This is a genomic window from Acinetobacter schindleri CIP 107287, assembly GCF_000368625.1.
GTDB lineage: Bacteria > Pseudomonadota > Gammaproteobacteria > Pseudomonadales > Moraxellaceae > Acinetobacter > Acinetobacter schindleri.
This window is the reverse complement of sequence record NZ_KB849587.1, coordinates 1-54,948: the sequence shown is the minus strand read 5'-3', so window position 1 is coordinate 54,948 and position 54,948 is coordinate 1. Positions and strand designations below refer to the sequence as shown.

48 protein-coding genes, 1 tRNA gene and 2 rRNA genes are annotated in these 54,948 nt (G+C 43.2%); 24 read left to right on the top strand and 27 right to left on the bottom strand.

What is annotated here, in order from left to right; all coding sequences use genetic code 11:
• From F955_RS15935 to tyrS, 4 genes are all read right to left on the bottom strand, one after another.
• Window positions 1-77: transfer RNA gene (locus F955_RS15935), tRNA-Ile, on the bottom strand.
• Window positions 78-138: 61 nt separating this feature from the next.
• Window positions 139-1,676, bottom strand: a 16S ribosomal RNA gene (locus F955_RS15930).
• A gap of 734 nt (window positions 1,677-2,410) precedes the next feature.
• A complete protein-coding gene (locus F955_RS15925) occupies window positions 2,411-2,704 on the bottom strand; it encodes a hypothetical protein (RefSeq protein WP_008306955.1) in 294 nt (97 codons plus the stop codon).
• A gap of 534 nt (window positions 2,705-3,238) precedes the next feature.
• Window positions 3,239-4,471, bottom strand: a complete 1,233-nt coding sequence (gene tyrS / locus F955_RS15920) for a tyrosine--tRNA ligase (protein ID WP_004813954.1) — start codon at window positions 4,469-4,471, stop codon at window positions 3,239-3,241.
• A gap of 63 nt (window positions 4,472-4,534) precedes the next feature.
• On the opposite strand from tyrS, the gene F955_RS15915 reads away from it, so the two are divergent.
• Window positions 4,535-5,662 carry an anhydro-N-acetylmuramic acid kinase gene (locus tag F955_RS15915; RefSeq protein WP_004897500.1) on the top strand — a complete coding sequence of 376 codons (1,128 nt, stop codon included), beginning with the start codon at window positions 4,535-4,537 and terminating at the stop codon, window positions 5,660-5,662.
• 74 nt (window positions 5,663-5,736) lie between these two features.
• On the opposite strand, the gene F955_RS15910 is transcribed toward F955_RS15915, so the two are convergent.
• From F955_RS15910 to F955_RS15895, 4 genes are all read right to left on the bottom strand, one after another.
• The gene (locus F955_RS15910; protein ID WP_004813957.1) at window positions 5,737-7,026 is read right to left on the bottom strand and encodes a lytic murein transglycosylase; all 1,290 of its coding nucleotides are present in this window, start codon (window positions 7,024-7,026) and stop codon (window positions 5,737-5,739) included.
• A gap of 687 nt (window positions 7,027-7,713) precedes the next feature.
• Entirely contained in the window at window positions 7,714-8,835 is a 1,122-nt protein-coding gene (locus tag F955_RS15905) for a 5-(carboxyamino)imidazole ribonucleotide synthase (RefSeq protein WP_004897498.1), read from the bottom strand.
• A 15-nt stretch (window positions 8,836-8,850) separates the two neighbouring features.
• Entirely contained in the window at window positions 8,851-9,363 is a 513-nt protein-coding gene (gene purE / locus F955_RS15900; RefSeq protein ID WP_004647147.1) for a 5-(carboxyamino)imidazole ribonucleotide mutase, read from the bottom strand.
• 198 nt (window positions 9,364-9,561) lie between these two features.
• On the bottom strand, window positions 9,562-9,903 hold the full coding sequence (locus tag F955_RS15895; protein ID WP_004897496.1) for a DMT family protein: 342 nt from the start codon (window positions 9,901-9,903) through the stop codon (window positions 9,562-9,564).
• 5 nt (window positions 9,904-9,908) lie between these two features.
• Here F955_RS15895 and F955_RS16660 point away from each other — a divergent pair, with 5 nt between their 5' ends.
• The 4 genes from F955_RS16660 to F955_RS15885 all read left to right on the top strand — a co-directional run bounded on the left by F955_RS16660 (window position 9,909) and on the right by F955_RS15885 (window position 12,825).
• Window positions 9,909-10,082, top strand: a complete 174-nt coding sequence (locus F955_RS16660; protein WP_017401641.1) for a hypothetical protein — start codon at window positions 9,909-9,911, stop codon at window positions 10,080-10,082.
• A 51-nt stretch (window positions 10,083-10,133) separates the two neighbouring features.
• Window positions 10,134-11,495 carry a UDP-N-acetylmuramate:L-alanyl-gamma-D-glutamyl-meso-diaminopimelate ligase gene (mpl, locus tag F955_RS15890; RefSeq protein ID WP_004897494.1) on the top strand — a complete coding sequence of 454 codons (1,362 nt, stop codon included), beginning with the start codon at window positions 10,134-10,136 and terminating at the stop codon, window positions 11,493-11,495.
• 244 nt (window positions 11,496-11,739) lie between these two features.
• Window positions 11,740-11,886 (top strand): hypothetical protein, encoded by a 147-nt coding sequence (locus F955_RS17045; RefSeq protein ID WP_004897491.1) that lies wholly within the window; start codon window positions 11,740-11,742, stop codon window positions 11,884-11,886.
• Window positions 11,887-11,913: 27 nt separating this feature from the next.
• Window positions 11,914-12,825, top strand: a complete 912-nt coding sequence (locus F955_RS15885) for a zinc-dependent alcohol dehydrogenase family protein (RefSeq protein ID WP_004897490.1) — start codon at window positions 11,914-11,916, stop codon at window positions 12,823-12,825.
• A gap of 64 nt (window positions 12,826-12,889) precedes the next feature.
• On the opposite strand, the gene F955_RS15880 is transcribed toward F955_RS15885, so the two are convergent.
• The 3 genes from F955_RS15880 to F955_RS15870 form a co-directional block, all read right to left on the bottom strand.
• Window positions 12,890-13,360: a BLUF domain-containing protein gene (locus tag F955_RS15880; protein ID WP_004897488.1), complete on the bottom strand. Its 471-nt coding sequence runs from the start codon at window positions 13,358-13,360 to the stop codon at window positions 12,890-12,892.
• 527 nt (window positions 13,361-13,887) lie between these two features.
• Window positions 13,888-14,181, bottom strand: a complete 294-nt coding sequence (locus tag F955_RS15875) for a GNAT family N-acetyltransferase (protein WP_004897484.1) — start codon at window positions 14,179-14,181, stop codon at window positions 13,888-13,890.
• A gap of 106 nt (window positions 14,182-14,287) precedes the next feature.
• Window positions 14,288-14,569, bottom strand: coding sequence for a GNAT family N-acetyltransferase (locus F955_RS15870; RefSeq protein WP_004897480.1), 282 nt, complete (start codon window positions 14,567-14,569; stop codon window positions 14,288-14,290).
• Between the two features lie 154 nt (window positions 14,570-14,723).
• Between F955_RS15870 and F955_RS15865 the strand changes: the two genes are divergently transcribed.
• The 5 genes from F955_RS15865 to F955_RS15845 all read left to right on the top strand — a co-directional run bounded on the left by F955_RS15865 (window position 14,724) and on the right by F955_RS15845 (window position 19,914).
• Entirely contained in the window at window positions 14,724-15,908 is a 1,185-nt protein-coding gene (locus tag F955_RS15865) for a sugar transporter (protein WP_004897477.1), read from the top strand.
• A gap of 331 nt (window positions 15,909-16,239) precedes the next feature.
• Complete coding sequence (locus tag F955_RS15860; protein ID WP_004780335.1) at window positions 16,240-17,205, top strand: TerC family protein; 966 nt, start codon at window positions 16,240-16,242, stop codon at window positions 17,203-17,205.
• Between the two features lie 199 nt (window positions 17,206-17,404).
• Window positions 17,405-18,739: a guanine deaminase gene (guaD, locus tag F955_RS15855; protein WP_004897475.1), complete on the top strand. Its 1,335-nt coding sequence runs from the start codon at window positions 17,405-17,407 to the stop codon at window positions 18,737-18,739.
• A gap of 218 nt (window positions 18,740-18,957) precedes the next feature.
• On the top strand, window positions 18,958-19,485 hold the full coding sequence (gene hpt, locus F955_RS15850; RefSeq protein WP_004813981.1) for a hypoxanthine phosphoribosyltransferase: 528 nt from the start codon (window positions 18,958-18,960) through the stop codon (window positions 19,483-19,485).
• Window positions 19,486-19,656: 171 nt separating this feature from the next.
• The gene (locus F955_RS15845) at window positions 19,657-19,914 is read left to right on the top strand and encodes a GlsB/YeaQ/YmgE family stress response membrane protein (RefSeq protein WP_004813984.1); all 258 of its coding nucleotides are present in this window, start codon (window positions 19,657-19,659) and stop codon (window positions 19,912-19,914) included.
• A gap of 135 nt (window positions 19,915-20,049) precedes the next feature.
• Here the strand turns inward: F955_RS15845 and F955_RS15840 are convergent, their stop codons facing one another.
• Window positions 20,050-20,751: a DsbC family protein gene (locus F955_RS15840; protein ID WP_004897472.1), complete on the bottom strand. Its 702-nt coding sequence runs from the start codon at window positions 20,749-20,751 to the stop codon at window positions 20,050-20,052.
• Between the two features lie 123 nt (window positions 20,752-20,874).
• The gene (gene dmeF / locus F955_RS15835) at window positions 20,875-21,822 is read right to left on the bottom strand and encodes a CDF family Co(II)/Ni(II) efflux transporter DmeF (protein ID WP_004897470.1); all 948 of its coding nucleotides are present in this window, start codon (window positions 21,820-21,822) and stop codon (window positions 20,875-20,877) included.
• A 56-nt stretch (window positions 21,823-21,878) separates the two neighbouring features.
• On the opposite strand from dmeF, the gene F955_RS15830 reads away from it, so the two are divergent.
• Together F955_RS15830 and F955_RS15825 are read left to right on the top strand one after the other, a co-directional pair.
• Window positions 21,879-22,145 (top strand): metal/formaldehyde-sensitive transcriptional repressor, encoded by a 267-nt coding sequence (locus F955_RS15830; RefSeq protein ID WP_004813991.1) that lies wholly within the window; start codon window positions 21,879-21,881, stop codon window positions 22,143-22,145.
• 118 nt (window positions 22,146-22,263) lie between these two features.
• Window positions 22,264-23,466: an MFS transporter gene (locus F955_RS15825; protein ID WP_004897467.1), complete on the top strand. Its 1,203-nt coding sequence runs from the start codon at window positions 22,264-22,266 to the stop codon at window positions 23,464-23,466.
• A 42-nt stretch (window positions 23,467-23,508) separates the two neighbouring features.
• Here the strand turns inward: F955_RS15825 and mnmE are convergent, their stop codons facing one another.
• The 5 genes from mnmE to rpmH form a co-directional block, all read right to left on the bottom strand.
• Window positions 23,509-24,867 (bottom strand): tRNA uridine-5-carboxymethylaminomethyl(34) synthesis GTPase MnmE, encoded by a 1,359-nt coding sequence (gene mnmE / locus F955_RS15820; protein ID WP_004897464.1) that lies wholly within the window; start codon window positions 24,865-24,867, stop codon window positions 23,509-23,511.
• Between the two features lie 93 nt (window positions 24,868-24,960).
• Window positions 24,961-26,724, bottom strand: coding sequence for a membrane protein insertase YidC (gene yidC / locus F955_RS15815; protein ID WP_004814010.1), 1,764 nt, complete (start codon window positions 26,722-26,724; stop codon window positions 24,961-24,963).
• 5 nt (window positions 26,725-26,729) lie between these two features.
• Window positions 26,730-27,050, bottom strand: coding sequence for a membrane protein insertion efficiency factor YidD (gene yidD / locus F955_RS16500; protein WP_004814012.1), 321 nt, complete (start codon window positions 27,048-27,050; stop codon window positions 26,730-26,732).
• Window positions 27,051-27,059: 9 nt separating this feature from the next.
• Window positions 27,060-27,452: a ribonuclease P protein component gene (gene rnpA, locus F955_RS15810; protein ID WP_004897461.1), complete on the bottom strand. Its 393-nt coding sequence runs from the start codon at window positions 27,450-27,452 to the stop codon at window positions 27,060-27,062.
• 29 nt (window positions 27,453-27,481) lie between these two features.
• A complete protein-coding gene (rpmH, locus tag F955_RS15805) occupies window positions 27,482-27,616 on the bottom strand; it encodes a 50S ribosomal protein L34 (RefSeq protein ID WP_000831329.1) in 135 nt (44 codons plus the stop codon).
• A gap of 661 nt (window positions 27,617-28,277) precedes the next feature.
• On the opposite strand from rpmH, the gene dnaA reads away from it, so the two are divergent.
• From dnaA to F955_RS15780, 5 genes are all read left to right on the top strand, one after another.
• Window positions 28,278-29,660 carry a chromosomal replication initiator protein DnaA gene (gene dnaA, locus F955_RS15800; protein ID WP_004897458.1) on the top strand — a complete coding sequence of 461 codons (1,383 nt, stop codon included), beginning with the start codon at window positions 28,278-28,280 and terminating at the stop codon, window positions 29,658-29,660.
• A 109-nt stretch (window positions 29,661-29,769) separates the two neighbouring features.
• Window positions 29,770-30,918 carry a DNA polymerase III subunit beta gene (dnaN, locus tag F955_RS15795; protein ID WP_004897456.1) on the top strand — a complete coding sequence of 383 codons (1,149 nt, stop codon included), beginning with the start codon at window positions 29,770-29,772 and terminating at the stop codon, window positions 30,916-30,918.
• A 27-nt stretch (window positions 30,919-30,945) separates the two neighbouring features.
• Window positions 30,946-32,028, top strand: a complete 1,083-nt coding sequence (gene recF, locus F955_RS15790) for a DNA replication/repair protein RecF (protein ID WP_004897454.1) — start codon at window positions 30,946-30,948, stop codon at window positions 32,026-32,028.
• A 55-nt stretch (window positions 32,029-32,083) separates the two neighbouring features.
• Entirely contained in the window at window positions 32,084-34,552 is a 2,469-nt protein-coding gene (gyrB, locus tag F955_RS15785) for a DNA topoisomerase (ATP-hydrolyzing) subunit B (protein WP_004814017.1), read from the top strand.
• A 189-nt stretch (window positions 34,553-34,741) separates the two neighbouring features.
• On the top strand, window positions 34,742-35,089 hold the full coding sequence (locus tag F955_RS15780; protein ID WP_004814018.1) for a hypothetical protein: 348 nt from the start codon (window positions 34,742-34,744) through the stop codon (window positions 35,087-35,089).
• A 737-nt stretch (window positions 35,090-35,826) separates the two neighbouring features.
• Here F955_RS15780 and F955_RS15775 read toward each other — a convergent pair.
• The gene (locus F955_RS15775; RefSeq protein ID WP_002045824.1) at window positions 35,827-36,990 is read right to left on the bottom strand and encodes a zinc-dependent alcohol dehydrogenase; all 1,164 of its coding nucleotides are present in this window, start codon (window positions 36,988-36,990) and stop codon (window positions 35,827-35,829) included.
• 339 nt (window positions 36,991-37,329) lie between these two features.
• Window positions 37,330-39,264 (bottom strand): ATP-binding cassette domain-containing protein, encoded by a 1,935-nt coding sequence (locus F955_RS15770; protein ID WP_004897450.1) that lies wholly within the window; start codon window positions 39,262-39,264, stop codon window positions 37,330-37,332.
• Window positions 39,265-39,494: 230 nt separating this feature from the next.
• Between F955_RS15770 and F955_RS15765 the strand changes: the two genes are divergently transcribed.
• The 4 genes from F955_RS15765 to erpA all read left to right on the top strand — a co-directional run bounded on the left by F955_RS15765 (window position 39,495) and on the right by erpA (window position 43,417).
• A complete protein-coding gene (locus F955_RS15765) occupies window positions 39,495-40,499 on the top strand; it encodes a putative solute-binding protein (protein WP_004814023.1) in 1,005 nt (334 codons plus the stop codon).
• A gap of 254 nt (window positions 40,500-40,753) precedes the next feature.
• A complete protein-coding gene (locus tag F955_RS15760; protein WP_004814025.1) occupies window positions 40,754-41,764 on the top strand; it encodes a putative solute-binding protein in 1,011 nt (336 codons plus the stop codon).
• A gap of 226 nt (window positions 41,765-41,990) precedes the next feature.
• Complete coding sequence (locus F955_RS15755) at window positions 41,991-42,965, top strand: putative solute-binding protein (RefSeq protein ID WP_167456613.1); 975 nt, start codon at window positions 41,991-41,993, stop codon at window positions 42,963-42,965.
• A gap of 116 nt (window positions 42,966-43,081) precedes the next feature.
• Entirely contained in the window at window positions 43,082-43,417 is a 336-nt protein-coding gene (erpA, locus tag F955_RS15750; RefSeq protein WP_004814030.1) for an iron-sulfur cluster insertion protein ErpA, read from the top strand.
• 74 nt (window positions 43,418-43,491) lie between these two features.
• Here erpA and F955_RS15745 read toward each other — a convergent pair whose 3' ends face one another.
• The 6 genes from F955_RS15745 to F955_RS15720 form a co-directional block, all read right to left on the bottom strand.
• Window positions 43,492-43,869, bottom strand: coding sequence for a hypothetical protein (locus tag F955_RS15745; RefSeq protein WP_171058635.1), 378 nt, complete (start codon window positions 43,867-43,869; stop codon window positions 43,492-43,494).
• A gap of 104 nt (window positions 43,870-43,973) precedes the next feature.
• A complete protein-coding gene (locus tag F955_RS15740) occupies window positions 43,974-44,888 on the bottom strand; it encodes a matrixin family metalloprotease (RefSeq protein ID WP_004897446.1) in 915 nt (304 codons plus the stop codon).
• 69 nt (window positions 44,889-44,957) lie between these two features.
• Window positions 44,958-45,788 (bottom strand): OXA-134 family carbapenem-hydrolyzing class D beta-lactamase OXA-277, encoded by an 831-nt coding sequence (locus F955_RS15735; protein WP_004897444.1) that lies wholly within the window; start codon window positions 45,786-45,788, stop codon window positions 44,958-44,960.
• A gap of 150 nt (window positions 45,789-45,938) precedes the next feature.
• A complete protein-coding gene (dnaK, locus tag F955_RS15730; RefSeq protein ID WP_004897442.1) occupies window positions 45,939-47,879 on the bottom strand; it encodes a molecular chaperone DnaK in 1,941 nt (646 codons plus the stop codon).
• A 121-nt stretch (window positions 47,880-48,000) separates the two neighbouring features.
• Window positions 48,001-48,549 (bottom strand): nucleotide exchange factor GrpE, encoded by a 549-nt coding sequence (gene grpE, locus F955_RS15725; RefSeq protein ID WP_004897440.1) that lies wholly within the window; start codon window positions 48,547-48,549, stop codon window positions 48,001-48,003.
• Between the two features lie 1,110 nt (window positions 48,550-49,659).
• Entirely contained in the window at window positions 49,660-50,154 is a 495-nt protein-coding gene (locus tag F955_RS15720; RefSeq protein WP_004814042.1) for a hypothetical protein, read from the bottom strand.
• Window positions 50,155-50,360: 206 nt separating this feature from the next.
• Here F955_RS15720 and F955_RS15715 point away from each other — a divergent pair, with 206 nt between their 5' ends.
• The gene (locus F955_RS15715; RefSeq protein ID WP_004897438.1) at window positions 50,361-51,431 is read left to right on the top strand and encodes an alpha/beta hydrolase; all 1,071 of its coding nucleotides are present in this window, start codon (window positions 50,361-50,363) and stop codon (window positions 51,429-51,431) included.
• Window positions 51,432-51,502: 71 nt separating this feature from the next.
• Here the strand turns inward: F955_RS15715 and F955_RS15710 are convergent, their stop codons facing one another.
• Window positions 51,503-52,174, bottom strand: a complete 672-nt coding sequence (locus F955_RS15710) for an acetoacetate decarboxylase family protein (RefSeq protein WP_004897436.1) — start codon at window positions 52,172-52,174, stop codon at window positions 51,503-51,505.
• Between the two features lie 104 nt (window positions 52,175-52,278).
• Between F955_RS15710 and F955_RS15705 the strand changes: the two genes are divergently transcribed.
• Both F955_RS15705 and F955_RS15700 read left to right on the top strand, forming a co-directional pair.
• Window positions 52,279-52,863, top strand: a complete 585-nt coding sequence (locus F955_RS15705) for a peptidylprolyl isomerase (RefSeq protein ID WP_004814048.1) — start codon at window positions 52,279-52,281, stop codon at window positions 52,861-52,863.
• A 418-nt stretch (window positions 52,864-53,281) separates the two neighbouring features.
• Window positions 53,282-54,819: ribosomal RNA gene (locus F955_RS15700) — 16S ribosomal RNA — on the top strand.
• The last annotated feature ends 129 nt before the right edge of the window (window positions 54,820-54,948 follow it).

Here is a 54,948-nt window from a genome sequence, read left to right as displayed (position 1 = left end):
TGGTGGGTCTGACAAGACTTGAACTTGTGACCCCACGCTTATCAAGCGTGTGCTCTAACCAACTGAGCTACAGACCCTCAGATACATCGTCATGAAGAACAACTTGTTGTGGATTCTTACCGATCGTCAATCTTTCGTTAAGGAGGTGATCCAGCCGCAGGTTCCCCTACGGCTACCTTGTTACGACTTCACCCCAGTCATCGGCCACACCGTGGTAAGCGTCCTCCTTGCGGTTAGACTACCTACTTCTGGTGCAACAAACTCCCATGGTGTGACGGGCGGTGTGTACAAGGCCCGGGAACGTATTCACCGCGGCATTCTGATCCGCGATTACTAGCGATTCCGACTTCACGCAGTCGAGTTGCAGACTGCGATCCGGACTACGATCGGCTTTTTGAGATTAGCATCCTCTCGCGAGGTAGCAACCCTTTGTACCGACCATTGTAGCACGTGTGTAGCCCTGGCCGTAAGGGCCATGATGACTTGACGTCGTCCCCGCCTTCCTCCAGTTTGTCACTGGCAGTATCCTTAAAGTTCCCGGCTTTACCCGCTGGCAAATAAGGAAAAGGGTTGCGCTCGTTGCGGGACTTAACCCAACATCTCACGACACGAGCTGACGACAGCCATGCAGCACCTGTATCTAAGTTCCCGAAGGCACCAATCCATCTCTGGAAAGTTCTTAGTATGTCAAGGCCAGGTAAGGTTCTTCGCGTTGCATCGAATTAAACCACATGCTCCACCGCTTGTGCGGGCCCCCGTCAATTCATTTGAGTTTTAGTCTTGCGACCGTACTCCCCAGGCGGTCTACTTATCGCGTTAGCTGCGCCACTAAAGCCTCAAAGGCCCCAACGGCTAGTAGACATCGTTTACGGCATGGACTACCAGGGTATCTAATCCTGTTTGCTCCCCATGCTTTCGTACCTCAGCGTCAGTATTAGGCCAGATGGCTGCCTTCGCCATCGGTATTCCTCCAGATCTCTACGCATTTCACCGCTACACCTGGAATTCTACCATCCTCTCCCATACTCTAGCTTTCCAGTATCGAATGCAATTCCTAAGTTAAGCTCAGGGATTTCACATCCGACTTAAAAAGCCGCCTACGCACGCTTTACGCCCAGTAAATCCGATTAACGCTCGCACCCTCTGTATTACCGCGGCTGCTGGCACAGAGTTAGCCGGTGCTTATTCTGCGAGTAACGTCCACTCTCTTTAGGTATTAACTAAAGGAGCCTCCTCCTCGCTTAAAGTGCTTTACAACCAAAAGGCCTTCTTCACACACGCGGCATGGCTGGATCAGGCTTGCGCCCATTGTCCAATATTCCCCACTGCTGCCTCCCGTAGGAGTCTGGGCCGTGTCTCAGTCCCAGTGTGGCGGATCATCCTCTCAGACCCGCTACAGATCGTCGCCTTGGTAGGCCTTTACCCCACCAACTAGCTAATCCGACTTAGGCTCATCTATTAGCGCAAGGTCCGAAGATCCCCTGCTTTCCCCCGTAGGGCGTATGCGGTATTAGCATTCCTTTCGGAATGTTGTCCCCCACTAATAGGCAGATTCCTAAGCATTACTCACCCGTCCGCCGCTAGGTTCGTTAGCGAGGTACCTTTCCCCGCTCGACTTGCATGTGTTAAGCCTGCCGCCAGCGTTCAATCTGAGCCATGATCAAACTCTTCAGTTTAAAATCAATAGTGCTTTATTCAAAACACCAAATCTTGGCTCATCAATTTTCTGACATCAATTTCTCAAATAAACTTCGAGTAATTTCTACCATTAATCAATGAAAATAATTTCGATCAATCAACCAGTAAAAATCCACACAAGTTGTTCTTCATAATCTCTTAATGATCTTTCTAACACCTCGTCAGTGCCAGAAGCTGGACTCAAAACACCGGATAACTCAGCGTCTCGCTTCGTTCATCACCGTGTATCTCGTCGGTATGGGTGCATTCTAGAGGATTTCAGAATCATTGCAACCCCCAATTCACTATATTTTTCACGTATGTATCTTTTTTCTACGAAAATCACTAAAAAATCGCTTTTTTATCTAAAATTTAACCATTTTTTTGAAATAAAACCTGTATTCAGTGCAATTCATTTTAAAACGGTTATTTTCATTAAGACTTAATAGCTCTCAAAAAATTACTAAATCTTAATAAGACTGTGAAATTTCAACTCTGTATTCAGAATTTTTCAAAACTTGCTTATATCAGCTTACATATTTTGTTATTTTCTATCCGACTAATAGATATAGGTGCTATCAGGAAAGTCAGTTTGCTGCTTTCATAGCGACTTCTTTTTCTAATCCCAAGTTTTAAAAAGTCAAAATAGTCGAATCAGCCGTATTCAGCTTTATATAAGTTACGAAACCTGACTTTTAATATCTATATAAAGCCAAAGAGAATATTAAGATAGCTAAGCTACGTATTGGCGATACTTATGTCCCACCCAGTGATGCATGACTTCTTCAATCACTTCTTTCTTACCTTTATAGTCCTCAGCAGCAAATAACAATTTAGCCCGACGAGGTAACCGCTCTTTGACTAAGGAAAAGAGAAGATAGTGTGATGCGAGATCGAGTTGCTGTAATAAAGTATATGCCTGTTTAAAAGATTTCTGTTTCTGCTCAGGCGTATCGTATTCAAATAGAAAACGTAAAATAAAATCAATTTCCTGATCAAAAATATCCTGAGTCCGATAGTGATACATAAACACTGCTTACCCTCTTATTTTAAATTTCTAGATCTTCTTTGAGACCTGATGTGATCAGCATACTGATAACTTTCTGGATGTCAGTATCTATCCGGCGATCTGTAGTGGATTTAAAGCAAATAAAAAATTTGATTTTTAAAAGATAATATAGAAAGGAAAAGTGGAGTTTTTCAAATAAAAAAGGAAGAGATCTCTCCCAAAATCTCTCCCTCGGAATTGAATCTTTACCCGATCCAGTATGTCATTATTATAGTTATTTGCTTCAGTATCTTAAAAAAAGTCTCTTGGGGAAGAGACTATAAGTTGTGGAGTTATTTATTATTACCACTACCCTCTAGATGTGCTTAAAGCGAATTCTCTAGATGAATAAATCTTATACATAATAATAGGGAAACGCAAGGGATTCGGCAAAATTTAACTCTTGTTTTTATAAGGTTTTTTTTGAATTTGCTTATTTGATTTTTGAATATAGAGTCATATAAAAAAAAGCAGGCCGAAGCCTGCTTTTAATTCAATAACTTAGAAAGTGTCTTAATCAACAAAGGTCACTTTTGCAATCGCTTTTTTGCTCGCCTGAACAATCAAAGTCACGTTTTCTTTCACAGAAAAAGACGTATCAACTGGTTGCCAGTCTACTTTTACTGCACCACGACCCAGCGCATCTTTGGCTTGTGCCGAGTTTTTAGTCAGACCCGCTTCACGCAGGATTGAAGTAATAAAGATTTCACCACCGAACTCGCTTAATGAAATGGTTACTTCCGGTGTGCCTTCAGGAAGTTCACCCTCAGTAATGATATTACCCGCGCCTTTATGTGCATGCGCAGCAGCCTCACTTCCATGGAAACGTTCAACCAGTTCCAGTGCAAGAATGCGTTTCACTTCCTGTGGATTACGACCTTCTTCAATCTCTTTCAGCAATACCTGAATTTCCTCTACAGATTTGAAGCTAAGCAAATCGAAATAACGTTCGATCAGTGAATCCGGCATTGACAGTACTTTCTGGTACATCGCACCTGGCGCATCAAATACGCCAATATAGTTACCTAAAGATTTAGACATTTTATTAACGCCATCTAAACCTTCAAGAATTGGTACTGTAATACAGACTTGTGCTTCCTGGTCATAACGACCTTGAAGGGTACGACCCATTAACAGGTTAAAGGTCTGGTCTGTGCCACCCAGCTCTACGTCCGCTTCTAGTGCTACTGAATCATAACCTTGTACCAATGGATACAGGAATTCATGAATCGCAATCGGTTGCTGATTGTTATAACGTTTTGTGAAGTCATCACGCTCAAGCATACGGGCAACAGTTTGCTGTGATGCCAGTTGAATCAGATCAGCAGCAGTTTTTTGTGCAAACCATTCCGAGTTAAACACCACTTTGGTTTTGTTTGGATCAAGAATTTTAAATACTTGTTCTTGATAAGTTTTAGCGTTTTCTAAAACTTGCTCTCGCGATAATGGTGGACGTGTTGCACTTTTGCCGGTTGGATCACCGATCATCGCAGTATAGTCACCAATCAGGAAGAAAACTTCGTGGCCCAGGTCTTGGAACACTTTTAGCTTATTGATCAGTACAGTATGACCTAAGTGCAAGTCAGGTGCAGTGGGGTCAAAACCCGCTTTAATTTTTAGTGGACGATTCTGCTTTAATTTCTTTAGAAGATCTTCTTCAGAAATAATTTCGTGTGTGCCTCGTTGGATGAGGGCAAGTTGTTCTTCAGCCGGCAGGAAATTTGACATCACAAAACCCAAATACATCAGTTATTCAATTTGTGCGATATACTAACACTTTTTCAGCATATTGCAGGCTTAAGAATAACCATGACAGCGATCTATATTGGGGTAATGACCGGCACAAGCATGGATGGTGTCGATATTGTTGCTGCTTCTTTTGATCCACTCCAGCTTCATGCCACCCTCACCCTACCTTTTGATCATGATCTTCGTGATGAATTGATGGCGCTCACACTACCAGGCGATAATGAAATTGACCGCATGGGTAAAGCAGATGTTGCGCTGGCACAGATGATTGGTCATGGTATTAATGCGCTGATAGAAAAAAATAAGCTGGATCGCACACAAATCAAAGCCATTGGCTCACATGGACAAACTATTCGCCACCGTCCTGAACATGGTTTTACCCTGCAGATCGGTGATCCAAACATTATTACTGAAATTACCCAGATTCCAGTGATTTCCGATTTCCGTCGCCGTGACCTGGCAGCTGGTGGCCAAGGTGCACCGCTAGTTCCGGCTTTCCATCAGGATATTTTTCAGCATGACAGTATTCACCGGGTGATTCTAAACCTGGGTGGTATTGCCAATGTCAGTATTCTACCTGCCGGTCAGCCAGATCAAGTCTATGGCTTTGATACCGGTCCAGCCAATATTCTGATGGATGCCTGGTGTGAGCGTTATACCGGCCAGCCTTTTGATGAAAATGGCAACTGGGCAGCCTATGGTACACCCATCCGTAGCCTATTAGATCGTTTACAGGAACATGCATTTTTCTCCAAAGAACCCCCAAAAAGTACCGGCCGTGAAGACTTTAACCTAGAATGGCTGGATGAACAGATTGCCGACTGGCGCAGCAGTCTAGAATATGATGAGCTGGAAGATACTCCAGAAAATGTTCAGGCGACGCTCATGAAGCTCACCACACGTGCCATTAAAAAAGCGATTTATCGCTCTGGTCTGGATACAGGTGAAGTCTATGTTTGTGGAGGTGGTGCTTATAATTCACATCTACTGGAACAGCTGCGCTGGCGTTTGCGTAAACATCACTGGAGTGTGCAAACCACAGCTGATTTAGGCTTAAATCCAACATGGGTCGAAGGCACTGCCTTTGCCTGGCTGGCGATGCGCTTTATGAATCAGCTGAGTGGCAATCTGCCAGCTGTGACCGGGGCTTCAGGCTATCGTGTGCTCGGTACGATTACAGCAGTTTAATCTCCTGAATTCTTATAACTATATATAGGTATAAAAAAGGTCTGCATTATTGCAGACCTTTTTTTCAATCTCTGTTATTGCATCATCAGTTTGGCATTTTCATTCCGAAACGCACGTAAAATCTGTTGACCTGCCCGTCCGGTTGGAGTTAAACCTAAACGGATCTGCTCTTGGCGGATTGCCTGACGGGTTTTATCCCCAATCAAACCATCTACTGCACCAATGTCATAACCTTTATTGAGCAAGAATTGCTGAATCTCTCGACGTTCTGCACGTGATGTGCCAGCATCATCGGTTGGCCATGTTTGCACCAAGCCACCTTTACCTTGCAAACGATCTGACAGATGTGCAATGGCTAAAGCATAGCTTTCGGCTGCATTATAACTATAGATGGCGTCAAAGTTTTTAAAGACCAGGAACACCGGCCCATTGGCACCGGCAGGCGCCAATAAACCAGCTTGAGAGGATTCCAATAAATTCCCTTGAACTAATGCCGAACCATCGACACGAACCACCCCTTGATTGATCCAGCTACTCAAGGATTTTTTATTGCGACGCCCCTCACCCGAAACTGACATACCTTGAGGAATTTTTACTTCAAAACCCCATGGCTGTCCGCTCTGCCAGCCGCGTTTTTTCAAGAAGTTGGCTGTTGAAGCCAAGGCATCCGGGATACTGCTGACGAGATCACGACGCCCATCACCATCAAAATCAACCGCCAGTTCATCATAAGTGGATGGCATAAACTGGGTGTGACCAAAAGCTCCTGCCCATGAACCTTTAAGCTGGTTTTCATAGACATCACCACGTTGCAACAGCTTCATGGTAGTAAAGAACTCACCACGGAAATAGCTTTGACGACGACCTTCACAACTCAAAGTACCGAGCGCCTGCAATAAAGGATATTTACCAGAAATATCACCATAATTACTTTCCACACCCCAGACTGCCACCACAGTTTCAGCCGGAATGCCATAAGCAGCACTGACTCGATTTAATACGTCGCGATGCTGCTGTAATTTCTGACGGCCTTGCTGTACGCGCTCTTCATCGACCAGACCAGACAGATAGTCCCAAATTGGCGTTGAAAATTCTGGCTGATAGTTGAGTCTTTCAATTACAGAATAATCAGGGGTTAAATTTTGGGTATATCGGTCATAGGTCGCTGCATGGACACCTTTAGCGAGTGCCTGGGGTTTTAATCCAGCCAGACAGCTTTGAAATGAACTGGAACTTGGCGTATAGATGCCAGGACTCGAGGACAGCTCTGATGTACTTACACGCTGTCCATTAATGATCAGTTCAGCCTGTGCCTGAGAGGCAGCCAGAACGATTGAGCCAAGAAAAAGTGCAAGCCGTTGCATAGTACCCTTGAATACTTATATTTCGAATTATGTTCCTATTCACCTTATCAGCTTGTGGATAAAATTAAAGCACAAATACGTAAAATTTAAATTCATATTTTCTTCACTTTTAAATTTATTTGTAAGTTTTGAATTTAAAAACTTATCCACAAGATGCTTTAAATTCAAATTTGAACTAATTTTTAAATTTAAATTCAAAGCCATGTTATCAGCCTTTTAAATTCAAAATTGACTGTGTGGATAACCAACATCACATAAGCTTAATAACAAGTAATTGCAGACACTTAGGATTTAAATTCATTTATAAAATACAAGAAGGATTTTTAAATTCAAAACTTTGAATTCATTCCCTGGCTTTTAAATTTATTGTTTTGAATTTAAATTCAAAATAGAAAATCTAAATTCAAATGACCTCTTTTAAATTTAAATTTATGAATTTAAATTCAAAATACACTTTGCAAGTTTTAAATTCATTTTAAATTTAAATCTGCATGGCCGAACTGATGCAGCAACAGGTTAAATTTTCATCAATTATTTATAAATTATTGTTTGTTTTATAAGCAATTGATTTTGAAAATAATCCGATAAATGGTAGGGTATTTTCAAAGAGGCGCAATCATGCCTGAAAGCCGACAAATAAAAAAGCGACCACAGGTGTGATCGCTTTTTTTATCAGCAAGTTAAAGCTTAGATGCTCATATCTTCGCTCAATGCCAATGGATTCGGTAAAATCTTCGCCAATTGACGACATAGCATAGTCAATTGTGCACTGTCGGTTGGCATCAGGGTGATGTGACCAATCTTACGGCCTTCACGTTCTGACTTATTGTATAAGTGCAAATGCGCGCCTTCCAAGGCTAGAACATCTTCAGATTTTGGATGTTGACCGATGATATTCACCAGCACGGTTGGACGGATCACGTCAGTTGAACCTAAAGGCAAGCCAGCCACCGCACGCACATGGTTTTCAAACTGCGAACACACTGCACCTTCAATCGACCAGTGACCTGAGTTATGCACACGAGGTGCCATTTCATTAGCATATAGGCCTTTGTCTGTTACAAACAGCTCAAGAGTTAATACACCCACATAGTTCAGATGATTCAGCAGGCGAGTGATGTAATCTTGTGCGACTGGCTGCAAGTCCGCACTGTTGGGTGCAGGTACAATCGAATGAGACAGAATGCCATTATGATGATGATTTTCAGCCAATGGCCAAGTCTTCACATCACCATCTTGACCACGTACCGCAATAATTGAGACTTCACGTGAGAAAGTGACAAAACTTTCTGCAATCAGTTCACCGGCAGGACCTAGTTCTGCCCAAGCCTGATCAGTTTGATCTGCTGAACGTAGAACGAATTGACCTTTACCGTCATAACCACCACGAGAAGTTTTAAGTACAATCGGCAGACCGAGTTCTGCAACAGCAGCTTTTAAGCTCTCTAGAGAGGTGACTGCTTTATACGGTGCTACCGGAATTGCCAATTCATCAAACAGGGCTTTTTCAGACAGACGATGCTGTGCAATTGCCAAAGCCTGACGTGGCGGATGCAGGTCTTTGTTTTTCGTTAAAACATCTACATCCGCCAGTGGTGTATTTTCAAACTCAAGGCTGAACACATCTGCACTGTTGATAAAGTCTTGCAGACCATTTTCAGCCTTGGTGGAAAATACCGGACCCAAAGCAGCAGAAGGGCAGTCTGTGCTGGCTTCAAAAAATGTACATTGAATATTTAATGGAAGTGCCGCTTGCGCCATCATACGACCCAGCTGACCGCCACCAAAAATACCGATGGTTTTATCCATAATCTGTGTCTCGACTTAAGCCTGGCCTGGAATATTGTTGCTTGCCACTTTATCTGTTTGCGCTGCACGGAAATCTGCAACATTTTTTGCGATTTCTGGACGGGTCAAACCCAGAATTTGCGCGGCCATAATGGCAGCATTGGTGGCACCGGCAGGACCAATCGCCAAGGTACCGACTGCAATACCTGCTGGCATTTGCACAATAGACAGCAATGAATCAACACCGTTTAAAATCGAAGATTTCACCGGTACACCCAAAACTGGAAGATCAGTTTTCGCCGCACACATCCCCGGTAAATGCGCTGCGCCACCTGCACCGGCAATAATTACCTGAATACCACGATCACGCGCTTGCTCGGCATATTCAAACAGGCGGTCTGGGGTACGGTGTGCAGAAACAACTTCGGCTTCAAATGGGACACCAAGCTGCTTGAGCATATTGGCAGTGTGTTCGAGAGTTGCCCAATCTGATTGAGAACCCATGATAATACCTACGAGAGGAGTATCTTGTGCAGCAGCCGCATTCATTGCAAATTTTCCAGAGATTAAAGTGAGAAAAGATAAATCTCGACGAGAGAGCCAAGCTTGAATAGGAGTGCGTATTATAGACTGAAAATTCAACTTCATAAAATTTAACGGTCAAAGCAAGGCTCGATTTTTCTTGTTTTTTTATTGGATTCTTAAAAACTGGAATAAAAATAGGGGAGTAGTCGCAGTTACAGCCAGTCAGGAACTGCGGAACACGAAATACACACATCCACACAGACATAAAGCAGCCCAGAGATAATCTAGTTTAAATGGCTGTTTAAACATAAATAGCATAAAGGGCACAAAGACCAGTAGCGTCACCACTTCCTGGGTGATCTTCATCTGACCGACTGCGAGTCCGTGTTGCGCCATCAGCCGTGTTGCAGGAATCATCAGGCTATATTCAAATAAAGCAATGACCCAGCTAAATAAAATGATCTTCCACATTGGGGCATCATGCGGCAAAAATTTCAGATGACCATACCAGGCCAATGTCATAAAGCAGTTTGCACAAATAAGCAGGAGCAGGGGCCAGAACATAGCGGATGCCGGTAGAAAATTTACAGGATATTTTACGGATTATTGCAGCAAAAGATAATCGTGAAGCTTGGTTTTTTATCACATCTAGCATCGTTTCTTCACATAAAAAATCACGCCAGAATGCCTATCTTTTCCCGCAAAGCCTTGCTATCGTTGCCGGTAAATCGAATAAATCATGACAACAGCACAGAAAACAAAGTGATGTGTCAGTACAAAATGGAGTGAAATAGATGCATCTGCATATCTTGGGCATTTGTGGCACCTTTATGGGCTCGCTGGCCTTACTCGCGCGAGACCTCGGACATAAGGTGACAGGTTCAGACCAGAACGTGTATCCACCAATGTCGACCCAACTGGAAAATGCAGGCATTACTTTAATGCAGGGCTATGACCGTAGCCACCTACAACCACATCCGGATCTGGTCATTGTTGGTAATGCCATGAAGCGTAGTATTGATGCCGTGGAATATATGCTGAATGAAGGTCTGCCTTATATTTCAGGTCCGCAGTTCCTGGCTGATCATGTTCTGCAAGGTAAACACGTGCTGGGTGTCGCCGGAACACATGGTAAAACCACGACCACCACGATGCTGGCTTGGGTACTGGATCAAGCCGGTCTGGAGCCAGGTTTTCTGATTGGCGGTGTGCCATTGGGCTTTTCGGAAAGTGCGCGTCTCGGTGGTGGGAAATATTTCTGTGTCGAAGCCGATGAATACGATTCTGCTTTCTTCGACAAGCGTTCCAAGTTCGTGCATTACCATCCAAAAACCGCAATTTTAAATAACCTGGAATTTGACCATGCCGATATCTTTGATGATCTGGCCGCAATTCAAAAACAGTTCCATCATCTGGTACGCACTATTCCGTCTGAAGGTCGCATCATTGCACCGATTACGGAAACCAATATTGATGAAGTACTAGAGCAGGGCTGCTGGACACCGGTAGTTCGCACTTCACTGGATGCCAATGAAAAAGCTGAACTCTCTGCACAACAGTTGTCTGCTGATGGTTCACATTTTAAAGTGCTTCAGCATGGCGTAGTGAAAGGCGAAGTAAAATGGAATATGACGGGTCAGCACTCTGTTGCCAATGCTCTGGCAACTATTGCTGCGGCTGAGCATGTCGGTGTATCCATTGAAACTGCCTGTGAAGCACTCTCCAATTTTGGCGGTGTAAAACGCCGTATGGAACTACTTGATACGGTACGTGGTATTGAAGTCTATGATGATTTTGCCCATCATCCGACTGCAATTGATACTACCCTCGACGGCGCACGCAAGCGTCTGGGTGAGCGCAAGCTTTGGGCGATTATTGAACCGCGTTCGAATACCATGCGTATGGGCAGTCACAAAGAGGGTTTGGCTTATTCAGCACGTCTGGCGGATGAAGTGATCTGGTATCAGCCTGAAGGTCTGGATTGGGATCTGCAACCTGTGATTGAGGCTGCACCAAATAAAGCTGTGGTAGCACGTACTTTGGATGAGATCATTCAAACTGTTGTTACTGAAGCAGGGGAAGGCGATGCTGTGGTGATCATGTCCAATGGCGGTTTTGGTGGCTTGCATCGGAAACTGATTAGCGCCTTACAGTAAATTATCTAAATCAATACTTGTAGCCTTTATTCCATAAGATTTCTCAAGGATCGTAGATACATATCTATGGTCCTTTTTTAATATAAAAAAATACTTAATTTTTTTAAGGAATTAACTATTTTACCAATGATCTAATCCTAAAGTCCTGCTAGCTTAAAGTCATTACGTGTTTCTCAGCTAACAGTCGTCATAGCTAAATACGACTGCCAATCCTCCACAATAATCACTAAGAAGGATAGTTGCCATGTCAAATACAATGAAAGCAATGGTTTACTATGGCGCCAATGACATCCGCTTTGAAGAACGTCCCATCCCGAAAATCTTGCAGCCCGATGATGCCGTTATCAAACTGACTAAGGTCACGATCTGCGGGACCGACCTCGGCATCTAGAAAGGTAAAAACCCGGAAATTGAACAGGTGGCAAAAGAAAAGACCGGCAACTTTAATGGCCGGATTCTCGGTCATGAAGGCATTGGCATCATTGAAGAAGTCGGTTCAGCAGTCAAAAACTTTAAAAAGGGTGATCGGGTCATTATTTCCTGCGTCAGCCGCTGCGGTACCTGTGAAAATTGCCAGAAACAGCTGTATGCACACTGTCGTAATGAAGGTGGCTGGATTATGGGTTATATGATTGATGGTACCCATGCCGAATATGTCCGCACACCTTTTGCTGACACCTCTCTTTACCATTTACCTGAAGACTTAAATGAAGACGTCGCCGTCTTCCTGTCCGATATCCTGCCAACCTCACATGAAATTGGTGTGCAATATGGTGATGTCAAACCGGGTGACAATGTCGCGATCGTAGGTGCAGGACCAATCGGGATGAGTGCCTTACTCACTGCTCAATTTTATTCTCCAGCCAATATTATTATGGTAGATATGGATGATAACCGGCTGGAATTTGCTAAAACGGTAGGCGCAACTCATACCGTTAACTCTGGTAAAGAAGATGCCATTCAAAAGATTTTAGAAATTACCGATGGACGCGGTGTCGACTGTGCCATTGAGGCGGTAGGGGTGGAACCGACCTGGAATATTTGCCAACATGTGGTGAAAGAGGGTGGACATATCGCCAACGTCGGCGTACATGGTAAAGCAGTGAATTTTGAACTGAACAAACTGTGGATTAAGAACCTGACCATTACTACCGATCTGGTCAATGCCAATACCACTGGCATGCTGCTCAAGACCTGCTGTTCCGGCAAAATACCACTAGAAAAACTGGCCACGCATCACTTTAAATTTAACGAGTTTGAAAAGGCCTATGATGTGTTTAAACACGCGGCTGATGAAAAAGCCCTAAAAGTGATGATTGACATGAACTAATGCAAATCAGACAAAAAAGTCCGCTATGCGGACTTTTTTTTATTTTTAGTCTGGATTCACCAGATCAGAAATAGGGGACATAACCACGTTGTTTATAACCTTGGGGTGAAACCAGCTGTTGATGATTTTCGTCAACACGATACAAGATCTCGAGCAAGCCATCCAGATCTTGCTGGTTCAGATAATGCGGCTGAAAAGTGCTATGACCCAGCTTGGAAAAGAACGAAGCAATCTCGCTATGCTTATGTACATATTTCATCGACCACTCAGCAAAGCTTGGCGCTTCCACGGTTGTATCAGCGAAACGATACACCTGCTGATGCCGACGGTCTTTCGAAATACTTTGAAAAAGCTGCTCTACAATCTCAGGTTCACCCTGCAAACACTGGAAAAACTTTCCATGTGCATAATACAGTGCTCCATAGATCTGATGCTCATAATTGAACTTTCGTGCAATTGCTAAAATATCACTCAGGTCTTGTAATAGATCTTGTTCTGTTTCGATGCGCGTACTGGCATAACAGAGTTGTAGCATGAATGATTCCTTTAAATTTCAAGTATTGATTTTATAGTCAATATATTGGGTTTAGGTTATTTTTTAATCAAATATCAGCTATTTCTTACACTGTTTTCAGTTTGCATTTTGTAGCTAAATTATTAAAAATTAAAGAGACATCATTGAAAAATAATTACTCGAATGATAATGCTTTTAATGAGGGTGAAACATGCTAAAAGATCTTTTCATTACGTTAAGCTTGTTATGTCTGTGTTTCGCGCTAGTCATCGTGTTGCATAGCTGGGGCTTGCAACGTGAGATTAACATGCTGATCAGCAGCATGCTATTAACTTGGGCACTATTGATTTGTGTGGATCATCGTGCCTTTTTTCAGACCAGCATCTCCCTGATCATCGTTATTTTGATCATGCTGCAACAGTATGAACAGATTGTCTGGATGGGATTAGGACTCTTCAGCGGCACTCTGCTTTATAGACTGCCACAAGCCCATAAACAGGGCTTATCGTCTCTTATCCATTTGAATCTTTTTATTCCAACGGGGTGGTTTAAAAGGCTAAAGTCGCTACGTCATGTAAATTCCGATCACGCTTAAACATGACATGCACATAAGAGCATTGTGGAATAATTTTCAGCTGTTTCTGACGTGCAAATTCGACCAGAATATCCAGCATTTTACGGGCCACGCCTTTACCACGCAGTGCATGTGAGACCCAGGTATGGTCAGCAATAATGGTGTCCGGTTCACGCCATTGATAAGTAATTTCTGCTACGCGCTGACCATTGTCTTCCATGTAAAACACACCGCCGCGCTTTGAGTCCTGATGTTTGATGTTGCTCATTTTCTTACCTGTTGTACTAATCCAGGATCAACCTGTTATATCGTCATATCCTCATCCATTAAACATCTTATAGATGTTTAGTCCCATCTTTGAGTTAGATGAAGTCCTACTGAAGTACATCCCGTATGCTTTCATTTTTGTCAAACACCGACTTGGCAAAAGGGCAGAGTGGAATAATTTTCAGAGCATGCATTCTGGCAAAACCGACCGCAGCTTCGACCAGCTGCTGTCCAACACGTTGTCCGCGTAGGCTGTCATCCACCCAGGTATGATCAATAATGAACTTATCATCACCTGCCCAGGAATATGTCATCTCTGCCAGGCGCTGGTCTTTCTGCGCCACATACCATTCACCTTTAGTTCCTTGTTCCTGGTGTTCAATCTGCATAGGTTTACCTCAAGATTTTATCTCAGACTGCCATAGTCCTCAGCTTTACAATGTTGCAATTTTTTTAATTCCACTGAGTAAAATTACAGCCTGCCTCATGTGAAATTTTCTGGCAAAAGCATAGAATGTGCCGATCCTGTATTGATCCTCCCTCATGTCTGCTTCTGCTCAACCTCTTTCTGTTACACGCCAATGGATCTGTGTGATTATCTTGGCCTGTGCCGCTTTTATTTTTAATACAACCGAGTTTATTCCAGTAGCACTACTGAGCGATATAGGAAAGAGCTTTGCCATGACTCCAAGAGAAGTCGGGCTGATGCTGACTATTTATGCCTGGGTAGTCGCATTACTGTCTTTACCAATCATGCTACTCACTAGAAATATTGAACGCCGTTTCCTGCTTACACTGCTATTTATGGTCTTTATTGCCAGTCATGTGCTGTCTTATTTTGCCTGGAGTTTCATTGTCCTGGTTATCAGTCGGATCGGAATTGCAGTTGCTCATGCACTGTTCTGGTCAATCACGGCATCACTGGCAGTGCGTGTAGCACCGAAAGGAAAAGAATTTCAGGCCTTAGGCTTACTATCTACCGGTACTGCGATGGCAATGGTACTCGGAATTCCTTTTGGCCGGATGATTGGCGAAGCGTATGGCTGGCGTAACAGTTTTGGATTAATTGCGGTGATTGCCACGTTAGTCTGCTTTATTCTGGTTAAAACTTTGCCACATTTACCGAGTATTAATTCAGGCTCCTTTAGCAGTTTAAAAAGCCTGATCAAACGGCCCAGCCTGATGCTACTTTTTGCACTTACTGTATTGGTGATCAGTGCCCAGTTCACAGCCTATAGTTATATCGAACCTTTTGCATTGAATGTGGCACATTTCAGTTCTGCACAGACCACAACATTGCTGCTGATCTACGGCGGAGCAGGCTTCCTGGGTTCCTACTTATTTGGTAAATTTGCACCACAGTTTCCACGACTGACGATTCCATTTTTCACTTTAGGGCTGGGTATATCGATGCTCTTGCTATTGCCAATGTCAGTGAGCCTTTTTGGCTTAAATAGCCTGAGTCTTATGTGGGGGGTCAGTATTATTGGTTTTAGTCTGGCTTTACAGGCAAAGACTTTAAACCTCGCCTCAGATGCCACCGATGTAGCCATGGCGATTTTTTCAGGTTTATACAATGTCGGAATTGGTGGGGGTGCATTACTCGGCGGGATTGTAACCGCGCAAATTGGCTTGGGCAGTATCGGCTGGATGGGAGGATTACTGGCATTTTTTGGATTTGCACTTAGTGTGTTTCTGGTACGCCGTCCTGATTTTCTTAAAGCTTAGTGAATGATTTTTGTAAATAAAATTGTATTCCTAATTAAAATCTGTCATGCTTAATTTACATTGAGCTATCGCTCAGACAAAATTTAGTTTGAACAAGGGGAGTAGCCTCCTCCAAACGTTTAAGAATGAAATTTCAGTTTTTGAACGTGTCAGAATATCGTCATTACACTTTGCAAAAAGTCGGTATCTGAGCATCTTTAGGTCACACTTGATATAAAAAAGTGAAACACTAAGATGTAGGCAAGACCTTGATCATGTTGTTATAGATGTTTTTCATCGGGCAGCTGGTCAAGGTTTTTTTATGGCCAGACGTCCGATGTGGAGAATTCACATGGAAACAATTGGTACGCTCTGGCTGTATCTTGTCTTTTTCGCAATTGTCGCCGTCATGCTGGTGATCGATTTTGTCGGCTTTAAACATCAGCATGGTCAGGAAGTAAAAGTCCGTACCGCTGCCTACTGGAGTATTGCCTGGGTCAGTGTCGCGACTTTATTTGGTGGTGGATTATGGCTGTATCTGGAGCAGACTGCAGGTGCGGCAATTGCCAATACCAAGGTCATGGAATACTTTGCTGGTTATCTGCTGGAAAAATCCCTAGCAATTGATAATGTCTTTGTCTGGCTGATGATCTTTGCCGCCTTTGCCATTCCACCAGCGCTACAACGTAAATTGCTGTTATATGGTGTACTGGGTGCGATTGTGCTCAGAACCATCTTCATTTTTATTGGTGCCTGGTTTGTACAGGAGTTCTCGTGGATTCTGTATCTCTTCGGTGCGTTCCTGGTGTATACCGGCTTCAAATTCCTGCGTGGTCAGCATGAAGAAGACAGCAATATTGAAGATATGGCCATTCTGAAATGGCTACGTAAACATATGCGTATTACCCCGCAACTTCAGGGCGATAAATTCTTTGTCCGTCAAAATGGTTTGCTTTGGGCAACGCCGTTATTCTTGGTGCTGATTCTGGTCGAAGCCTCTGATGTGATCTTTGCAGTCGATTCTATTCCTGCTATTTTTGCTGTCACCACCGACCCCTTCATTGTGCTTACTGCGAACCTGATGGCAATTTTAGGCCTGCGTGCAATGTTCTTCCTGCTCTCGGGTGCAGCCTCAAAAATGCATTATCTGCCTTATGGCCTAGGTTTGATTCTGGTCTTTATCGGCTTTAAGATGCTGATGCTGGATGTATTCCATATGCCGATCTGGATTTCACTGAGCTTTATTGTGATTGTCTTGACTGTGACCGCGATCTTGTCGATTCGTCATAGCAAGAAACATAACGAAACTACGCTGTAAGATTAAGCATCAAAAAAGCCTGCATCAGCAGGCTTTTTTATTTGTCTACAAGCTTGGCTGCACACGCACGCTCTGTTGAAATTATTCGTGATTATTTGATCTCATAAAAAATACGCATGGTTAAATATGAATGTTCATATAAACATGCTAATTTTTTCAGCTACAATCAATCGAAAAAATCAAAAAGCGCAGGTTTTAAATGTCTTCTATCATTGCAACGACGGCAGTACGCGGTCGCTTCCTGGATATCAAGAATACGGTTGCCCAAGCGCGTGAAATTCACGACCAAGTGCGATATGTAGAAGATGGCTTGCTCATCAGCCAGAATGGTGAGATTCAATGGTTTGGCAGCTGGGAAGAAGGACAGCAGTATCTGCCTGAAGGAGTGCAGGTGACTCATTATCCTGAGCAGCTGATCGTGCCAGGTTTTATTGATACCCATATCCATTTTCCGCAAACCGAAATGGTCGGTGCTTATGGTGAACAACTTCTAGAATGGTTAAATACCTATACTTTTCCGACTGAAATCCAGTTCCAGGATCCAGCTTATTCAGAAAAAATTGCCGAGTTTTTTGTAGAAGAATTACTTAAAAACGGCACCACGACCGCATTGGTCTTTTGTACCGTCCATCCTGAATCAGTCAATGCTTTATTTAATGCAGCGACGACGCGTAATATGCGTCTGATTGCGGGTAAAGTGCTAATGGACCGTCATGCACCAGAAGCACTGACGGACACCGCAGAAACAGCGTATACCGATTCTAAAAAGTTGATTGAAAAGTGGCATGGCAAGGGCCGTAACCTGTATGCGATCACGCCACGCTTTGCTCCAACTTCGACAGCTGAACAGCTGGAAAAAGCAGGACAACTTAAAGCGGAATATCCGGATGTGTATGTGCATACTCATTTAAGTGAAAACAAGAATGAGATTACCTGGGCCAAGGAATTGTTCCCGGAACATCAAAGTTATTTAGATGTTTACCATCACTATGGTCTGACTGGTTCTAAATCGGTATTTGCTCATTGTGTGCATCTGGAAGAGCAGGAGTGGGATTGCATGCATCAGACCGACTCGGCTATTGCCTTCTGTCCAACCTCAAATCTGTTCCTGGGCAGTGGTTTATTCCCTTTGAAGAAGGCTTGGGACAAAGGCGTTAAAGTGGGACTGGGCACCGATATCGGGGCAGGGACCTCATTTAATCAGCTACAAACCCTGAATGAAGCCTATAAGGTGCAGCAATTGCAAGGCGATAAACTGTCTGCCTTTGAATCGCTATATCATGCGACACTAGGGGGAGCTAAAGCCTTGAGTCTGGAGGATCAACTTGGCAACTTTAATATCGGTAAAGAAGCCGACTTTATTGTATTAGATCTGAATGCGACGGCATTACAACAGCTGCGTCAAAGCAAAGCCAAAAATATTGAAGATGCATTTTTTGCACTGATCATGCTGGGTGATGACCGTAATATTGCAGTGACTTATGTTTCTGGAGAAGCGGTTTATGCCAAAACAACAGCTCAGGAAAAAGCCTGAAAAATCGCGCCGTCGCACATGGTTCATGCTATCAGCAATAGCCATTGGCTGCGCTTTTCTACTCAAGCGCGATTCACAATTGCCGAAAAAATGATTATATTAACACAGGGCAAAACAGGTGCATCTGCCTGCTGGATGTATTAAAATTGCTGATATATCAGGTGTTGCAGGTCAACACCTTTTTTATTTTGCTATTTTTACTTTTTAGGTATCTACCCATGACCGTTCAAATGAGCGTAATGATTTCCGCTGAAGAAATTCAAGCTAAAGTCAAAGAGCTTGGTGCTCAAATCGATGCACACTATGCCCATAGTGACAAAGAACTTGTGCTCATCGGTTTGTTACGTGGTTCAGTGATTTTTATGGCCGATTTGTGTCGTGTGATTTCAAAACCACATGAACTGGATTTCATGACTGTGTCCAGTTATGGTGGTGGCACGGTATCGTCACGTGATGTAAAAATCCTGAAAGATTTAGACGGTGAAATCCGTGGTAAAGATGTACTGGTGGTAGAAGACATCATCGATTCCGGCAACACCCTGAGCAAAGTCTTGGAAATTCTGCACACCCGTAACCCAAACTCGATTCAGCTCTGTACCTTGGTAAGCAAACCTTCACGCCGTGAAATTAATCTGGATGTGCAGTTCCTTGGCTTTGAAGTCGAAGACAAGTTTATTGTCGGTTACGGCCTCGATTATGACCAGAAGTACCGCCATTTGCCTTTTATTGGTGAAATTGGTCTTTAAGAGATCCAACTTTAAAAAAGTGGCGACTGCCACTTTTTTTATGTCTGCTTCACATGAACAAAAAGCTAACATTCCGTTTCAGGACTTCGCTAGATTGAAGACTTCACTTATCCGATGATGATTTCTGAACATGACTTAAAAACAAAGACATGATAAGAAAGGAGCATACATATGTGGTCACTTATAGTTGCAATTGTTATTGGTTTTATCGCAGGTTTAATTGCGCGTGCAATCCATCCTGGAGATGACAAGGCAGGCTTTATTATGACAACCCTACTGGGGATTGCCGGTTCATTACTTGCGACCTATGGCGGTCGTATGCTAGGTCTTTATGAGGAAGGTTCAGCAGCAGGCTTTATTGCTTCGGTGATTGGTGCCATTATCATTCTGTTTATCTACAACATGGTCACCAAACGCAGAACTGTCTAAATATTTAATTGAATAATTTCTGTTTTGCATTGAAAAAAGCACCCTGTCGGGTGCTTTTTTACTGCTGGCTGTTTAAAGATTTAATTCAAAGCTTCTGCTCTCAATATCCTTCAGATGAACAAGCGAAAGTTAAGATTAAAGACCGAGTTCTGTCAGAATCTTTTCAATCTGTTCAGCCGGATAGGCACCCATGACTTTAAAACCATTCGAGAAAATAATTGCTGGGGTACCCTGAATATTTAGGGATTTAGCCAAGGCCAAGTTGCGTTCTACCGGATTGGCGCAGCGTTTGCCAGATTTAGGCTGAATACCTTTACTAATCAGATCCTCCCAGGCTTGAGCCGGATTTTTTTCACAATAAATCTGTCGTGAAGGGGCTATAGATTGCGCTTTCAGTGGCAGAACAAAAGTGTAAATGGTTACGTCATTGAGCTTTTTAAGTTCTAGTTCAAGCTGTTTACAATAGGGGCAATTGGGGTCAGAAAAAATCGCCAACTGACGCTTGCCAGTGCCTCGTACTGTTTTCAATGCATCCTGTAAAGGCAACTTTTTCCAGTCGATACTGTTCTGTTTCAGCACCAGATCCCGGGTAAGATTTTGCTTATCGGCAAGGCGAATCATAGACCCACCGATGAGATGCTTGGCATCCTCGTTCAGGTAAATCACTTGTCCATCCATAGAACCACTATAGATCCCTTTCATTTCAGTAGTCTGAAGATTTTCAATTTTCAGGTCTGGACTATTTTTGGCCAGGTTGGCTTTGACTGTATTGATATCGGCAAAGCTAAGGCTCGTAGCCAATGCCGTCATGGCCAGCAGTAGGATAGGTTTCAACATGAATCTCCCGCTCATGTCAGAGTAAAGTAGTGCTGATTCTATGCGTTTCATGCAGAAAAATCAGATGATTTATGTACTGTCACGGTTCAATATTCTTGATGTTTCACGTGGAACATAAACTGCTCATGAAACAGAGGTAACCGGATTAATCTCTACAGAAATATGCACGATTTCTTCGTGAATAGAAATAGCGTCGCGTACCTGATCAGGGCTTAAATCTAGCGTAGTCTCCAGCGCTATAAAACAGGAAAACTTGCCTTTCCCAACGCGGGAAACATGCAGGTCAGACAGTTTTACTAAAGGACCAAATTCTGCGATAACTTCCCGGATTTCATCTACCACCGGTGCATCCATATCGGCATCCAGCAGGGTTTTGGCAGTCTGTTTCAATAACCCAATAGACCAGCGTGCGACCAGAACTGAGCCAACAATCCCGAGCACAGCATCCAGAATATCCCAGCCGAAATACTTACCGGCAAGCAGGGCTATGATGGCAAAGACTGAAGTCAGGGCATCTGCTACTACATGCATAAATGCTGCCTGATGATTCAGATCACGCTGATGGTCAGAATGGCGATGATGATGCTCATGATCGTGGTGATGCCCATGAGCATGTTCGTGTCCACCATCATGCAGCAACCAAGCACAGACCAGATTAATAAATAAACCTAAAATCGCAATAGGAATGGCTTCGTTATAGTGAATCTCTACCGGAGCAAACAGGCGTTCAATCGAATGGAAAGCCATAAAGCCCGCAATCACCAATAGCATGATGGCACTACTATAACCTGCCAGAATTTCAATACGCCAAGTCCCCATATTAAAGCGAGGATCATCGGCATAATGACGTGCTGCTTTGTAGGCGGCAAAGGCAAGTCCCAAGGCCAGGACATGGGAACTCATATGCCAGCCATCTGCCAGCAAGGCCATGGATTGAAAGACCCAGCCACCCATAATCTCAAATACCATCATCACGGCAGTCAGGATTGTGGCGAGCAGTATCTTCTTCTGTGCCAGTGGATTGCCTTGATCAAACTGATGGTTGTGCTGTGGAGCGGTATTGTTTTGCATTTGAGTGGTCTTATTTATATACTCCCCCTTAGTATATTTATTTTTGGAGACTTGTGGTGAGTCATTTGCATGAAGATAAAAAAATATTAAATCGTGTACGGCGTTTAAAAGGTCAGATTCATGCGGTAGAAGCCTCACTGACACAACAAGAACCCAGCTGTATTGATGTGCTACAACAGGTCGCTGCCATTAAGGGGGCGGTGAATGGTCTGATGAATGAACTGATTGAGGAGCACCTTAGAGAGCATGTAATCAAAGATCCAGAAGCTGTCAATGAACAGGATCTTCAGGAATTTTTAAAATTGCTCAAGCGTTATGGATGATTTTTTCTGCTGAATATTTTCGTTTTGTTTACAGCAAGATAATTGACCGCTTTTTCATCTAACCGATACACTGCTTTCCATTCAAATTTTTATTCAACATCATTTTTCTGGAAGCGTGATGTTGAACTTCTATGGCAGCAGCATGACAATAAATACCACATGGCGACCATTCGCCATGGTCAGCCTTACATTGATTATGGGGACTATCGGCACGGCACTGGCCAGTCCGCTTTACCCTATTTATCAACAGGTTTGGCATCTATCTCCAAGCCAGATTACTTATATTTTTGTCGCCTATATGTTTGGCTGTCTAGGCACTCTGTTGTTTCTGGGACGAACCAGTAACAGTATTGGTTTTTTAAGAACCTTACAAATCGGCTTGGTATTTATCAGTCTAGGCTTAATCATTTCCGTCTTTGCAGACAATGCACTGACTTTATCAGTGGGGCGTTTCATTATCGGCATTGCCTCAGGTCTCATGACCACTTCTGCCATGATTGGCATGATGCAAACCATTCCAGAGAGTCATAAGCAGTTTGCGCCACAACTGGTATCGATTCTGACTGCAGTTGGCTTTGGTTTGGGTCCGTTGGTCGGCGGAATTATTGCGCAGTTTTCTCAGACGCCACTGATCACTCCATATCTACCTATTATTTGGGGAGCAGTACTGTGTTTTATTGGCTTGTTCTGGTTAAAAGTGCCAGCATTTGAACGTCAGCCCTTTAGTATTGCACCGAAATTACTGCGTCCTGAGCCTCAATATCATGCTTTGTTTATGATCGTGGGTTTGACCGCATTTTGTGCCTTTGCTGCCTTTAGTTTATTTGCCTCACTGTCACCCTCTTTTGTGCAGGATATTCTGCCTTGGCATGGGCCTCTAGTCAGTGGTACCGCCATCACCTGCATTTTGCTGATTTCTGCCATAGTGCAGTTCTTTGCTAAAGCGGTTGCTGCAAAGAAATGTCTGAATATTGGCTTGATCATTATGTTTGCGAGTCTGATAAGTCTTGCACTGTGTATGCTCCTCAAAACGAGCATTTTATTTTTTGTCAGTGATATTCTGTTTGGAATTGGACATGGTTTTGCCTTGATGGGCGCATTTGGTGTGATTCATGCGATCACAACCTTACAGAATCGGGCCGCAGTCATGTCGACCTATCTGTTTATGGGTTATTTAGGCACGATTGTGCCGATTATTGCAGTGGGTTATCTGGCCGATCATTTTGGCTTGGGTTTTGCTGTTATCAGCTTCTGTGCGGTGATTAGTATTTTATGTGTAGTTCTCTGGGTATCACATCAGAAACTGCATGTAAAAGCCTGATAAACAAGCCCTCTATGGAGGGCTTTTTATATATCTTGAAGATTATTTTCCAATACAGAACGATCCAAAGATCTTACCCAGCAAATCATCCGCACTAAAGTCACCGGTAATCTCGCCCAGTGCGTTCTGTGCCAGACGTAAAGACTCTGCGACCAGTTCACCTGCGTTATAAACAACAAGTTGTTCACGGGCTTCAGCCAAATACATCTGAGTGCGCTTCATTGCGTCTAAATGGCGGGTACGGGCAATAAAGGTATCTTCTTCAGGCTGGAAGCCTGCATGCGCTGTAATTGCCTCTATGAGCGCTTGCACACCGGTTTCCTGCTTGGCTGAGACAGTGATATGACGGAAACCCTGAAAATCGCCAATGATAGCTTCGGCACCGGTCAAATCTGCTTTATTACCAATCAGCATCAGGCGTTTCGGTTCAATATGTTCAGCAAAATATTCCTGTGCCAGTTGTAATGGATCATCACCCTGACTCAGGTCATAGACCAGCAACAGCAGATCCGCCTGTTCAATTTCCTTGATTGCACGACGAATCCCTTCTTTTTCCACGATATCACCCGTTTCACGCAGACCGGCAGTATCAGTCAGGGTAATTGGCAAACCATTTAAGGTAATTTTCTCATGCAAAACGTCACGTGTCGTACCCGCAATATCGGTCACAATGGCGCGTTCAATCCCGGCCAAAGCATTTAGCAATGACGATTTACCGGCATTAGGTTTACCGGCAATGACCACCTGCAAACCTTCACGTAGAAGCTGGCCCTGACGCGCAGATTGCTGTACTTGAGTGATTGCACTGGATACGCCATCCAGCAGATTTAGAATCTTGCCATCCGCTAGAAAATCAATTTCTTCTTCCGGGAAATCAATTGCGGCTTCTACATGCAGACGCAAATGAATCAGCTGCTCAAGTACGGCATTCACCTTGGTTGAAAATGCACCTTGCAGAGAACGTACTGCCGAACGTGCAGCCGCTTGCGATGTCGCATCAATCAGGTCAGCAATGGCTTCAGCCTGGACCAGATCCAGCTTGCCATTTTCAAAGGCACGCATGGAGAATTCACCCGCTTTGGCTGCTATTGCCCCAAGTTCCAGCAAACGTGCCAGCAGGGCATTCTGAATCACCGGACCACCATGGCCTTGCAATTCAACCACATCTTCGCCCGTGAAAGAATTTGGATTCGGAAAGCAGATCGCTAAACCTTCATCCATGACTTCACCTGCCGCATCATAAAACTGGCGAAAACCGGCAAATCGGGCTTTAGGCAATTCTTTTTGAGTTAGCGCCTGGGCAATTGCATAAGATTTTGGACCAGACAGGCGGATCACCCCAACGCCGCCACGTCCCGGTGGTGTCGCAATCGCAGCAATCGTAGTGGTTGGGTTGAGCATAAAATTCACCTGCAGAAGAACAAAAAGTACAGCCAAAAAAAATCCGCCTAAGATTACCATCTTAAGCGGATTTATTCAGCCCGTCAGTTCAACTTAGTTGACTGGCTTTGCCTCATCACGTTGTGCACGATCTTTGGCAACAGACTTGTTGATCAAGCTTTGCTGCAGGATGGTGATCAGGTTGTTGACAATCCAGTACAGCACCAGACCAGCCGGGAAGAACAGTAAGAATACTGTAAAGATCACTGGCATGATCTTGAACACTTTCGCCTGCATTGGATCAGTCGGTTGTGGGTTCAACGACTGCTGGATATACATGGTTGCACCCATCAGCAATGGCAGGATGAACCAAGGATCCATTGAAGATAAATCCTGAATCCACAGCATCCATGGTGCATGACGCAGTTCCACAGATTCCATCAGTACCCAGTACAATGCCAGGAAGATTGGCATTTGCAGCAAGAGCGGTAAACAGCCGGCAAGTGGATTTACCTGCTCGCGTTTGTACAGTGCCATCATCTCTTGAGAGAAGCGCATACGGTCTTCACCGAACTCTTCTTTCATACGCTGCATTTCTGGCGCAATCACACGCATTTTCGCCATAGAGCGGTAACTCTTCGACGACAATGGCCACAGGATCAGTTTTACCAGAATAGTCAACAGAATGATCGCCCAGCCCCAGTTACCTACCAGGCCATGGAAAAATTCCAGACCAACAAATAGTAGTTTGGCAATCGGCCATAACCAGCCATAATCTACAGTCTGGTTCAGACCTGTCGCCAGATCTTTGAGTTCTGACTGGATTTTTGGACCAGAATAGAAGGTCGCATCAATTTCAGCCACAGTACCGGCAGGTACATTGAAGGTCGGAGAGGTAAAGCCAATGATATTCATGTTATCAGTTGACTTACGTGATTCCAGCTTCGCCGTATAGGCCTCGCCATTGCCCTGTGTCAGTTTCAGGTTACCTGGTACCCATGCACTGACAAAGTAGTGCTGCACCATCGCAACCCAGCCGCCTTTGGCTTCAGTGCTGAGTTTTTCTTCAACAAAGTTGTCAAATTTCAACTTGTTGTAATGCTCATCCGGGGTACCCCAAGCGCCACCTAAGAAAGTACCTAAAGTAAAGATACCTTGATCAGATTTGCCTGGATCCTCAGAATTGTCACGCTTGATCTGGCCAAACATTTGACCTTGCCAAGCCTGTCCACTGCGGTTGATAACCTTGTGGTTCACGACAACTGGATATTCACCTTCAGTAAAATTGAAGGTTTTGATGACTTCTACACCATCTGCCGTCTTGAATACCATTGGTACAGACAGAACTTTTACATTCTCGCCATCTTTATTTTTGACTGCCTTGGCATCTGCCAGGGTATAAGCAGTTTTTTCTAGCTCATAGCTTGGACGGCCATTACGGCTGCTGTCCGGTCCATTTAGACCAATTAAACCTGACTGCGCGACATAAGTACGTTTCGCATCGCTTTCCAGCATGACGAAAGGTTCATCGCTGTCTTTGTTTTTGTCATGATTGAGTAATTCAACACGAACAATATCACCACCTTTAGGATTAATCCAAAGATGATAAAGGTCAGTTTGTACTGAAATAAGCTGCTGACTTACAGGTGCTGTAGCATCCGTGGCTTGCTGCGCTGGAACATTTGCTTGTGGCACATCAGAAGCGGCGGTAGCCGTCTGAGCATTTGGCAAATCTGCTGACACTTCTTGCGACACAACTGCAGTTTCCTGCTGAGGTTGAGTTTCCGCATTTCCATAATCTTTTTGCCACGCCAAAATGAGCAAATATGCGACAACAAACATAGCCCCGAGAATTGCAATCCTGGCCCATTGTTGCATATGTATTACCCCAAGTGGTGAGAGTGATTTTGGTTCAATAAACGATCACGAAAGGGTACAGCAACGTGAAGCGTTTGAGAATCTATTTGCTGAAATGAAATAAAACGAATCGCTTTCGGAGGAACAGGATCGTATCCTGAGCCACCCCACGGATGACAACGGCAAATACGTTTAGTAGCCAGCCACACACCACGCACAGCTCCATGTGTATGGACTGCTTCCAAGGAATATTGAGAACATGTTGGAAGATAACGACAGCGTGGTCCAAGTAAAGGACTAATCGCAATCTGATAGAAACGTATTAACCAATGCAGTAAACGTACCATTGGCCATCTCTACTTTTGTGGGGAGGGAGCTATTTTTGTATGCTTTTTGGCAAGACGGTTGAGTTTCTGCCAAGCAAATTGTAGTTGCTGGTGCAATTCTGCATTCGGGACTGTATCAATACCAGCTTTTGGCATCACCACAATATCCAGATCGCTGAGCTGCTGTTGATGCAGGCGAAAACTTTCGCGAGCAAGACGTTTTACTCGATTTCGTTCATGCGCACGGCGCACTTTTTTCTTGGCAACAACTAAACCCAAACGGCTATTTGGCAGTTCGGACGGTTTTGCAAGAAATAAGAAATGGGGTTGATGCACTTTTAAAAGCGCACCATCAAAGACACCTTTATAATCGGCAGCACAGCGTAATCGTAACTCTGTGCCAAAACCATAAAGTGTTGTCATATCACCCAAAGTCGGCGAAGCCTAACTGATTAAACAGTTAAGCTGTGACGACCTTTTGCACGACGGCGAGCTAGAACTTGACGACCAGCTTTAGTAGCCATACGAGCACGGAAACCATGAACGCGTTTACGCTTTAATTCAGATGGTTGGAATGTACGTTTCATGTCGAAACTCCAAAAATGATCTTTCTATGAAGGTCCGCGATTTTAGTGCTCATTGCTTGAGCTGTCAATGCAAAAGCATATTTCTTTTCAAATTAGTCTAGGGATTGGCTTGCCTGATACTTTTCAAATTGTGTAGTCAAAGAGTGAATAAAATAGTTAACCACAATATAAATAATTGTTTTAATTTTATATTTTAGTTATTAACATCTATATCAACAGATTTATCCACAATACTATACACAATTCAAATTTAGATTCTCGTTTTGAATTTAAATTTAAACCATGTGTTGGTTATCCACAGAAAGTCTGGATCTTATAAATAAATTCAAATTTATAAATTTAAATTTATTACTATTAGGAAGCTGTTTTTCTGTGGAAAATGCATTTTTAATTTTAATAAACATAATCTTATATTGTGGATAAAACTGTTTCTATAATTTTCATACTTTGTGGATAACTTTATGCTATATTTTATCCACAGCTTGCGGATAAACTTATCCACACCAGGTTTTAAATTTAAATTTATGCATGAAAAGCGCTTTTTTGAACGATTTATGCTGAATATTTCATGACAGATGTGGATAACTTGGTTAGAATGGCGACCCGCTTTTAGGTGCGGCAATGGCTTTTGAATAAACAATGGAATGAATAGGGGATTCACATGCTTTGGACAGACTGCTTAAATCGCTTGCGACAAGAGCTCTCTGGAAATGTCTTTACAATGTGGATACGCCCACTGGTTGCAGAGGAACTGGACGATACTCTTCGTCTTTATGCACCGAACCCTTACTGGACGCGCTACATTCAAGAACATCATCTGGAGCTGATCTCGATTCTGGCGGAACAGTTATCTGAAGGCCGTATCCGTAAAGTCGAAATTCTGGTGGATTCCCGTCCTGGTGCGATTTTATCTGCCAGTGAACAGCCAGCAACTACCACGGCTGCTTTAGAAACACAGCCAGTGAGTACGCCTGCGCCTCGCCCACGTAAAGAAAAAGAAGAATCGGTTAAAAATAGCCGCAAGCGTCAGCTAAATCCCTTATTCACTTTTTCTCTATTTGTGGAAGGCCGCTCGAATCAGATGGCCGCAGAAACCTGCCGTAAGGTACTGACCCAGCTCGGTGCATCTCAACATAACCCATTATTTTTGTATGGCCCGACCGGTCTGGGTAAAACCCACTTGATGCAGGCAGTAGGGAATGCATTATTGCAAGCCAAGCCGAATGCCCGCGTGATGTATATGACCGCAGAAAGCTTTGTGCAGGACTTTGTCAGCTCGCTGCAGCAGGGCAAGGTTGAAGAATTCAAGAAAAACTGTCGTTCTCTGGATTTATTACTGGTCGATGATATTCATTTATTGGCGGGTAAAGAGGCCAGTCTGGTTGAGTTCTTCTATACTTTTAACGCACTGTTGGATGAATCGAAACAGATCATCTTGACCTCGGATCGTTATCCGAAAGAATTGACGGAGCTGGATCCACGTCTGGTTTCACGTTTCTCATGGGGTTTGTCGGTAGGGGTTGAACCGCCCGATATTGAAACCCGTATTGAAATTTTACTTAAAAAAGCCGAAAGCAATGAAGTGGATCTGCCACGTAACTGCGCACTGTTTATTGCACAACAAGTGGTTGCCAATGTGCGTGAGCTTGAAGGTGCACTAAACAAAGTGGTGGCGATTTCCCGCTTTAAAGGCACACCGATTGATCTGGATGTGGTACGTGAATCCTTAAAAGATGTTTTGGCGATTCGTGCCCGCACCATCAGTACTGAAAATATTCAGCGTGTGGTCAGTGAATATTTCCGTATTCCACTGAAAGAACTGGTTGGTCCGAAACGTACCCGTATTTATGCACGTCCGCGTCAGCTTGCAATGGGTCTGGCACGTGAATTGACCGGAGACAGTTTCCCGGAAATTGGTATGGCATTTGGTGGTCGTGACCACAGTACCGTGATGCACGCCTGTGAAAAAGTATTGAGTCTGCGTGAGGAAGATCCGATCTTTAACGAGGACTATAAAAACCTGCAGCGCCTGCTGCAAAGCTAAGCCAAAACGCTCAAATTCTGCGCTTGCTATGCGGCTTTTTTTGCCGCATAGTACAGTGCTAAATAATTAACTTTTCCATATTAATCTTCAGTTTTCAGAGGAATGTACCGTGCGTTTAAAAATCGCGAAAGAGAGCTTACTGAATGTTCTATCACATGTCGTAGGAGCGGTTGAACGTCGCCATACCTTAAACATTCTGTCTAACCTGAAAATTCAAGTGACAGCTCAAGCATTAACGGTGACTGGTTCAGATCTTGAGGTAGAACTGGTAGCAAGTATGCCTCTGAATGAAGGTGCATGTTTGCAAGCCGGTGAAACCACGGTTCCTGCACGTAAGCTGATTGATATCTGTAAATCTCTGCCATCAGCTGCGTTGGTAGATCTGCAAATTACTGAAGATCAGCGCTGTATTTTAAAGTCTGGAAACAGCCGTTTTGTACTCGGTACCTTGCCTGCTGAAGACTATCCATTGCTGTCGACTGAAAACAGTCAGGGTACACAGGTAACTGTGACCCAGCGTGAACTAAAACGCCTGTTTGAAAAAACTGCGTTTGCGATGGCGGTACAGGATGTACGTTTCTACCTGACCGGTACATTACTGGAGATTGATGCCAACCAGCTGCGTGCAGTAACCACTGATGGTCATCGTCTGGCGCTGTGTGAAACAGCTGCGCAATCAACTGCAGCTCAGCCAATTCAGGCGATTGTGCCACGTAAGGCAGTAGGTGAATTACAGCGTTTACTTAGTGTTGAAGATGATCAGTTATCATTGTTGATTGGTCGTGAATTGCTAAATGTAACTATCACTGTTGCAAACCGTGATAAGGAGCAGGGGGATACTACAGTACGTTTCACCACCAAATTGATTGATGGTAAATTCCCTGACTATCGCCGTGTGATTCCACGTGGTGGTGACAAGCACGTGATCATCGCACATGACGTATTCAAGCAATCTCTGCAACGTGTTGCGATTCTCAGTAATGAAAAACTGCGTGGTATATTCCTGAACTTTAATGCGGATTCACTGCAACTGCGTGCCAATAACCCGGAGCAGGATGAAGCGATTGAAGATCTGGCCATTCAGTATGCGGATGCACCAATGGAAATGTCTTTCAATGCGCAATATTTGCTAGAAGTCTTGGGTGTGCTGGACGGTGATGATGTCTCCATGAGCATGACCGAAGCAAACCAGTCGGTGTTGGTTCAGGATCCTGCACATACTGATCAAACTTATGTTGTCATGCCGATGCGCGTTTAAGCGGCAGCATCCAGGCACAAGCTAATCATGCATATTACGCGTTTGCATATAGAGCGTGTACGAAACTTAAAAACGGTTGCTCTCCAGAGATTGCAGCCGTTTAACGTTTTTTATGGCCAGAATGGTTCAGGCAAGACCTCTATTCTGGAAGCCATTCACCTGCTGGCCACAGGGCGTTCTTTTCGTACCCATATTCCTAAAAATTACATTCAACACAGCGCTTCGGATGCGATCGTGTTTGCCCAGTCTGATACCGAAAAAGTCGGTATGCAGAAAATGGCCAGTGGTGAGCAGTTGATCAAGGTAAATGGTGATCTGGTCGCAACCCAGGGGCAGCTGGCCAAGCTGCTACCCTTGCAGCTGATTGATCCACAAAGCACCGATATTATCGATCATGGTGCCAAGCCACGCCGACAGTTATTGGACTGGTTAATGTTCCACGTGGAACCAGAATTCTATCATGCCTGGCAATATTATTCGCGTGCTTTGAAACAGCGCAACAGCTTGCTAAAGTCCAGGCGCTACCTCAGTCTGTCAGAGCTGGAGCCGTGGAACCAGATGCTCAGTCAATATGGTGAGATTCTGCATTCACAACGGGTCGGTATTGTCGAGCAATGGAAAGTTTTCTTTGAGGAAGACCTGAAACATTTGCTGCCAGATCTTATGATTAGCTTGGATTATAGTCCCGGTTTTCATGCTGAAACTGGCCTGCTGAATGACCTCACCAATCATCATGAGCGGGACGTTGAAAGACGCTATACCGAATACGGTCCACATCGCGCAGATTTGCGTCTGAAGACCCCTCTGGGAGATGCAGATGTGATCCTGTCTCGTGGACAGAAAAAGCTGCTGCTGATGGCGTTAAAACTGTCGCAAATTGCAATGCTACATTCTTGTAATAAGGAAACTGTGGTATTATTAGATGATCTGACAGCAGAATTAGATTTAACCGCACAACAACGTTTAATTGAGCGATTGAGCCAACTTGGTAGTCAAGTTTTTATTACCACTTTAGACCACGAATCAGTACAAAAGCATTTACATGATTTGTCTATCTCATATCAGTTATTCAATGTTGAAAACGGTATCGTTCAGGTTGTTGTGCAATAGTATTTTAAAGTTTTACCCATCTTTGGATAGACCTATTTTTCACTAGGGAGAAACCATGAGTTCAGAAGATCAAGCTGCTTCTCAACCAGAACAAACCATTGAAAAGGCTTATGATTCCTCTAGCATCAAGGTATTACGTGGTTTAGACGCTGTGCGTAAGCGTCCGGGTATGTACATTGGTGATACAGACGACGGTACAGGCTTACACCACATGGTTTTCGAGGTGGTTGACAACTCGATTGACGAGGCGCTGGCAGGTCACTGTGATGAAATTTTAGTGACTATTCATGAAGATGAATCGGTGTCAGTCTCAGATAACGGCCGTGGTATTCCAACTGATATTCACCCTGAAGAAGGTGTGTCTGCAGCAGAAGTAATTCTGACTATTCTGCATGCCGGCGGTAAGTTTGATGATAACAGCTATAAGGTCTCTGGTGGTCTGCACGGGGTAGGTGTTTCGGTTGTAAATGCCCTGTCAGAAAAACTGGAACTGACCATTCATCGTGCTGGTCATATTCACCAACAGGAATACCGTCATGGCGATTCACAGTACCCGTTAAAAGTCATCGGTGATACAGACCGAACCGGTACCCGTGTACGTTTCTGGCCAAGTGCTGAAACCTTCAGCCAAACCATCTTCAATGTCGATATTCTGGCGCGCCGTTTACGTGAACTGTCGTTCCTGAATGCCGGTGTGCGTATCGTACTGCGTGATGAACGCATTAATGCGGAATATGTATTTGATTATGAAGGTGGTCTGTCTGAATTTGTGAAATATATCAATGAGGGCAAAACTCACCTGAATGATATCTTCCATTTTACTACCATGGCGGAGAACGGGATTGGGGTAGAAGTGGCATTACAATGGAATGATTCTTATCAGGAAAACGTACGCTGCTTTACCAACAACATCCCGCAAAAGGATGGTGGTACGCATTTAGCCGGTTTCCGTGCTGCACTGACCCGTGGTTTAAATAACTACATGGATAGTGAAAATATTCTTAAAAAAGAAAAAGTTGCAGTATCTGGTGATGATGCACGTGAAGGCTTGACTGCGATTGTATCGGTGAAAGTGCCTGATCCGAAATTCTCATCACAGACCAAAGAAAAGCTGGTGTCGAGCGAAGTAAAAACTGCGGTCGAACAGGCAATGAATAAGTCATTTTCTGAGTACCTATTAGAGAACCCGCAAGCAGCGAAATCAATCGCGGGTAAAATCATAGATGCCGCACGTGCCCGGGATGCAGCGCGTAAAGCACGTGAAATGACACGTCGTAAGAGTGCGTTAGACATTGCCGGTCTTCCAGGTAAACTGGCAGACTGTCAGGAAAAAGATCCAGCATTGTCTGAACTATACCTGGTCGAGGGCGACTCGGCGGGTGGTTCTGCGAAACAGGGCCGTAACCGTAAGATGCAGGCAATCTTGCCACTGAAAGGTAAAATCCTGAACGTGGAACGTGCACGTTTCGACCGTATGATTTCATCGGCTGAAGTGGGGACGCTGATTACTGCACTGGGCTGTGGTATTGGCCGTGAAGAATACAACCCGGACAAGTTGCGTTATCACAAAATTATTATCATGACTGATGCTGATGTGGATGGTTCACACATCCGTACCTTGCTGTTGACTTTCTTCTTCCGTCAAATGCCGGAGCTGGTAGAGCGTGGTCATATTTATATTGCACAGCCACCGCTGTACAAGCTGAAAAAAGGCAAGCAGGAACAGTACATCAAGGATAATGATGCACTGGAAACTTACCTGATTTCCAATGCGATTGATGAACTTGAACTGCATATCAGTGCGGATGCACCTGCTATTCGTGGTGATGCACTGGCAAATGTGATTGCGGATTACCAGACCTCGCAAAAAAGCTTGAATCGTTTAACCCTGCGTTATCCTGCAACATTGCTGGATGGTTTATTGGCACTTGAAGCATTTAAACTGGATCAGGCAACTGATCTGGATTATGTGGAAAACTGGGCAATGCAGTTGCGTCAACACATCGAAGACAAGCAACCAAGCCTGCGTCCTGAGCTGGGTATTGAAACCTTCGAGAAGGAAGATGCAGAAGGCAACAAGTCTGTGACTTATCTGCCACGTATCACGATTTATATCCATAACCTGCCACATGTTTATCTGCTTGATTCAGGTCTGTTGGGTTCAAGTGAATATGCACGTTTATTGAAGAACTCGAAGAGCTGGTTTACGTTACTTGAAGAGGGTGCTTACCTGCAAAAAGGTGAGCGCAAGATTCTAGTGAATAGCTTCCATGAAGTATGGCAGCACATCCTGCAAGACTCACGTCGCGGCATGATGATCCAGCGTTATAAAGGTCTGGGTGAGATGAATGCGGATCAGCTGTGGGAAACCACTATGGATCCAGAAAACCGTAATATGCTACAGGTGACGGTACAGGATGCGATTGAAGCAGATCGTATGTTCTCTTGCTTGATGGGTGACGACGTAGAACCACGCCGTGCCTTCATTGAAGAGAATGCTCTGAACGCAGATATCGATGCATAACTGATACACAATACACTTAAAAAAGCACCTTTCGGGGTGCTTTTTTTATGATCAATTTATGCTAATGTCATTTTAACTGGTTAGCATATTCAGCAGCTGATCAGTGATTCTGGCACCTTATTTGGTGATTTTTTTATTCGCGGTATTTGTCTGATCTGGGCCAGCCTATAGCAATAAAGAGGTTTATCCATGGATAGCCAGCTTGAAGAAGTTCGTGAAATTTGGGCCAATGCATTCTATACCGGTCATTATGAGGTTCTGCGTCAGTATGAGCATGAAGACTTTAAGGTGGTGTTTGAGCAGAAAAACCGTGTAGAAACCAGTTATGTCCGTTATGACAGGATTGCGCATGCGGTCAAGAATGGAGTCTGGAAGCCGCATAAGCCTGAAGTAGAATATGAAGATTACGAATATAATGCAGATCAGACGGAATGCTGTGTGGTGACTGGTTTAGCTAAAGATAAACATCGTATTCAGGAATTATGGCGCTATGAAAATGAATGGAAAATCATTGAACTTCGATTTCTAAAATCCTAGATTTTCAACCGCTTAACAAAGTTATAAAAATAAAGTAATTAATAAATCAAAATATGTGTGAATAGTCCCATTCCTAAATAAGTTCAAAGCTTGAGCAATAGTGTGGATAACTCTAAAGTTATCCATATTTATTTATGTGAATAAGATAGTATTTATCCACAATAGGTTCACTTTTAAATCAGCTCTTATTTTATATTCAAATTTATTGTCTGGTGACTTGTGGGTAAATATTTTTAAATTTAAAATAATATTTTAAATTTAAATGAGCAGCTTATGCAGGATTTCTGCGTTTGAGCCAAAACTGTCCAAAACAGATTAGTTTGCTTACTCTTTTTATAAAAAATTAAAATAAATATTATATAAAATAAACGTTTATGTGTTTAATGTAGTTTTATTTAATAGTGGGCGTGGAACGTATTTTTTCTTGAAAAATTTAAGTGTAGTTAAACTACATAATTGTTTTAATAATCAAGTGAAATTTAATTTTATTTTTAAAATCATTGGGTTAAATATGGTTATTACTGGTTTATTCTTTGGGTTGCTTTTCTAGATCAGTATTTATATTCGAACTTTGCTGAACTACTTTCTACAAGTTAGAAAGAGGAGTAAAAATTAAATAACTTCTGTTAAACAGAGTTTTTGATGAAGAAACTTGAAAAATAGAAACAGGTGATTTGATCTGTCTTAATTAAAGAATAAAAAGCGCCTAGAAGGCGCTTTTTATTCTTTTAGTACATTTACGGTGTCAGAATGACTTTACGACAGTCTTCTTCCTTTTTATCAAAAATACGGTAACCTTCCGCAGCATCTTCCAATTTCATGCGATGGGTAATAATCACATCTGGAGACAGATCTCCATTTTCGATATGTTCGAGCAACTGCGGCAAGTATTTATGCACATGGGTTTGTCCCATTTTGAAGGTCAAACCTTTGTCAAAGGCATCACCAAACAAGAAGCCATGAATTGGACCGGCATAAACCCCCGGTACACTCACCACACCGCCGCGGCGGACTGCTGCAATACATTGTCTGAGCGCTGAACCACTCGAACCTTCTAATTTCAGGTTGGTCATTACGGTTTCCAGAACACTGCCTTTGGCTTCGAAACCAACGGCATCAATAACCGCGTCAACACCACGATAACCTGCTGTATTTTGAATAATAAATTCAGCTGCATCGACTTCATCAAAGTTGACCGGAATGACCCCATAGGTTTGATGAGCAAATCGCAAGCGATAAGGGTGATGGTCGACCATGAAGATCTGTTCGGCACCGAGCATTCGTGCACAAGCTGCAGATAACAGACCGACTGGACCTGCACCATAAATCGCCACTGTAGAACCACGGGTGACTTGAGCATTGGTTACTGCCTGCCAGGCTGTTGGCAGAATATCGGTCAGGAATAATACTTTTTCATCAGGCAAAGAGCCGGGAACCTTAAATGGTCCGACATTACCTTTGGGAATTCGCACATATTCAGCCTGACCACCCGGAACACCACCATACAGGTGGCTAAAGCCAAACAAGGCCGCTCCTGGTGGAATCTGTTTTTTATTCAGGATCGCACCACGACCCGTATTGGTATTTTCACAGGCAGCCATGAGTTCATGTTCACAGAAAAAACAGTGACCGCATGCAATGACAAAGGGAATGATCACCCGGTCACCTTTTTTGACTTCTGTCACTGCAGGGCCGACTTCTTCTACAACTCCCATAAATTCATGGCCGAAAATATCACCGTCTTCAGTGGCCGGGATTTTACCCCGGTATAGATGTAGATCTGAGCCACAGATAGCGGTGGCTGTCACCCTTAAAATAACGTCATCTGGTTCCTGAATCACTGGATCTGGAACAGATTCAACTCGTACATCCCGAGCACCATGATAGGTAAGAGCACGCATGCGGATTTCCTCTCTAGTTCAACATAAATAGTCTCAAATAAGGCTACTGATTATTAAAAAGCCTTTTTATTAGAGCCTTATAACCTGACCTAGAGCTGTAAATTAATGTATGAAATAAGGAAGCCGAGTGTTTAAAAAATAAACTTATATAGTACTTGCGTAATTCACTACAAAATATGTCAAAAATCGAGTAAATGATTAATCAAGCTGAGAAGTGTAGGAAAATAGGTAAGAGAAAAGATTTACTAATAGCAGAGAAAATATAAACCCATAAAAAAAGGATCAGTAACTATAGTTAATGATCCTTGAAGCTTTAAACAAATATTAAAATTAGCTTTCCTAGAAAGACTGTTCCAGTTCCTCTAATTCCATCATCAGTTCCAGCATCTGTTCTTCAGCAGTTTCCAGTTGTGCTTTCAGTTCAGTCTGCTCATTCATGAGCTTAAGCAATTCATCCTTACGCGCTGCATCATACAGACCAGTATCTGCCAGCTTTTCTTCAATTGCAGCCAGTTTTGGCTGCAACTTTCCGATCTGGCTTTCACATTTTTCAATATTTTTGCGAATCGGCCGAGTCTGCTCACGTTGGCGAGCAGCCTCCTTGCGTTGGGCTTCTTTATCCATTTTACTTGGTACAGGTTTCGCTTCAGCTTGCTGTGTTTTCATCACTTCAGCAGTTTTAGGCGCATTTTTTAATAATTCTGCACGTGCCTGACGTAACCACTCGGCATAAGCCACCAGATCACCATCAAATTCAGTACATTTGCCGTTATGAACTAACAGCAGCTCATCACAGACACTGGCGATCAGCTGACGTTCATGCGAAACCAGCACGACAGCACCCTCGAAATCTTGTAGTGCCATCGTTAAAGCATGACGCATATCCAGATCCAGATGGTTGGTTGGTTCATCCAGAATCAGCACGTTTGGACGCTGCCATACGATTAATGCAAGTGCTAAACGGGCACGTTCACCACCCGAGAAACTTTCACTTGGTGTATCCATGCGTTCGCCGCTAAAGCCGAAGCTGCCGAGGAAAGAACGCAAGCTGGCCTCACTGATTTTAGGATCAGCGATACGTGCCAGCTGCAACATCGGGCTGGCGCTACCATCCAGTGCATCCATCTGGTGCTGGGCAAAGTAGCCAATATTTAACAATTCTGAGTCTTTACGAAGACCTTTAATTAAAGCTAAATCACCGACGAGAGATTTAATCAGAGTCGATTTACCAGCACCATTCATCCCCAGCAGACCAATACGGCTATTTGGAGTAATTTGCAGGCTGACATTACGCACAATCAGCTTATCGCCATAACCGATATCGGCATTTTCCAGTTGTAGTAATGGTGAACTCATTTTGGTTGGTTCACGGAAGCTGAAAGTAAACGGCGTATCTACATGCGCAACAGAGAGTTCCTGCATACGCTCCAGTTGCTTGATTCGGCTCTGGGCCTGTTTTGCCTTGGTGGCTTTGGCCTTAAAACGGTCAATAAATTTTTGCAGATGGGCACGCACTTCAAGCTGCTTTTCATAGGCTTGTTGCTGCTGTGCTAGACGTTCGCTACGGGTACGCTCAAAAGTCGAGTAATTACCGGTATAAAGTGTCAGTTCCTGATTTTCGATATGTAAAATATGATCGGTAATGGCATCCAGGAAATCGCGGTCATGTGAAATCAGCACCAAGGTGCCTTCATAGGCTTTGAGCCAATCTTCTAGCCAAAGAATCGCATCTAAATCTAAATGGTTGGTCGGTTCATCCAGTAATAACAGATCAGAACGGCTCATCAAGGTACGCGCCAGATTCAGACGCATACGCCATCCCCCCGAAAAACTGGCAACATCCAGCTCGGATTGATAATCCATAAAGCCCAAACCTGCCATCAGCTGTGAAGCCTTAGAGGGTGCCACATAACCGGAAATTTCGTCAAAGCGGCCATAGAGGCGTGCCAGTTCAGCATCATCCAGCTGTTCAGGATGATTCAGCTTTTGTTGGATATCCCAGTATTCCTCATCGCCAGACAGGACAAAATCAATCGCCTTCATATTCAAGGCTTTGATTTCCTGGGCCATATGCGCCACAGTCCAGACTGCAGGACGGGTCAGGGAACCACTGTCAGATTCAATCCCACCCAAGAGTGCTGAAAATAGGGTCGACTTACCGGCTCCATTGACACCGGTCAGGCCAATTTTCCATCCAGGATGCAATTGCATGGAGGCTTTCTGGAAAAGGATGCGTCCACCGCGGCGTATGGTTAACTGATCTAACTGAATCATGGAACTGTACTGACATTCGACAAGAAGAATGGCGCTATTCTAAAGGAAAGCCCATCAAAATAAAAAAATCTTGCTGGAGAATTCACAGGATCCTGCACTTCATCCATAACATAGATTCATATTTTTGAATCTATGTTTAAATAGAACAGGTGTTTTTAATGACAAAACAAGATGATACTGAAATATAAATTTTAGTAAAAAATAACCAAGAATAAATAGAGTAGAGCAAAATGAAGAAAGGATCTTTGATTTTAACTGCCTTGACTGTACTTGCCTCAAATATGAGTTTTGCCAAGGTAGACATTTGCGTCTTTGATTTATTGGGCAAGTCTGGTGAATCTTACAAGTTACTAGAAGAATGGCAGTTAGTGAGCAAGCAATGGGGGACTGAAGTACAACTGCTTGCTTATCAGGATGAAGCCAAAGTCGATCAGGACTTTAAAGCAGGCAAATGTGATGGACTGTTTATGACCTCCATGCGTGCCCGGGCCTATAACAAATTTGCCGGTTCAATTGATGCTATTGGCGGTGTGCCTAGCAATGATATCGCCATGAAAGCCATTAGCTATGTACTGGATCAGCGTAATGCCAAACGTCTGGTGTCTACCATTGGCAAAGACAAGTTTGAAGTTGCCGGAATTGTGCAAATTGGTACGGCATATATTTTTGTACGGGATCGTGCCATAAACAAGATTGAACAGGTTAAAGATAAGAAATTTGCAGTTTTGCATTATGACTATGCACAAAAAGTCATGGTAAATAGGATTGAAGCTGTGCCAGTTATGTCGGAAATTTCTAATTTTATTCGCCGTTTTAATCAGGGCGAAGTCGATATTGTGGCTGCACCTGCTTATGCTTTTAAGCCGCTAGAACTGTCTAAGGGCTTGGGGAATAAAGGTGCAATGATCAAGTTTCCTGTAGTAAATGTGACGGCAGATTTAATTATTCGGCCAAATAAATTTCCGGATAAGTTTGCAACACAATCACGTGCCTGGTTCATTAAACAGTTACCAAAAACCATTGCTACTGTTAAGCGTATGGAAGCAGAAATTCCAGCTAAATATACGCTAAATTTAAGTCGTGAGGACTATACCAGTTACCAGAAAATTCTCCGAGATGGCCGGATTGATCTGACTAATCAGGGCATCTATGACCCAAATATGATGCGGGTATTGAAACGTGCGCGTTGTACGGTAGAACGTACCAATTTTGAATGCTCATTAGGCGGAGAATAGTGCTCTAATGTATTTGTTTGTAAATTGAATTAAAAAAATGTAAGTTTTTAGGATTTTAAATAAATCGCTAAAAAATTGATATCTATAGATTTCCTTATATCTAAAATGTGAATACGGGACACATTTTGATAATAGGGGACAAACTCCCTAAATATAATGGAGTAAATACTCTATTTTTTTTAAAGAAACTTGCTAATATTTGTCACAAGTATGGAAACTCCATCGAAGAACAAGATTTTGCAAGGATTATTAGAATGAAAAAAACACTTCTAGCATTGGCGGCGTTTTCTGCCGTTAGTTTCGCAGGTACAGCGCAAGCGAAAAAAGTCGATATCTGTGTTTTCGACTTACTGGGCAAATCTGGTGAGTCTTTTCAGATGGCTCAGGAATGGGCACTGGCAGCAAAATCATGGGGGGCAGAAATTAATCTAATTGCCCGTCAGGATGAAGCAGTTGCAGATAATGACTTTAAAGCGGGTAAATGTGACGGCGTATTTATGACGGCGATGCGTGCACGTCAATACAATAAATTTGCTGGCTCTATTGATGCGCTAGGCGGCGTGCCAAGCAATGCGATTGCACAGCGTGCCATTACCTTTGCTTTGGATAAACGTAATGCTGCCAAGATGGTCAGTAATTTAGGCGGCAAAAAATATGAAATTGCCGGTATTGCACCATTGGGCTCGGCTTTTATCTTTGTGCGTGACAAAAACATCAACTCGATTGAAAAAGCCGCCGGTAAAAAGTTTGCTGTACTGGGCTATGACGATGCACAAAAAATCATGGTGCAGCGTGTAGGTGCCCAAGCAGTCGTGTCTGATGTATCCAACTTTGTGGCCAAGTTTAATAATGGTCAGGTAGATATGGTAGGTGCACCTGCTTATGCTTATAAGCCGCTAGAAATCTATAAAGGCTTGGGTAATAGTGGCGCGATGTTTAACTTCCCGGTGCTGCATGTCACTTCAGACTTTGTGATCCGTCCTGAAAGCTTCCCGGCAGGTTTTGGACAGAAATCACGTGATTGGTTTGTTAAGAACTTGCCAAAGAGCATGGCGATGATCAACCGTTTAGAAGCCGGTATTCCAGCCAAATATAAAATGAACCTGAGTGCAGAAGACAAGACCAAATATCAAAAAATGCTTCGTGATGGTCGTATGGATATGACCAAGCGGGGAATCTATGATGCTTCTATGATGAGTGTACTGAAACGTGCTCGTTGTTCTGTCGATAAGGCAAACTTCGAATGTTCACTGCCGGGTGAATAAACTGATTTTAAAAGGAAAAAAGCCTGGAAAATTCCAGGCTTTCTTTATGTTAAGGCAGGCAACTTTGCCATTGCCTGCGACTTGAAAATGATTAGAATGAATATCAGTCATGCTGTCATCTTTCTCATAAAAACAATGATATGCAGCAGTCCTGAGAAAACAAAAACAATTTTTTAAGGAATAAAATATGAAAACTTGGTTGAAGGTGTTCGCACTTGGTACAGGCATGGTCGCAGCGTCCGGTACAGTACAGGCGAAGCAAATCATCTGTGTATTTGATCTGGTCGGTAAGAATGGCGATGTGTACGCTGTGATGAAAGATTATCAGCTGGCTGCAAAAAACTGGGGTGCAAATATCGAGCTGCGGGTAAATACCAATGAAGCTGTGGTTGCAGAAGATTTTAAAGCCGGGAAATGTGATGGTATTAGCGTCACAGGGATGCGCGGACGCCAGTTCAATAATTTTACCGGTTCACTGGATGCTATTGGTGCGATCCCAGATCTGAATCTGGCAGTTAAAGTGATGCAAGGACTGGCAAGCAAGACTTTTGCCAAATATATGTTACAAGGCAAATATGAAGTCGCCGGAGTCATTCCAGTGGGTGATGCTTTCCTGCTGGTCAATGACCGCAGTATTAATACCGTAGCTAAAGCAGCAGGCAAAAAAATTGCTGTACTGGATTATGACGAAGCGCAAAAAATCATGGTGCAACAGGTAGGTGCACAGGCGGTCAGCGCTGATGTCACCAACTTCGGTGCCAAGTTTAACAATGGTCAGGTTGATATCATTGGCGCACCTGCTGCCGTATTCAAACCCTTAGAGCTGCATAAAGGTCTAGGTAGCAAAGGTGCGATTGTGAATTATCCGATTTTACAGGTGACAGGCAATATCATCATCCGTCCAGATAAATTCCCGGCAGGTTTTGGGCAAAAATCACGTGAATGGGTGAAAGGGGAGTTGCCACGCGCTTTCGGAATTTTAGGTAAAATGAAAGCTGATATTCCCTCTAAATACTGGATGGATATTCCAGCAGCAGACAAACCCGGTTATCAGAAAATGATGCGTGAAGCGCGGATTGATCTGACGAAGCGCGGTATTTATGACAAACGTATGATGAAGCTGTTATGGCAGTTCCGCTGTAAGCAGGACCCGAAAAACTTTGAGTGTGCACTACAGGATGAAAATTATAAACAATCCTGATAAATTTACTCTGATTAAGCTTTAATTTACAAAGACTGACCATATATTGAGTATGCTATACTTGAAATATGGTCTTTTCTTTTTAAAGATGCCCGAACCGAACAGAGGAATCCATCATGAATGCTCAAGCACTTGTGCTGACTGACAATGCTGCCAATAAAGTACGCCAATTGCGTGACAGTGAAGGTAACCAAGATCTTATGCTACGTGTCTATGTGACTGGTGGCGGCTGTTCAGGTTTCTCTTATGGCTTCAACTTTGCTGAAAGCCAGAATGAAGATGATGCAGAATTTATTAACGGCGATGTGAAGATGCTGGTCGACTCACTCAGCTATCAGTACCTGGTAGGTTCAGTCGTTGACTATATTGAAGGGTTGGAAGGCTCTCGCTTTGTGGTACAAAACCCAAATGCTACGACTACATGTGGCTGTGGTTCATCTTTCTCGATCTAAAAATGATTTGAGATTTAGACCATAGAAATCAAAAGTCCTCAAAATGAGGACTTTTTTATACGCTATTTTTATAGTTAAGCCTCAAGTTTCACCGCTTCAAGCAGGTCAAAGATCACTGTCGTCACATCCTGACTCAGCTCACGATTATTAAAAATCTCATAAGCTGTGATGGTAATGTCGGTATCACTTGGTAACAGTTTTTGTTCTTCTTCAATCAGGTCGTTGATCGGCAATAGAGTCTGTTTTACTTGCAAATGCAGAATGTCTTGATAGGCAATATTTTCATCCTCAAGTTCAATCAGCTGCTCATTGAAATAAGGGAGCAGAATCGCATGTAAATAAGGCTGAAGTTCTACAATATCAAAGATTTCGATATCACGAGTTTCATCAATTGTACTGATATGATCATTGGCTTCAATCAGGATATGGTAATAACTCATGCCGATCTCCACAGAGGGCTTTGGTGAATGATAGATGCTCACAATAACATGAAATCATCGACTATGGTCGTTCAAAAAGATAATAAAGACATAAAACTTATAAGGAATTAAATTGCTTAAGATTTACGTGTATAAAGCAAAGTCTTATCTGCCGGGCGCAGTTCAAAATTTTCCAGCTTTTGTTCACCTAATACCGGATACATCAGTGCTTCAGCATCGCCATGATGCAATAAACCCAAGGCATGACCCAGTTCATGTGCCAGTGTTAGACGCAAGTCATCTTGCGCATCAAACTGATAGATATGGATTTCATCGCCTTTAAAAATCCCTTTATGGAACTGGCGTGGCGGAAAGCGCTGTTGTGCCTGATTGATATTGTTATGGTGAGACTGAACACTGCTTTGATAGGCGGAAATCTGAGTATTAAAAGATAATTGTTGTTGCTGCAGATATTCTGCTTCACGCTGGAAACGTTCTGACCTGAATTGAAGCTCGTTAAATTCCTGTTGCAACTGCTGACGTTGATGAGCAGAAAGTCCCGGCTGATTGCGCCGTAGCATGAGTTGCTCGAACTGGAGTTGTAGCAGATTGCGCTGCTCTAACAGCTGACGCTGTTGCTGATCCAGATGATTTCGGGAGGCGGTCAGGTTTTCTGCCTGACGTTGATATTGGGCTTCATCGCGAAGTAATTTCTGTGTGGTTTTTTTCAGTGCATCATATTCCTGCTGGCGGTGATCATAAATGAGCTTGATGCTGAGCTGCGCATTTTCATCATAGACCATCAGGTCATCACGGCCAGTACCACTATGCCAGATCTCAACGGCTTCTTGTGCCAGTTGAATCACTTCTTCACGGGTCAGTCCAAAACCCGGGTCAACCTGATCCACCTTAAAGCGTAAGCGCGTATCAAAAGGATGGGTGAGTCGGTCAGTCAGAGAGTTGAATTTTAGCTGCGGATGAGACTGGGTCTGTAGATGCAGAAAACCTGCAACTAGTAATACCACTACGACTAGACAGAGCAAAAGACGCATATTTTTTATTTAAATGTTTATTCTTAAAAATATAGCTTAAATTTGGCGTTTTTCCCATGCCTATTTACGTTACGCTTCAGCTTTCGGATAAAGCCCTAATTCAGCCAAGGCCTGCTGCAAAATTTTAAGACGGATCGCCGGATCCATATTACTTTGCATCTGCATATTCAGTGAAAATACCACGATTTCGTCCTGAGGTGTTTCAATCCAGCCGGTGAGCCAGCCGACTTGCGGCTCCACATCCATACCCCAACCGGATTTAGCATAAAGCCGATAAGCTTGTCGCTCCTGTAACAGTAACATGGTTTTAACTTGCTGCTGAACCCGAGGATCAAAGGCAAGCTGCTCTTGAGCAAGCGCAGAGGCAAATTCGACTTCTTGTTTCGGGGTGATTTTCAAAGGTCCGACTAACCAGAAGTTGTCGACCTGATGACCAATCTGCTGATTACCAAATTGAATACGTTGCACTTCCTGTTGCATTAGTTCCAGACCAATGCGACGTGCCAGTTCCTGATAGACGGGTACAGCAGAAGCTTGCATGGCTTGGCCGAGAGTCATGTCTTTTTCCCAGGCTGCAAAACTGCGCTTCTTGCCATCCCATTTAAAAATTTCATTGGTCGTGGCTTTACCATGTTGCAGGCCAATCAGAGCATTAAACATTTTAAAGGTTGAAGCAGGAACATATTCGGTATGTGCACGACTCAAATCATTGCCATAGACCTGTAGATGTGGACCCCGTTGAATTACTAAAACGCCAGAGCTTTGTGCCTGATCAAATAACTTTGCAGTAGCTTGAATAGATTGAGTTGAAGTGATTTGAGAGGGCGAATTTGAAACAGCGAAGCTACAAGCTGTCAGGCTCAAGCAACTGAGTAAAGGCCACAAAATAAGAATTTTCATAAGTTCAGGATATTTTAATATTTGATTTAACTTAAACAGCTTTGCCTGAAAATACGATCCAATTTTGGTAATTTTCCATTTATTCCTTCAAGTCTAGGCATAAAAAAACCGCGCTTTCGCGCGGTCTTTTTTTAAGTTTAAGCTGACAAATTATTTTTTATCATCTTTCACTTCAGTGAACTCAGCATCTACAACGCCGTCATCCGCTTTTTGTTGTTGACCTTCACCGCCCTGGAAAGCGTTTGGATCAAAACCTTGCGCACCGCCTTGGCCTTGAGCTGCTTCATAAGCACGTTGAGTAATCGGCATGATGATGTTTTGCAGCGCTTCAGTTTTCGCTTTGATCGCTTCTACATCATTTTCTTTAGTTGACACTTCTAACTCAGACACTGCAGTTTCGATTGCAGTTTTTTCGTCAGCAGTCACTTGTTCACCAAGATCTTTCACTGCTTTTTGAGCAGAAGAAACCAGGGCATCCGCTTCGTTACGTGCTTTAGCCAGCTCTTCAAACTTACGGTCTTCTTCAGCATTCGCTTCAGCATCTTTGATCATTGCTTCGATTTCAGCATCAGACAAACCTGAGTTTGCTTTGATCTGGATAGATTGCTCTTTACCAGTGCTCTTGTCTTTTGCAGATACTTTCAAGATACCATCGGCGTTGATGTCGAACGATACTTCAATTTGTGGCACACCACGTGGAGCTGGTGGGATGTCACCTAACTGGAAGTTACCCAGCAGTTTGTTTTGCTGCGCCATTTTACGCTCACCTTGGTAAACTGAAATGTCTACCGCAGGCTGGTTGTCTGCCGCTGTTGAGAACACTTGAGATTTCTTCGCAGGAATCGTCGTGTTTTTCTCAATGATTGGCGTCAACACACCGCCCATGGTTTCAATACCAAGCGTTAATGGCGTTACGTCTAAAAGTAATACGTCAGTTTTGTCACCAGACAATACCGCACCCTGAATTGCTGCACCAATTGCAACAGCTTCATCTGGGTTTACGTCTTTACGTGGCTCTTTACCAAAGAATTCTTGTACTTTTTGTTGTACAAGTGGCATACGTGATTGACCACCCACCAAAATTACGTCAGAGATGTCAGAAGTTGAAAGTCCTGCATCTTGTAGCGCAATTTTACATGGCTCAATGGTACGAGCGACTAAATCAGCAACCAAGCCTTCAAGTTTGGCACGAGTCACGTTCATTACCAAGTGCTTCGGACCTGTTGCATCTGCAGTGATGTACGGTAAGTTAATTTCAGTCGCGTTAGAAGAAGAAAGCTCGATTTTTGCTTTCTCAGCTGCTTCTTTAAGACGTTGTAGTGCCAATGGATCTTGTTTTAAGTTGAAGTTTTGCTCTTTTTTGAACTCTTCAACCAAGTATTCGATCAAGGCATTGTCAAAGTCTTCACCACCAAGGAAGGTATCACCGTTGGTGGATAACACTTCAATTTGTTGGTCGCCATCAAGGTCTGCAATTTCAATGATCGATACGTCAAAAGTACCACCACCCAAGTCATATACAGCAACTTTACGGTCGCCTTCTTTCTTGTCCATACCAAATGCAAGCGCAGCAGCAGTTGGTTCGTTGATGATACGTTTAACTTCTAAGCCTGCAATTTTACCTGCATCTTTGGTTGCTTGACGCTGCGCATCGTTAAAGTACGCAGGTACAGTAATGACTGCTTCAGTTACAGTTTCGCCCAAATAATCTTCGGCAGTCTTTTTCATCTTTTTCAAAATTTCTGCAGAAATTTGCTGTGGCGCAAGTTTCTTGTCATTCACTTCAACCCAAGCATCGCCATTGTCTGCTTTGATGATTTTGTAAGGTACAAGACCAATGTCTTTTTGTACCGCTTGGTCTTCATAACGACGACCAATCAAACGCTTAATTGCGAATAATGTGTTTTTAGGGTTAGTTACAGCCTGACGTTTTGCAGATTGACCTACAAGAATTTCGCCATCTTTGTAAGCAATAATAGATGGAGTTGTACGTGCACCTTCTGCGTTTTCAATTACTTTAACTTTGTCGCCTTCAAGTACCGCTACACATGAGTTAGTTGTACCTAAGTCAATTCCAATAATTTTAGCCATTTGGATGTTTCCTCAAAAATTCTTTTTCAATGTTTTCACTTGTTATTCGATATGAGAGCCAATCAAAATTTTTCAAGTTGTTTGGATGAAAATTTTTTATCAACTCTCGATTTTATAAGGCTTAAGCGCCAACCATCACCATTGCAGGGCGGAGTAAGCGACCATGTAAGGTGTAGCCTTTTTGTAATACGTTGCCAATTTCATTGGCTTTTGCATTTGGATCAATCCCCACAGCTTGATGCAGGTCTGCATTGAAACCATTGGCTGTATCAATCACCACTACACCAAATTTCTCTAAAGTGGTCAGTAATGATTTTAGGGTCAGCTCCACACCTTCAGACAAAGCCGTTTTTTCATCGCCATTGGCGGCAATCGCACGTTCAAGGTTGTCTACAGTTTCTAACAGCTCTTTAGAAAACTTTTCCAAAACAGTATCTTTATGCTTTTCTGATTCGCGCTGAATGCGTTCTACACTTTTTTGTGCCTCATATACGGCATTTGCAGTACGTGCTTTTTCCAGTTTTAAATCGCCTTCAAGCTGTGCGATTTGTTCCTGTAAAGACTCAACGGTAACTTCAGCTTGTTCAGGTTCAGGTTCAGCTTGAGCTGTTTGTTGTTCCGTTTGCTCTTGCTCAAGTTCTTGAGCTTGATCGTTTTGCTCAGTCGCCATTGATTTACTCCGTTTAAATGGGTTCTTAAACATGTACAGTCCTTCGGTATCAGTGCTAACTGCGTGAATGCTGAACTGCCATGATTTGGGAAGTTCTTAATTACATAAAGAAGTCGGGGCTGGGCTTCAAAATTCAAGCGAAATGAGTGATTAATTTTAAGATTTATTGCAAAAGGCTGTGTTTCTGTTGTTCCAAACTGGATTGAAATGAGAAAAAGCAGACAATTTCTCTGTTTTGAAGATAAAAACCTCAGAATTTTTAGTTAGTTTTGATCTTAGTAATTAGATGAGAGATGAATGTATAAGTACTTAAATTAGTTTTTAGAAAATAAATCATTCATTAAAATAATGTTTTTAATCAGAAAAATTTTTAATCGTATTTTTAGATATAAATAATAATATTTATCTGTTTTAAAAATTAAATCAAAAGCACCATCATAGCTTTATCAACAGTGACCTGGTTCAGAAGGAGAGAGCCGAACTAGGTTACTGTTCCTGATTCGTTTTACTCTTTTATAGCTGAATACCCCAAGACTCAGCTATTTTTTTGCCTGAATGTTTATATTGACTGTTTTTTAGACATAAAAGCGATTAATAACTAAGCAATAAAGTATTTCACAAAAAATGATCAACTTCGTATTATTCGTTTTAGATTCTATCGCTGTAGTTTCTTCTTATTTTGAAATGTGTTTTTCAAGCTTATCCTCTCTAGATAAGCTTTTTTTTTGCGTAAAATTTATTAATTTTCTTCTCAAATTCTAGTGATCAATCACTTATAGAAAAGCTGTAAGTTAAAGCCTACAAGGATTCAGGACAATATCTGCTTTGTTAGATGATCAAATCAGCCTAATATTGATTTATCGAGAACAGGAAGTTCTTAAAAATTTGCTGAGAAGCATATAAACGAGAGGATGTTCGTTTAAACACAACCCTATAAAACCCCTGGAGAAATACGCTTCAGGGGTTTTATTCTATAATAGCTATCTAACATCTATTTCTGTTCATAAAGACATTAAAAAAAGCCCGAGATCGGGCTTTTTTATAGATTAAATTTCTTTGGATTAGTGATCGTTTAGGTCGCTTTCAACTTTTTAGATTAATCTGACTATTCTAGCGACGTGATTCCTGCCAGCGTTTAACACGCTCATTTCGGTTCTGTTCAGCTTTACGTCGTTGCTGCTGTTCAGCTGCTCGGCGACGTGTATCTGCCTGCTGTCCACGCTTTTTACGCTCTGCCTCGGCTCGGTTTCTAGCCGCCTGGCTGCTACTGATTTTTTTGCGTTGCTGTTCAATACGCTGGCGTTCCTGCTGACGTCTATGATCCAGCTCAATCTGTTTTCTACGTTGATCATTCAACTGGCGACGCTGTTGCTCTAGTCGCTGACGTTCCAGTTCAGTTCGGCGACGTTCCTGCTGTAAACGTCGTTGCTGTTCATATTCCCAACGCTGCCGATCATAACGGTTATCATAACGGTAATCGCGGTCATAGCGATAGTCATAAGCTCTATTATAACGTCCGTCATAATAGTCATCTTCAGGGAATGCGACACAACCTACAGCCAATAAGCTCGTCGCAATTGATACGAATATCAGTTTTCCAGCCATAGGTGAGCACTCCTTGTTAAGGTCAATCCTACAATTTGCGCCTAAACAGCAGCTTAAATTGTCAATGACAGGGGGATAAAATGAGATTAGCTTATTGATCTGCCTAAATTTGTATGTCGATGTAGGCACTTATATAAGAATATGGTCAAAATACACCCTGATCATGTAGAAAATATGAAGAATTAAGCGAATAAGGATGGGAAGCTATGGTGATATCGAGTCAGCAATTACAGGCCATGATGGATAAGGGGCAAGGGGTGGCAGCGCGTCTGTTGGACCGATTACCTAAAATTGCTCAGGAAAGAATAGTCAGAAGTCTGGATTATCCTTATCACTATCCTGAACTGGATCCCTTTATAAAATGTCTGATGGCCGTGCAGTTAAAACAGGGCAAGACTGGAATAGTTAGAGAAGATATCGCGCAGTCACGTATTTTCTTTGAACAGAGCATGCAATTGCTAAAATCCAAACCGACTGCTATTCGCCAGGTTGAAGATATCCAGTTACCCTTGCACAGTGGCATCGTACAAGCACGTCACTATCACCCGGCTCCAGCTAAAAAGTTGCCTTTAATTATATTTTATCATGGAGGAGGCTTCCTGATTGGTAGTCTGGACACACATGATGAATATTGTCGTTTGCTGGCCAAACACGCGCATGCCCAAGTATTAAGTGTCGCTTATCCTTTGGCGCCGGAACATCATCCTTCACACATTGTTCAAGTCTGCGAAGATGCACTGGCTTGGGCGCATCAACATAGCAAGCAGCTCAGAATTCTAAAAAAACGCATTGCAGTCGCAGGGGATAGTGCGGGTGGCAATCTGGCAGCAGTCGTAGCTCAGCGCAGTGCAGACAAGATTTACGTACCTCAGGCCCAGTTACTGCTTTATCCAGCCATGGACTTTAAAAGCCGTCATCCTTCCTATTTTGCTTATAAAGATGGTCTGGTACTCACTGATGGTGATATCGAACTGGTGACTTATCATTATGTGGAACGACATGAAATTGCTTTGGATGATCCACTCATTTCACCGACCTATGGCAACCTGAAAAATTTACCGCCGGCTTATCTGATTACTGCTGGTCATGATGTGTTGCATGATGAAGGGGCTATTTATGCACATAAGCTGCGTCAGCATGGAGTGAAAGTACATTATCATGATTATACCGATCAGACGCATGGCTTTATTAATCTGACCAGTATTTCAAGACGCGCCAAAAAGAATGTAATTGAAATGAGTAAACACTTCCGTAAGTTCTGGGATAAGCATAGTTAAAAATAGCTCTCTATCTATATAGAGTAATAAATCAAATCTCAATTAAGGTGTTTCACGTGAAACACCAGTTTTTACTTTTTATGTACCTTGGCTTCGGGAAAGACCAGATTGAATTTAGGTACATAAAAGCTTTGTATGTATTTGGCTCGAGAAAAATCCGGGAAAATCGATTGAGTATTTTGCCACTCTACCTGAGCGAGTTTGGATAGATAGCCTCGGAATTGCGGGCTAAACTGATAATGTGACGATTTCCAGGTTTGTCGAATCTTTAACATGGATGTTGGAAGATGATGACTATTTAAATAGAAGGAACGTGATGATTTAGATTTCTTCAGACGAACAGTCATGTTTTGCCCTTGATGAGTGATTCGGCAAATTATTTCCTGTCCTTGTTCCTGCCATTCAAATTCTGCATATTCCTTCGGTATCCCCCATAAGTGCTGACCGTGAACAATAGATTCATGCGTAGAAACATAAATCTTTGGAATAGTAGACAGACGTCTTCGACTTATTAAAGGATGGTCCATAATCAGTAGCTCGTCATAAGGACCTACAGGAGAATGGTGATAATGTACCAGCATAACTTGTACAACACGGCCCAGCGGAGAAGGAGCAATTCCAAAATTCCGAGATTCACGGATAAAGTGCGGTGTAATCCAATAATTCAAAATAAAACCCTCTCCCTGTAAATGCCAGGGAGGAAACTGATGAATATTTTTCTCCTGCAAACGATGCACGTTCATTCTTATTCTCTTGTAATTGGTCGGTTAGGGTAATGCATTAATGGGTATCAAAGATTAATATAGCTTGATTCTCAACCCTTACTTCTGAGTAGATGAGTTAAAAAATGTTAAAAAAACCATTATATGCAATAGCTTTAACAGCTTTAGCTTTACCAGCACTGGCGGCCAATTCCATAGTTGAAATGAAAACTTCTATGGGGAATATCGAAATTGAGCTTTATAATGATAAAGCACCGATCTCTGCCAAAAACTTTGAAGACTATATAAAAGACAACTTCTATAAAGGCACCATTTTTCACCGGGTGATTCCAGGTTTTATGGTACAGGGGGGCGGCTTTGATGCGAATATGGTGGAAAAGCCAAATAATAAGTCAACTATTAAGAATGAATCTTATAATGGTTTAAGCAATACACGTGGCACTTTAGCCATGGCCCGTATGAACCAGCCAGATTCAGCCCGTTCCCAGTTCTTTGTGAACCTGGTCGATAATAACTTTTTGAACCGTTCTCCTATGAATGCGGGTTATGCAGTATTTGGTAAAGTAACTAAAGGCATGGATGTGATTGATAAAATTGCTGGTGTTCCAACTGCCAACTATGGAATGCATCAAAATGTGCCGCTAAAACCAATTATTATTAATAGTGTGAGCATTAAAACAGCAAGCCCGCAAAAAATAAGTAAAAAATGATGTAGAAATCTTTTACGGTTATTTTTATTTTATAATCATGTGGTTATGTGAATAATAGAATAAAAATGATCCATATTGGTGCATAAAAATAGTACACTCGTGATTTGTGTCAGTGAAAAGCACTTGCACGTGTAGGAAATTGCCCTATAATGCACCCATACCGACGAGATACACGGTGATGAACGAAGCGAGACGCTGAGTTATCCGGTGTTTTGAGTCCAGCTTCTGGCACTGACGAGGTGTTAGAAAGATCATTAAGAGATTATGAAGAACAACTTGTGTGGATTTTTACTGGTTGATTGATCGAAATTATTTTCATTGATTGATGGTAGAAATTACTCGAAGTTTATTTGAGAAATGAATGTCAGAAAATTGATGAGCCAAGATTTGGTGTTTTGAATAAAGCACTATTGATTTTAAACTGAAGAGTTTGATCATGGCTCAGATTGAACGCTGGCGGCAGGCTTAACACATGCAAGTCGAGCGGGGAAAGGTAGCTTGCTACCTGACCTAGCGGCGGACGGGTGAGTAATGCTTAGGAATCTGCCTATTAGTGGGGGACAACGTTCCGAAAGGAACGCTAATACCGCATACGCCCTACGGGGGAAAGCAGGGGATCTTCGGACCTTGCGCTAATAGATGAGCCTAAGTCGGATTAGCTAGTTGGTGGGGTAAAGGCCTACCAAGGCGACGATCTGTAGCGGGTCTGAGAGGATGATCCGCCACACTGGGACTGAGACACGGCCCAGACTCCTACGGGAGGCAGCAGTGGGGAATATTGGACAATGGGCGGAAGCCTGATCCAGCCATGCCGCGTGTGTGAAGAAGGCCTTTTGGTTGTAAAGCACTTTAAGCGAGGAGGAGGCTCCTTTAGTTAATACCTAAAGTGAGTGGACGTTACTCGCAGAATAAGCACCGGCTAACTCTGTGCCAGCAGCCGCGGTAATACAGAGGGTGCGAGCGTTAATCGGATTTACTGGGCGTAAAGCGTGCGTAGGCGGCTTTTTAAGTCGGATGTGAAATCCCTGAGCTTAACTTAGGAATTGCATTCGATACTGGAAAGCTAGAGTATGGGAGAGGATGGTAGAATTCCAGGTGTAGCGGTGAAATGCGTAGAGATCTGGAGGAATACCGATGGCGAAGGCAGCCATCTGGCCTAATACTGACGCTGAGGTACGAAAGCATGGGGAGCAAACAGGATTAGATACCCTGGTAGTCCATGCCGTAAACGATGTCTACTAGCCGTTGGGGCCTTTGAGGCTTTAGTGGCGCAGCTAACGCGATAAGTAGACCGCCTGGGGAGTACGGTCGCAAGACTAAAACTCAAATGAATTGACGGGGGCCCGCACAAGCGGTGGAGCATGTGGTTTAATTCGATGCAACGCGAAGAACCTTACCTGGCCTTGACATACTAAGAACTTTCCAGAGATGGATTGGTGCCTTCGGGAACTTAGATACAGGTGCTGCATGGCTGTCGTCAGCTCGTGTCGTGAGATGTTGGGTTAAGTCCCGCAACGAGCGCAACCCTTTTCCTTATTTGCCATCGGGTTATGCCGGGAACTTTAAGGATACTGCCAGTGACAAACTGGAGGAAGGCGGGGACGACGTCAAGTCATCATGGCCCTTACGGCCAGGGCTACACACGTGCTACAATGGTCGGTACAAAGGGTTGCTACCTCGCGAGAGGATGCTAATCTCAAAAAGCCGATCGTAGTCCGGATCGCAGTCTGCAACTCGACTGCGTGAAGTCGGAATCGCTAGTAATCGCGGATCAGAATGCCGCGGTGAATACGTTCCCGGGCCTTGTACACACCGCCCGTCACACCATGGGAGTTTGTTGCACCAGAAGTAGGTAGTCTAACCGCAAGGAGGACGCTTACCACGGTGTGGCCGATGACTGGGGTGAAGTCGTAACAAGGTAGCCGTAGGGGAACCTGCGGCTGGATCACCTCCTTAACGAAAGATTGATGATTGGTAAGAATCCACAACAAGTTGTTCTTCATGACGATGTATCTGAGGGTCTGTAGCTCAGTTGGTTAGAGCACACGCTTGATAAGCGTGGGGTCACAAGTTCAAGTCTTGTCA

Coding starts and splice junctions, on each gene's coding strand:
- F955_RS15925 (WP_008306955.1), bottom strand. CDS start 2,704: ATGTATCACTATCGGACTCAGGATATTTTTGATCAGGAAATTGATTTT.
- tyrS (WP_004813954.1), bottom strand. CDS start 4,471: ATGTATTTGGGTTTTGTGATGTCAAATTTCCTGCCGGCTGAAGAACAA.
- F955_RS15915 (WP_004897500.1), top strand. CDS start 4,535: ATGACAGCGATCTATATTGGGGTAATGACCGGCACAAGCATGGATGGT.
- F955_RS15910 (WP_004813957.1), bottom strand. CDS start 7,026: ATGCAACGGCTTGCACTTTTTCTTGGCTCAATCGTTCTGGCTGCCTCT.
- F955_RS15905 (WP_004897498.1), bottom strand. CDS start 8,835: ATGGATAAAACCATCGGTATTTTTGGTGGCGGTCAGCTGGGTCGTATG.
- purE (WP_004647147.1), bottom strand. CDS start 9,363: ATGAATGCGGCTGCTGCACAAGATACTCCTCTCGTAGGTATTATCATG.
- F955_RS15895 (WP_004897496.1), bottom strand. CDS start 9,903: ATGTTCTGGCCCCTGCTCCTGCTTATTTGTGCAAACTGCTTTATGACA.
- F955_RS16660 (WP_017401641.1), top strand. CDS start 9,909: ATGCCGGTAGAAAATTTACAGGATATTTTACGGATTATTGCAGCAAAA.
- mpl (WP_004897494.1), top strand. CDS start 10,134: ATGCATCTGCATATCTTGGGCATTTGTGGCACCTTTATGGGCTCGCTG.
- F955_RS17045 (WP_004897491.1), top strand. CDS start 11,740: ATGTCAAATACAATGAAAGCAATGGTTTACTATGGCGCCAATGACATC.
- F955_RS15880 (WP_004897488.1), bottom strand. CDS start 13,360: ATGCTACAACTCTGTTATGCCAGTACGCGCATCGAAACAGAACAAGAT.
- F955_RS15875 (WP_004897484.1), bottom strand. CDS start 14,181: ATGAGCAACATCAAACATCAGGACTCAAAGCGCGGCGGTGTGTTTTAC.
- F955_RS15870 (WP_004897480.1), bottom strand. CDS start 14,569: ATGCAGATTGAACACCAGGAACAAGGAACTAAAGGTGAATGGTATGTG.
- F955_RS15865 (WP_004897477.1), top strand. CDS start 14,724: ATGTCTGCTTCTGCTCAACCTCTTTCTGTTACACGCCAATGGATCTGT.
- F955_RS15860 (WP_004780335.1), top strand. CDS start 16,240: ATGGAAACAATTGGTACGCTCTGGCTGTATCTTGTCTTTTTCGCAATT.
- guaD (WP_004897475.1), top strand. CDS start 17,405: ATGTCTTCTATCATTGCAACGACGGCAGTACGCGGTCGCTTCCTGGAT.
- hpt (WP_004813981.1), top strand. CDS start 18,958: ATGACCGTTCAAATGAGCGTAATGATTTCCGCTGAAGAAATTCAAGCT.
- F955_RS15845 (WP_004813984.1), top strand. CDS start 19,657: ATGTGGTCACTTATAGTTGCAATTGTTATTGGTTTTATCGCAGGTTTA.
- F955_RS15840 (WP_004897472.1), bottom strand. CDS start 20,751: ATGTTGAAACCTATCCTACTGCTGGCCATGACGGCATTGGCTACGAGC.
- dmeF (WP_004897470.1), bottom strand. CDS start 21,822: ATGCAAAACAATACCGCTCCACAGCACAACCATCAGTTTGATCAAGGC.
- F955_RS15825 (WP_004897467.1), top strand. CDS start 22,264: ATGTTGAACTTCTATGGCAGCAGCATGACAATAAATACCACATGGCGA.
- mnmE (WP_004897464.1), bottom strand. CDS start 24,867: ATGCTCAACCCAACCACTACGATTGCTGCGATTGCGACACCACCGGGA.
- yidC (WP_004814010.1), bottom strand. CDS start 26,724: ATGCAACAATGGGCCAGGATTGCAATTCTCGGGGCTATGTTTGTTGTC.
- yidD (WP_004814012.1), bottom strand. CDS start 27,050: ATGGTACGTTTACTGCATTGGTTAATACGTTTCTATCAGATTGCGATT.
- rnpA (WP_004897461.1), bottom strand. CDS start 27,452: ATGACAACACTTTATGGTTTTGGCACAGAGTTACGATTACGCTGTGCT.
- rpmH (WP_000831329.1), bottom strand. CDS start 27,616: ATGAAACGTACATTCCAACCATCTGAATTAAAGCGTAAACGCGTTCAT.
- dnaA (WP_004897458.1), top strand. CDS start 28,278: ATGCTTTGGACAGACTGCTTAAATCGCTTGCGACAAGAGCTCTCTGGA.
- recF (WP_004897454.1), top strand. CDS start 30,946: ATGCATATTACGCGTTTGCATATAGAGCGTGTACGAAACTTAAAAACG.
- gyrB (WP_004814017.1), top strand. CDS start 32,084: ATGAGTTCAGAAGATCAAGCTGCTTCTCAACCAGAACAAACCATTGAA.
- F955_RS15780 (WP_004814018.1), top strand. CDS start 34,742: ATGGATAGCCAGCTTGAAGAAGTTCGTGAAATTTGGGCCAATGCATTC.
- F955_RS15775 (WP_002045824.1), bottom strand. CDS start 36,990: ATGCGTGCTCTTACCTATCATGGTGCTCGGGATGTACGAGTTGAATCT.
- F955_RS15770 (WP_004897450.1), bottom strand. CDS start 39,264: ATGATTCAGTTAGATCAGTTAACCATACGCCGCGGTGGACGCATCCTT.
- F955_RS15765 (WP_004814023.1), top strand. CDS start 39,495: ATGAAGAAAGGATCTTTGATTTTAACTGCCTTGACTGTACTTGCCTCA.
- F955_RS15760 (WP_004814025.1), top strand. CDS start 40,754: ATGAAAAAAACACTTCTAGCATTGGCGGCGTTTTCTGCCGTTAGTTTC.
- F955_RS15755 (WP_167456613.1), top strand. CDS start 41,991: ATGGTCGCAGCGTCCGGTACAGTACAGGCGAAGCAAATCATCTGTGTA.
- erpA (WP_004814030.1), top strand. CDS start 43,082: ATGAATGCTCAAGCACTTGTGCTGACTGACAATGCTGCCAATAAAGTA.
- F955_RS15740 (WP_004897446.1), bottom strand. CDS start 44,888: ATGCGTCTTTTGCTCTGTCTAGTCGTAGTGGTATTACTAGTTGCAGGT.
- F955_RS15735 (WP_004897444.1), bottom strand. CDS start 45,788: ATGAAAATTCTTATTTTGTGGCCTTTACTCAGTTGCTTGAGCCTGACA.
- dnaK (WP_004897442.1), bottom strand. CDS start 47,879: ATGGCTAAAATTATTGGAATTGACTTAGGTACAACTAACTCATGTGTA.
- grpE (WP_004897440.1), bottom strand. CDS start 48,549: ATGGCGACTGAGCAAAACGATCAAGCTCAAGAACTTGAGCAAGAGCAA.
- F955_RS15720 (WP_004814042.1), bottom strand. CDS start 50,154: ATGGCTGGAAAACTGATATTCGTATCAATTGCGACGAGCTTATTGGCT.
- F955_RS15715 (WP_004897438.1), top strand. CDS start 50,361: ATGGTGATATCGAGTCAGCAATTACAGGCCATGATGGATAAGGGGCAA.
- F955_RS15710 (WP_004897436.1), bottom strand. CDS start 52,174: ATGAACGTGCATCGTTTGCAGGAGAAAAATATTCATCAGTTTCCTCCC.
- F955_RS15705 (WP_004814048.1), top strand. CDS start 52,279: ATGTTAAAAAAACCATTATATGCAATAGCTTTAACAGCTTTAGCTTTA.